This is a genomic window from Propionivibrio dicarboxylicus (assembly GCF_900099695.1).
GTDB classification, from domain to species: domain Bacteria; phylum Pseudomonadota; class Gammaproteobacteria; order Burkholderiales; family Rhodocyclaceae; genus Propionivibrio; species Propionivibrio dicarboxylicus.
Map to the genome: position 1 here is coordinate 1 of NZ_FNCY01000020.1, position 57,671 is coordinate 57,671.

The following is a 57,671-nucleotide window of genomic DNA, read 5'->3' on the forward strand; positions in this document are numbered from 1 at the left end:
TGGTCCGTCGTCAGCGCCATCAACTGTTCGGTCGTCACGCCCGCCTGCAGTTGCGTCGTCGTCAGCGAGGCCACCTGATCCGTCGTCAAGGCAGCAATATCCGCTGTCTCGACCACCGAGACCTGTTCTGTGCTCAAGGCATCAATCTGATCCGTGCTCAGCGCAGCGATCTGATTTGTGGTCAAGGCAACGACCTGCCCGGTGTTCAGACCATCGTGCACCTGCGTCGTACTCAACGCGAAGATCTGATCGGTACTCAAGGCCATGATCTGGTCCGTACCCAGTCCCGCCTGGATCTGCGTGGTCGTGAGCACACCGATCTGTTCCGTCGTCAATGCGACGATGTCGTCGGTTTCGATGACGGCAACCTGTTCGGTCAAAAGCCCCCTGACCTGCGCCGTCGTCAGCGCCATCACCTGGTCGGAAGTCAGTGCGACGACCTGGTCGGTATTCAGTCCTCGCTGGATCTGGTTGAGCGTCAACGCCCGCACCTGGTCGGAGGTCAGCGCAACGATTTGATACGTCGCGAGCCCCGCGTGTATTTGCGTGGTCGTCAGCGCCGCGACCTGTGCCGTGCCGAGCGCTGCGATCTGATCGGTCGTCAGCCCGCTGCCAATCTGGAACGTCGTCAGCGCCGCCACCTGCCCCGTCTTCAACGCTGTCACGTCGGCCGTTTCGATCGCAGCCACCTGGTCGCTGCTCAGCGCCTGAATCTGCCCGGTGCTCAGCGCCTGGATCTGGAGGGAACCGAGTGCAACGATCTGGCCGGTGCTCAGACCGCTGTTGATCTGGAAGGTGGTCAGCGCGGCCACCTGAGCTGTCTTCAGCGCCGCCACGTCGTCGGTCTCGATCGCGCCAACCTGGGCGCTCGTCAGCGCCTTGATCTGCGTTACCGTCAGCGCCTGAATCTGGGCAGTGCTAAGCGCAATCAGCTGATCGGTATTCAGCCCATACTGCACCTGCGCCGTCGTCAATGCCGCCACTTGCGCCGTGCCGAGCGCGGCAATCTGGTCAGTGCTCAGGCCGGCGTTGATCTGGTCCGTCGTGAAGGCCGACATCTGGGCGACCTTGAGCGCGGCCACATCGACGGTTTCGATGACGGCGACTTGCGTCGTCGTCAGCGCCTGGATCTGGGCGCTTGTCAGCGCCTGGATCTGGCGGGAACCGAGAGCAATCACCTGTTCCGTCGTCAGTCCGTTGCGGATCTGCACCGTCGTCAGCGCCGCCACCTGACCGGTACCCAATGCGGCGATCTGGTCGGTGCTCAGTCCGCTCTGTATCTGGTCAGTCGTCAGCGCCGCGACTTGTGCGGTCTTGAGCGCCGCAACGTCGACGGTTTCGAGCGATCCGACCTGAACTGTCGTCAGCGCCCGAATCTGGGCCGTGGTCAGGGCGGCAATCTGCCCGGTGCCGAAAGCCGCCAGCTGGTCGGTGCTCAAACCATCGCGGATCTGTGCCGTCGTCAGCGCGATGACTTGCGTCGTCTTGAGCGCCGCCATATCCACGGTCTCAATCGCGGTCACCTGATCGGTCGTCAGCGCCTGTATCTGCCCGCTCGTCAGCGCCTGTATCTGATGGGTGCCAAGGGCAACGATCTGGTCCGTACTCAGTCCGCGGCTAATCTGCAGCGTCGTCAGCGCCGCGACCTGTCCGGTCTTGAGGGCCGCCAGGTCGACGGTCTCGATCGCGGCCACCTGAGCCGTCGTCAAGGCCCGAATCTGGGCGGAAGTAAGCGCCTGGATCTGCTGCGTGCCGAAAGCAACCAACTGATCCGTGCTCAGCCCATTCTGGACCTGAAGTGTCGTCAGCGCAGCCACCTGGGCCGTGCCCAGCGCAGCGATCTGGTCGGTACTCAGGCCGCTGGTGATCTGCGCCGTCGTCAGCGCAGCGACTTGCGAGGTCTTAAGTGCGACAAGATCGGTCGTTTCAATGGCAACGACCTCGTCAGTGCTCAGCGCCTGGATCTGCGCGGTGGTCAATGCGGCTACTTGGGCCGTACCCAGGGCGACAATCTGATCGGTCGTCAGGCCGTTCCGAACCTGATGGGTCGTCAGCGCGGCGATTTGGGCGGTCTTGAGCGCCGCAATGTCCGTCGTCTCTATCGCGGCGACCTGCGCGGAAGTCAGCGCCCGCAACTGTGCGGAGGTCAGCGCCTGAATCTGGCCGGACCCAAGCGCCACGATCTGGTCGGTACTGAGTCCGGTCTGGACCTGGACGGTCGTCAGCGCGGCAAGCTGCGCTGTTTTCAGCGCCGCGATATCCGTTGTTTCGATCGCCACGATCTGCGCAGAACTCAACGCCTGCAGCTGGACGCTCGTGAACGCCTGGATTTGATTGGTCTCCAGGGCAACCAGCTGGTCGGTCGTCAGACCGCTACGGATCTGCAGCGTACTCAGCGCAGCCAGTTGTGCCGTCTTGAGCGTAGCGATGTCAGCGGTTTCGACGGCAGCAAGCTGACGGGTGGTCAGCGCGACCATCTGGGCGGTCGTGAGGGCACGAACCTGATCGCTGCTCAAGGCAAGGATTTCGTCGGTACTGAGGCCATTCTGGATCTGTTGGGTCGTCAGCGCAGCCACCTGCGCCGAACTCAGCGCGGCCACCTGATCGGTCGTCAAGCCGCTCCTGATCTGGGTTGTCGTCAGTGCGACCAACTGCGCCGTCTTCAGCGCCGCAATATCGTCCGTCTCGATCGCCGCCACTTGGGCGGTGGTCAGCGCCTTGAGTTGGGCCGAGGTGAGCGCCCGGATCTGATCCGACCCCAAGGCAACGATCTGGCTGCTGCGCAATCCGTTCTGAACCTGCAGGGTCGTCAACGCGGCGACCTGCCCCGTCTTGAGCGACGCGACATCGTCGGTCTCGATCGCCGCCACCTGGGCCGTGCCCAGCACGGCGATCTGCACGGTGGTCAAAGCCCTGATCTGATCGGTGCCGAGCGCAACCACCTGGGCTGTCGTCAGCCCGTTCTGAATCTGTTGCGTCGTCAGTGCGGCGACTTGCGCCGACCCCAACGCTGCGACCTGATCCGTGCTGAAGCCCCGGCTGATCTGCGTCGTCGTCAGCGACACCAGCTGCGCCGTTTTCAGCGCCGCGACATCTTCCGTCTCAATCGCCGCCACTTGCGTCGTCGTCAGCGCCTTGAGTTGAGCACTGGTCAAGGCGCGGACCTGGGTAGTGCCGAGCGCGACCACCTGCGCAGTCGTCAGGCCGTTCTGGATCTGCGTCGTCGTCAGCGCCGCCACCTGCGCAGTACCGAAGAGCTCAAGTTGCTCGGTACTCAAACCCAAGTTGAGCTGGGCCGTCGTCAGCGCGGCAATTTGCCCGGTCTTCAACGCCGCGATGTCATCCGTCTCGATGGCGGCAATCTGGGCGGTCGTCAACGCCTGAATCTGCGCCGTCGTCAACGCGGCAATCTGCGCAGAATTCAGCGAAACCACCTGGTCGGTGCCGAGGCCGCTTCGGATCTGGCTAGTCGTCAGCGCAACCACTTGCGCCGTCTTCAGCGCCGCCAGGTCAGCCGTTTCGATCGCAGCGACCTGTGCCGTCGTCAGCGCCCGGATCTGCGCGGAATTAAGCACCCGGACCTGATCGGAACTCAGCGCCTGCACCTGCGCCGTGCCCAGGCTGCTACTGACTTGCGTCGTTGTCAGCGCTGCAACTTGCGCCGTCTTGAGCACGGCAATGTCGCCGGTTTCGATCGCCGCAACCTGCGCCGTATTCAGCGCTTTGATCTGGGCTGTGGTCAACGCCTGGATCTGATCGGAATCAAGCGCGACCACCTGACCGGTGCTCAGGCCATTCTGAATTTGCCAAGTACCGAATGCGGCGACCTGCCCGGTCGCGAGCGCCTCCACCTGATCGGTGCTCAGTCCCCTGGCAATTTGCGTCGTCGTCAACGCAGCCACCTGGGCCGTTTTGAGCGCAGCCAGATCCGCCGTCTCGATGGCAGCGACCTGCGCCGTCGTCAGCGCCTGAATCTGGGCCGTGGTCAGGGCGCGGATCTGATCGGATTCGAGCGCGACGACCTGCGCGGTATTCAGGCCGTTCTGGATTTGCTGCGTCGTCAGTGCGGCGACTTGCGCCGTCTTGAACGCGGCCATATCGGCCGTCTCGATGGCCGCAACCTGTGCCGTCGTCAGTGCCTTGATCTGGGCCGTCGTCAGCGCCTGCACCTGGTCACTGTCGAGTGACACCACTTGAGCGGTCGTCAGACCGACTTGGATCTGCTGCGTCGTCAGGACCGACACCTGACGGGTGTCCAGCGCCGCGACCTGATCGGTGCTCAGGCCGCTCTGGATCTGAGCCGTCGTTAACGCAGCCACCTGGACCGTCTTGAGCGCAGCGAGATCCGCCGTCTCGATGGCAGAGACCTGCGCCGTCGTCAGCGCCTGAATCTGGGCCGTGGTCAGGGCGCGGATTTGATCGGATTCGAGCGCGACGACCTGAGCGGTATTCAGGCCGTTCTGGATTTGCTGCGTCGTCAGGGCGGCGACCTGCGCCGTCTTGAGCGCGGCCATATCGGCCGTCTCGATGGCGGCAACCTGTGCCGTCGTCAGCGCCTTGATCTGCGCTGTCGTCAGCGCCTGCACCTGGTCGCTGTCGAGCGCGACCACCTGAGCGGTCGTCAGCCCCGCCTGAATCTGCTGCGTCGTCAGGACCGACACCTGACGGGTGTCCAGCGCCGCGACCTGATCGGTGCTCACGCCGCTCTGTATCTGAGTCGTCGTCAGGGCAACGACTTGCGACGTCTTGAGCGCGGCGATATCCGCCGTTTCGATCGCCGCGACTTGCGTCGTGGTCAGCGCCTTGATCTGGACACTGTTGAGCGCCCGAATCTGATCCGAGCCGAGGGCCACCACCTGACCGGTCGTCAAGCCATTCTGAATCTGCTGGGTCGTCAGCGCCGCCACCTGTGCGGTGCCGAGCGCGGCAATCTGGTCGGTACTCAGCCCGTTGCGTATCTGAGTTGTCGTCAGCGCGACGACTTGCGATGTCTTGAGCGCAACGATGTCGTCCGTCAGAATCGCGGCGACCTGCGCCGTCGTCAATGCCTGTATCTGCGCCGTCGTCAGCGCCTGGATCTGACTGGAATTCAGCGAAACAACCTGGGCAGAGTTCAGACCGCTTTGAATCTGACGGGTCGTCAATGCGGAGACTTGGGCGGTCTTGAGCGCGCTGACGTCATCGGTTTCAATGACGCTCACCTGGGTTGTGCTCAACGCGCTGATTTGTGCGGTAGTCAGCGCCCGGATCTGGTCGGAACTCAGCGCGACGATGTCGCCGGTAGTCAGCGCCAGGGTCTGGGCGGTACTCAGTGCCTGGATCTGCCTTGTCCCGAGCGCAGCGACCTGATCGGTAACCAACCCGCTCTGGATCTGGTAGGTCGTTAGCGCGGCGATCTGGTTCGTCTTCAACGCGGCGATGTCCGCCGTCTCGATGACGCTGACCTGCGCCGTGTTCAGGGCGGCCACCTGGTAGGTGCTCAGCGCCTGGATCTGGCGGGTGTCGAGCGCCACAACCTGCGCCGTGTTCAAGCCACTCTGGATCTGCCCTGTCGTCAGCGCAGCGATCTGCCGGGTTCCGAGCGCCGCCACCTGGTCGGTGCTCAGCCCGCTCCGGATCTGGTCGGTCGTCAGCGCAGCAACCTGCGCGGTCGTCAGCGCGGCGATGTCGATCGTTTCGATGGCACCAACCTGGGCAGTACTCAAGGCGCCAATCTGGACGGTGGTCAGTGACTGTATTTGGCGCGTGTTGAGCGCTTCGAGTTGCGCGGTGCTCACGCCGCTCCGCACTTGCTGAGTCGTCAACGCGGCAATCTGTGCACTCGTCAGCGCCGCAACATCGTCAGTTTCGATCGCTGCGACCTGGTCCGTCCGCAAGGCCGCCACCTGAGTCGTCGTCAGGGCCTGAATCTGGCGTGAACCGAGCGCGACCACCTGATCGGTCGTCAGCCCGCTCTGTACTTGGAAGGTCGTTAAGGCTGCCACCTGCCCGGTCTTGAGCGCAGCGATGTCGACCGTTTCGATCGCGGCAACCTGGGTCGTTGTCAAAGACTGGACATTCGCCGTGTTGAACGCCTGAAGCTGATCGCTGCCAAGCGCGACCACCTGATCGGTCGTCAGGCCGCTACGCACCTGCAGGGTCGTCAGCGCCGCAACCTGCGCAGTTTTCAATGCAGCAACATCTGCCGTCTCAATGGTCGAGACCTGCGTCGTGGTCAGGGCCCGCACCTGCGCCGTGGTCAGCGCCTGAATCTGGTCCGTCGTCAACGCCTGGATCTGACCGGTGGTCAATGCGAGGATCTGGTTCGTCGTCAGCGCCAGAATCTGGTTCGTGCCGAGCGATTGCAGCTGCCCCGTAGACAGCCCACTACGAATTTGCTGCGAGGTCAGCGCAGCAATCTGGGATGTCTTGAGCGCGGCGAGGTCAGCCGTTTCGATCGCAGCGATCTCGGCGGTCGTCAACGCGGCTACCTGGACCGAATTCAATGCCAGCAGCTGGGCGGAATTGAGCGCAACGACCTGATCGGTGCGCAGCCCCTGCAGGATCTGGGCGGTCGAAAGCGCCGTCATCTGGCCGGTGCCAAGGGCGGCGACCTGATCGGTCGACAGACCGTTCCTGATCTGACTAGTCGTCAGCACAGCGATCTGCGACGTCTTGAGCGCGGCGACATCGGCCGTTTCGATGGCAGCGACCTGTGTGCTCGTCAGGGCCTGAATCTGGGTCGTCGTCAAGGCCTGGATCTGATTGGTCGCAAGCGCTGCCAGCTGATCCGTGCGCAGGCCGCTGCTGATCTGGGCGGTCGTCATGGCTGCCAGCTGGCCGGTCTTGAGCGCTGCAACTTCGGTCGTCCCTAGCGCGGCGACCTGGGCAGTCGTCAGCGCCTGAATCTGGACGGTAGTGATCGCCTGCAGCTGATTGCTGCCCAGCGCGATCACCTGCTGCGTCCCCAACCCGCTCCTGATCTGTGCGGTCGTCATTGCGGCGAGCTGACCGGTGGTGAGTGCCGCTACCTGGTCGGTACTCAGGCCGCTGTTGATTTGGAAGGTGGTCAGCGCCGCAATCTGACCGGTCTTGAGCGCAATGAGGTCCGTCGTCTCGATGGCCGCGACCTGGGCGGTTGTAAACACGCGCAACTGGTCGGTCGTCAGCGCCTGGATCTGCGCCGTGGCAAGTGCAACGACCTGCGCCGTGCTCATCCCGACAGCGATCTGACCGGTCGTCAGCGCGGCGATCTGTGTGCTCTTGAGCACGGAAAAATCCGATGTCTCTATCGCCGCAATCTGGGCGGTGCCAAACGCCTGGATCTGGTCGGTGGACAAGGCCCGGAGCTGCGCCGAATCGAGCGCAACGACCTGATCCGTGGTCAACCCGTTCTTGATCTGACCCGCCGTCAGCGCCGTCACCTGCAAGGTCGTCAGCGCCGCAACCTGTGTCGTGCCGAGGCCATTGCGAATCTGGGCACTCGTCAACGCGGCGATCTGGGCCGTCTTGAGCGCGGCGATGTCGGTGGTCTCGATGGCGGCCAGTTGCTGGGTCGCCAACGCGAGCAATTGAGCGGTCGTCAACGCCTGGATCTGGTTGGTCTTGAGCGCGACGATCTGGTCAGTGCTGAAACCGTTGTTGAGTTGCGCCGTCGTCAATGCGGCGATCTGGCGCGTGCCGAGCGTAGCGATTTGATCGGTGCTCAGGCCATTTCGAACCTGCGCGGTGGTCAGCGCGGCAATTTGGTCGGTCGTCAGCGCGACGAGTTGCGTGTTCGTCAACGCCGCGATCTGGCTGGAGGTCAATCCTTGGGACAACTGGCTTGCCGACAAGGCCTGCAGATCGACAATTTCGATCGCGCGAATCTGATCGCTCGTCAGGACAGCTAGCTGAGCCGTGGTGAGCGCTTGCATGTCGGCCGTCGACAAAGCGCGAATCTGCGCCGTCGTCAAAGCCGCAATTTGCGCTGTCGTGCCGTTAAAAACGGTGGTAGTCATAGATCACCCGGTTGCCCACCGCTCATTATAAAAGCTTAAGGTGCAAATCTCCCGCAACGATATGACTTTAGTCGTAGTTCGTCGCGGCCATAAAACATTTATCGGAAGGTTTCGGCATAACTGAACCGCAATCACCAAGGCGCGCGAAATAAATGGAGCAAAGCCGCTGTTGCGCGCCAAAGACGCGCAACATGCGGGCAATGTCCGGACTGAGGTAGCCGCCTCTTTCAACATTCGATACTCGCAACTCCTGGTGTTACCGCGAAATACTTCACACCGAATCTGTCTGCTCCGATGTTCGTCGGCATGACGAAATGCGCACAGCCTCGCACCCTTCCGCCTTACCTCGGCGACGATGCAAACCTGCCCCATCCCTCTTCACGCCATTCACTTGTTTCAACGTAAGACCGATGCCTGCTCCATAAAAAAACGATCACTATCAGACGCTGATGACCACACACCGGACCACCCCGTCCGATGCCGCCGGTTGAACTACCTTGCCCCGACAAATACCCTCGCGCCTCCGCATCGGCAAAAATTACCGGTGGCCGGAGACTGTAATTGCCGGTGACACGAAACCATAGGAAAAGCCGATTTGCCGATAACCTCGTCTTAACTGTGTTAGACACACCCATCCCACTTGCCATCAACGGCAAGTGCATGGACTTTAGCGATACTCACGCATTAAACGTGCCACCAGTCGGCACCCGGCGCCTGACGGGAAAAGCGCAGCGTGTTACGGATCGCCCCGCTCCCGGCCATTTGGCGTCTTCTTCGCCAGAATCCTGCGCCCTAGAACGATGCCGACGCCAACGAGAAGGATCGCCACGATCAATCCCTCCTCGATCTCCTTGAGATCGCCCAATAAGGCTTCAAAGGCAACGCCGAACAAGCGGCCGATGCTGACCACGACCACCGTCCAGACGCTCACGCTGAGGATATTGACGACGGAAAACCGCCCCAGCGGCACGCGACTCGTTCCGAGAATGAACGGTCCGGCAATTCTGAGGCCGTACAGAAAACGGAAAGCGACGATGCAAAGAACGTCATAGCGTTCCAACAGACCGAGAATGCGAGCCTGGTGTCCTAGCACCCGCGGAAATCGCTCGATCAGGCGATTCCCGTACCGACGACCGCCAAGGAAGGCGAGTTGATCCCCCAGCGCGGCCCCGACGATAGCGACGGCAATGACCGCCGGCCACGCGAGAAAACCACGCTGTGCGGCGAAGCCGGCAGCGATCAGGATGATCTCCCCTTCGAACAGGGTGCCGCAAAACACCGCCAGGTAGCCATATGACGTCACAAACGTCGTAATCATGATTGCAAGCCTTGGCAACAAGAAATAATCGGTCGCGGTATTGCCGGGAGAATTTCGGCGCCCCGACGAACCCGCCTTGTGCGGACAACACTGAACCGCATTCCACTTCGTTGGTACACCGATCCCGCCCGACACGCCGAAGTTCAAAACGCAGGGGCGCCCCTCGGATTCACCGATCAACGACAAAAAAATCGACGGCCCCGACTTGAAAAACGAGGACCTCGCCCCTATTATTAGCACTCGTTCGCTTCGAGTGCTAATAACCAAGTTACCGAAGCGCAGTATTACCACGGCGAAAGCCGGTCAAGTACGTCGTTACTATTGCTTAAAAACAGGAGAAATCAGCATGAAAATCCGTCCTTTGCATGATCGCGTGATCGTCAAGCGTCTCGAGGAAGAGCGCAAAACCGCATCCGGCATCGTGATCCCCGACAACGCCGCCGAGAAGCCCGACCAAGGGCAGGTTCTGTCCGTCGGCCCAGGCAAGCGTGACGAGAACGGCAAGGCTGTCGGCATGGACGTCAAGGTTGGCGACCGCGTGCTCTTCGGCAAGTACGCCGGCCAGACCGTCAAGGTCGATGGCGAGGAACTGCTCGTCATGCGCGAAGAAGACATCATGGGCGTCGTCGAGGCCTGATCGCCTCGCCCACAACGCTTACCGACCCATCCCTAAAGAATTTTCAGGAGTAATTCAATGGCAGCTAAAGACGTCAAATTCGGCGATTCCGCCCGTACCCGCATGGTTGAGGGTGTCAACATCCTGGCCGACGCGGTCAAGGTCACCCTCGGTCCGAAGGGCCGCAATGTTGTGCTCGAGCGTTCCTACGGTTCGCCGACGGTCACCAAGGACGGTGTGTCGGTCGCCAAGGAAATCGAACTGAAGGACAAGTTCGCCAACATGGGCGCCCAAATGGTCAAGGAAGTCGCTTCCAAGACCTCGGATATCGCCGGTGACGGCACCACGACGGCGACCGTGCTCGCCCAGTCGATCGTTCGCGAAGGCATGAAGTTCGTTGCCGCCGGCATGAACCCGATGGACCTCAAGCGCGGCATCGACAAGACCGTCGCCGCCATCGTCGACGAACTCAAGAAGGTCTCGAAGCCCTGCACGACGACCAAGGAAATCGCCCAGGTCGGCTCGATCTCGGCCAACTCCGACTCGTCGATCGGCGACATCATCGCCGAAGCCATGGAAAAAGTCGGCAAGGAAGGCGTCATCACCGTTGAAGACGGCAAGTCGCTGAACAACGAACTCGAAGTCGTCGAAGGCATGCAGTTCGACCGCGGCTACCTGTCGCCCTACTTCATCAACAACCCGGACAAGCAGATCGCCATCCTCGAAAACCCGTATGTTCTGCTCTTCGACAAGAAGATCTCGAACATCCGCGACCTGCTGCCGGTGCTCGAGCAAGTCGCCAAGGCCGGCCGTCCGCTGCTGATCATCGCTGAAGACGTCGAAGGCGAAGCGCTGGCGACCCTCGTCGTCAACAACATCCGTGGCATCCTCAAGACCTGCTCCGTCAAGGCACCGGGCTTCGGCGACCGCCGCAAAGCCATGCTCGAAGACATCGCCATCCTGACCGGCGGCCAAGTCATCGCCGAAGAAGTCGGCCTGACCCTCGAGAAGGCCACGCTGGCCGAACTCGGCCAAGCCAAGCGCATCGAAGTCGGCAAGGAAAACACGACAATCATCGACGGCGCCGGCGCTGCGGTGAACATCGAAGCCCGCGTCAAGCAGATCCGCGCGCAGATCGAGGAAGCCACCTCGGACTACGACAAGGAGAAGTTGCAGGAACGTGTCGCCAAGCTGGCCGGCGGTGTTGCGCTGATCAAGGTTGGTGCCGCCACCGAAGTCGAAATGAAAGAGAAGAAGGCCCGCGTTGAAGACGCGCTGCACGCCACGCGTGCTGCCGTCGAGGAAGGCATCGTTGCCGGCGGTGGCGTCGCGCTGCTGCGTGCTCGCGCTTCGCTGAGCGCAGTCAAGGGCGACAACGCCGACCAGGAAGCCGGCATCAAGATCGTGCTGCGCGCGATCGAGCAGCCGCTGCGCGAAATCGTCGCCAACGCCGGTGACGAGCCGTCGGTGGTGGTCAATGCCGTCGTCAATGGCAAGGGCAACTACGGCTACAACGCCTCGACCGGCCAATACGGCGACATGGTCGAAATGGGCGTGCTCGACCCGACCAAGGTGACCCGCACGGCGCTGCAAAACGCCGCGTCGATCGCCGGCCTGATGCTCACCACCGACTGCATGGTCGCCGAACTCGCCGAAGACAAGCCGGCTGGCGGCATGCCGGGCGGCATGGGCGGCATGGGCGGTATGGGCGGCATGGGCATGGACATGTAATCACGTCCAACAGCTTCGCCTGAAACACGCAAAGCCCCGGAACGGCATCCCCGTTCCGGGGCTTTGTTCATCACGAGATCCGCCTCGCTCGCCCGCGCACTAAATGACGGACGCGATCAGCCGCCGTCCTCGCCATCCGCCATATCGACGAGTCGCTCGCATTCGCCCATCAAGGACAACGCCACCTCCGACGAATGCCGGGGATCGAGCGATTCCATCATTTCGTGAGCGAGATACAGGCCCGCCTCGCGCGAGAGTGACTCGGCGAGTTGCCGCGCCAAACCGTCGCTCAAACCGGACAATAGCCTTCTCGCCACCAGCGGCAAATCCCGCCGGGTGCGCGCCAGCCACTCGGCCGCCAGACTCGCCCCCTGCGCCTCCGTCAGCCACTGCCCGTGCTCGTAAAACGTCGACAAACGCTCGGCGGTCAGCGCGAAAACCAGCGCCACGCGCACACCGCGTTCGTCCGCCGGCAATGACGCTGCACTATTCGGGAACATCGGAACACCGTCCTCCATGACGATCGAGCGGCAAGCCTACCATGCCGACATGACGCTTGATTGCGCCCCCCCCCTAGAACTCACGCAAGCTCAGTTGCTCGGGCGCCGCGCTGCCACGCTCGACCGTCACCGACTGGATACCGATGGTGCGACCATCCTGTGTTGCGACGATCAGGCGCCATTCTCCCGGCACCGGATTGAGCACCCAGGAATACCCGCGAAAACCGCGCTCGCGTCCGCCGGTACTGCGAAAACGGCTCCGGTAGACCACCCGCCACCCGCCGCCCTCGCGCACTTCCCAGCGATGTTCGAGCAGCGCCGTCACCCCCAGGGGTGCGAACACGGCGGAAACCCCGTACAACTTTTCGCCCTCCGGCACATGAACGGTCGTCGCCTGATCGCGCCAGAACTGCCATGCAGACGGCGATTCGACCGCTAGCGTCAACCGGTTGCCGCCCTGCGTCAGCGCATGTCCGACCGCCAGATCCTGCTTCACCAGCGGCACCGGCGCAATCATGTCGAGCGCACCGGCCAGCGCCAACACGAACGCCACGCCCCACGACGGCAGCATGCGTCCCGGACGCCCTGGCGAAATCCACCAAAGCCCATGCGCGAGGAGAATACCGACCGCCGTCGACAGATAGAACCAGCTCCAGTGCAGGCTTCCGGCCGCCAACGGCAACGCGAAATTGAACAGAAGAATGGCATTGAGCGCAAACAGCGCCCAGATCAGCGTGAAGCGCCGGCCATAGAGCCGGGCAGCGAATTCGTTGCCGATGAGCAGGCCACCCAGGACCGTTGCCATCAGCCAGGTGCCGAGATGCCCGGCACTCTTGAAATAGAGAATGAAGAGCGCCGAGAAAATTCCGCCAAAGAAAAACTGGAGCAGGAGATACGGCGCCCGCCAGGCGAAGCCGCGAAAACGTCCGCGCAGACTCCGCTCGGCTTCCGGCGCGACGAGCATCGCCGATTCGCGCCGCGCCAGCCAGAGGATCAGCAGCGCAGCGCCGAGCAGGAAACCGCCGAGCCGCCAAAAATCCGACGGGCGGACGCGCTGGCCGATCGTCAACGCGTCCCAGACGAAACCACCGAGGAAGGCACTCACCGGATAAAAACGCCGCAGGATTTTCACGACAGGACTTTCATTTCGAGCTAACAACAAACCAATCCGCCATGATAAACCGGCAGCCCCGCTTCCCGACGCCGGGATACGATCATTTCTCGGTCATAAGGCAGGTATGGCACAATGCCGCGCGTCGCCCCACGTTGTCCCCCGACCGACGCGGCTACCCGCGCTCCGGACGCAATCGTGCGCCAGCGGCATTTCGAGCAAAATGAGAGACTCAGCATGAAAGTATTGGTTACCGGCGCGGCCGGATTCATTGGATCGACACTGACCCTGCGCCTGTTGGCCCGCGGCGACACCGTCATCGGACTCGACAACCATAACGACTACTACGACCCGAGCCTCAAGGAGGCGCGACTGGCGCGCTTTGCTGACCACCCGAATTATGTTCATGTCCGCGCCGATCTTGCCGACCGCGCCGTAATTGAAGGCATATTCACCGATCATCGCCCGCAGCGTGTGGTCAATCTCGCCGCCCAGGCCGGCGTGCGCTACTCGATCGAAAATCCGCTGGCCTACATCCACAGCAACATCGTCGGCTTCGCCCACATTCTCGAAGGCTGCCGCCATCATGGCGTCGACCACCTGGTCTATGCCAGCACCTCCAGCGTCTATGGCGCCAACACGCTCATGCCGTTCTCGATCCACCAGAACGTCGATCACCCCCTCAGTCTGTATGCTGCCAGCAAGAAGTCGAACGAACTGATGGCCCACACCTACAGCCATCTGTACGGACTGCCGACAACCGGACTACGCTTCTTCACCGTTTATGGCCCCTGGGGGCGCCCGGACATGGCGCTGTTCAAGTTCACCAAGGCTATCCTCGCCGGAGAACCGATCCAGGTCTTCAACTACGGCAAGCACCGGCGCGACTTCACCTATGTCGATGACATCGTCGAGGGCATCGTCCGCGTACTTGACCGTCCGGCGCCGGCGAATCCCGCGTGGCGTGGCGATGCGCCCGACCCCGGCAGCAGCGCTGCGCCCTGGCGCGTTTACAACATCGGCAACAACGCGCCGGTCGAACTGCTGGACTACATCGGCGCCATCGAGAAGGCGCTTGGCATGAAGGCGCAGATGACGCTGTTGCCGCTGCAATCGGGCGACGTGCCCGACACTTATGCCGACGTCAGCGATCTCACCGAACAGTTCGACTACCGACCAAACACCAGCGTCGAGGTCGGGATCGCACGCTTCGTCGATTGGTACCGCGACTACTTCAAGGTCTAAGCGGCTGCGGGTCCGCGATCAACGCGCGGCGGCGCGGCCCAGCATTTCGCGGAACGCCATGAACAGGCGATGCATCGCCGCTTGCTTGTAGGGATAGACGTCAATCGGGTCCATCGCATGCACGACCATGGCATGGTCGATCTCGAACACCAAGAGACGTCCATCGGCAGTCTCGGCGCAGTCAAGGCCGAGATAATCGAGGCCGACGGCGGCATGGATCCCTGCCAGCGCCTCTGCATGGCGAGCCGCGAAAGCATCGTCGAAACTCGCCATGAAAACGGCTTCTTCCGCGCGTTTCGCGGCGCTATCGGCCATGCCGGCATTGAGATAATGGATCATCCAGTGGTCGGAGATACCCATGTGACAGGCATACGGTTTGCCATCGACCAGGGCCACCCGATATTTGCGGTACTGACCATCGCTTGAGCGGTAGTCGATGAAAGGCGCAATAAAGACATCTTCGCCAGGAATCCGGGCGAGGACCGCTGCCAGCGTCACCGGATCGACGATCTTGTGCAAATCGTTACCGGCATGCGAATCCACCGGCCGCACCAACAGCGGAAAACCAATGGCATTGGCTTCACGCGGCGCCTCGGCAAGCATCCTGCGATTCACCCGTAGCGTCGGCGGCATCAGCACGCCCGGTACGGCCGCGAGCAATTCGGCCGCCGTGTCGCGCGCCACGAGGGCGATTCGGGACGGATCGTTAAGTGTCGGCCGTGGCCAGGAGGCAAGCAGCGGCTGCCAGGCATCGATGAACGGGCGATTCGCTGCGGTCTCGCTCAGCGCCACCAGCAACACGTCATGTTCAGGCAGCGCTTCCGGCGCAACCACCTGCTCGGAGACATAGTAGAGATCGAGATCGACGTCGGAATCTTCGAGAAGGCACTCGACCGGAATATTCGCCATCAGGTCGCCGGGCGCGACCAGCACCAGCAAACGCAGACGCGTCGGCCGTCGCGACGGAAAATGGAAATGACGACGCACCGCCAGCGCTTCACGTTGCAACAAACGCGCAAGCGGCTCGTTCCCGTAGAAACGCAAAATGACAGCTGCGTCGAGCAGTGCGCCGGCATCGTCTTCGCGCTCGGTCGCCTGGCGGATCAGTCGCTCGTACAAGGGGCGCAGATCGACGCCCAGAAAATTGAAGCGCATCAGCGGCGCCAACCCGAGGTGCGGAATCACGGGCAAGGTCAGCAGTTCTTCGATGGAAAACAGCATGAATGAACAGGCGGCAGGAAGAATGAAAGCCCCGGACTCTACCCGCGTCGGCACGCAAAGGCACGAGGCAAAAACGTAAGAATGTGTAAAGGCAGCCGCCATCCTACCGGAAGTTATTACCGAGCGCCGACCGCAAGTGGTCGATGCAACAATTTGCAATGTATTTCCAATCCTGCGGAATCCGGTTGTAACACCTTGACAGGACAATGTACCGCATCACAAGACATCGTCGTAACGACCGAAACACCATGAAAAAAATCCAGACATCACTGCTTATTTTCCTTGTATCGCTGACCGCACTGTGGCTGCTCGCCGACACACCGCTGCCATCACCGTTGACCTACGGCGCTTTTCGCAACGTCTTTATGCAATATAGCGGCGTCATCGCGATGGGCGCGATGAGCCTGGCGATGATCCTCGCCCTGCGCTGGCAGCGCCTCGAATCGATGCTCGGTGGCCTCGACAAGATCTATCGCCTGCACAAATGGCTCGGCATCACCGCGCTCGTCACCTCGATCCTGCACTGGTGGCTCGGCCAGGGGACCAAATGGATGACACAATGGGGCTGGCTCGTGCGACCGCCACGCGGCGCACGCCCGAACCCGGCCGACCTCGGCCTGATCGAGGGCTGGCTGCGCAGCCAGCGCGGACTCGCCGAGACGCTCGGCGAATGGGGCTTCTACCTCGCCGCGCTGCTGCTCGTGCTAGCACTGATCAAGCGCTTCCCCTACCACCTCTTCCGCAGGACCCACACCTGGCTCGCGGCTCTCTACCTGGTTTTCGTCTTTCATGCCATCGTTCTGACAAGACTCACCTACTGGCAACAACCGCTCGGTTGGATCATGGCGATACTGATGACCGGTGGCGTTGTGGCGGCGATCATCGCCTTGACGGGGAAAATCGGCGCCAGTCGCAAGATCGGCGCACGGGTGAACGCGCGCCGCGATCTGCCCGCGCTGCGTGTTTTCGAGGTGGAACTGACGCTCGATCCGGGCTGGCCGGGGCATACGGCCGGGCAGTTCGCCTTCGTTACGTTCGATCCCGCCGAAGGCCCGCATCCCTATACGATCGCCTCAGCCTGGAACCCGGCCCAGCCGCGGCTCGCCATCGCCGCCAAGGCGCTCGGCGACCACACCGAACGCCTGCGCGAAGATCTAACGGTCGGTGCCACGGCTGTCGTCGAAGGTCCGTATGGCCGCTTCGACTTCAATGACGGCCAGGCACGTCAAATTTGGGTCGGTGCCGGCATCGGCATTACCCCCTTCCTCGCACGTCTCGGCGAACTGGCCGCGCGTCGCGGCAACCAGGCCATCGATCTGTTCTATTCGACGTCGCTCAAGGATGCCACCGTCGTCGCGCAGCTGACCGAAGCCGCTAACCGCGCCAGCGTCTCGCTGCATATCATCGACAGCGGCAACGAGGGGCGACTTGATGCAACGATCATCCGCACACGCGTCCCGGAGTGGGCGGCGTCGAGTCTCTGGTTCTGCGGCCCGAGTGCCTTCGCTCGCAGCCTGCGGCACGAATTGCTGACCCTCGGATTGCCCGCCAATCGCTTTCATCAGGAACTGTTCGAGATGCGTTGATGCCGCCCTTTCCCGCGCATGGGCAGGTAGCCATGTGACAGCCGCGGCCGCTTCGCTTATAGTGCGCTGCTCCGATGTCACCCGGCGAACCGACCATGCTGAATAAATTCATATCACTAGCGCTGCTTTCCATGACACTGATCTTGCCGGCCCAGGCCCAGACATCGGCCCAGGCGCCGGCAAAAGGAAGCGCCTACCCGACCAAGCCGGTCCGCCTGATCGTCCCCTTCCCCCCGGGCGGCGGCTCGGACATCCTGGCGCGGCTGATCACCAGCAAGCTCAGCGAACAGCACAAGTGGACCTTCATCATCGACAACAAACCCGGCGCCGGCGGCACGATCGGCATTACCGAGGCAGTCCGGATGGCGCCGACTGGCTACGACCTTGTCATGGGACAGAAGGATAATCTGGTAATCGGCCCCTGGTTGTTCAAGAACCTGCCCTGGGATCCGACCCGCGACCTCGTGCCGATCGCCCATGTCGCCTATACGCCGGTATTGATCGCCACTAGCGTCGATTCCAAATTCAAGACGCTGAATGACGTCGTCGCTGCCGCACGCAAGTCGCCCGGCAACATCAACTACGGTTCACCAGGCAATGGCACCTCGATCCACCTGGCGGCCGTACTCTTCGAAAAAGCCGCTGGCATCCAGCTCATGCATATTCCGTACAAGGGCTCGAGTCCGGCCCTGCTCGACGCCATCGCCGGCAACGTCGAACTGCTCGTCTCGTCGGTGCCATCGGCCATGGGGCAGATCAAGGGCGGCAAATTGCGCCCGCTCGCGGTCACCTCGGCCAAACGCAGCTCGCTGCTGCCGGATGTACCGACGGTCGCCGAACTCGGCTTCAAGAACTTCGACGTCACAACCTGGTACGGCCTGTTCGCCCCGGCCGGCACGCCCCCCGCCGTCGTCGATACGCTCAACGCCGCCGTCAACACGCTGCTGGGCAATGCTGAAGTACGCGCAGCCATCCGCGAACAGGGCGCCGAACCCGAAGCGATGACGCCGGCAAAATTCGGCGCCATGATCAAGGCTGACTACCCGCGCTGGAAAAACATCGTCGAATCGTCGGGCGCCACCAACAACTAGGCCGGGACGCTCGTCAAACCGCCGGCGCTACGGATTCAGCCGGCAGGACGCGCCTTGTCGTTGGCGTCGAGCCAGCGCACTACGTCGGCAAGCGCGCTTTCCGCCGTCAACTCGGCGTCGAAGCGCTCGCCGTCCGACGCCTGCGGCATCGCCCGGCGAATTCGTGCGGCATAGTCGCCGATTTCGGTCGGGCTCTTGCAGTACCTGACGGCCAACTCGAATGCCAGGGCGCTCGGCGTCTGCCGCCAGAGCGCATGCAAGGCGTTGGTCATGCGGACGCTACGCAGCTTGGGGCAATGGCGCGCGAGCGTCTCAAAAAAACGCATCAGTTGGGGACTGGCCGAGTCCTCCCGCAACAACACTTGACCGAATTCCTGCACCGCTTTGTACTGGTGTTCCCACCAGTTGCGAAGGTGATCTGGAATGGCATTTGACATTATCTGGCCTCATGCGGATTAGTTCGTGCAGGGCGGATACTAACAAACCTCGGCGCACAACAACCGACTTTCCACAAAAACAATAACTTATGCCATAAGCACAGACGCTGACGATGGCATTCTCTGATCCTGCGACACGATGAACGGCGCCATTGGATCGGACGGTGATAGAGTTCCGGCTTCACCCGCCGACTCACGGAGTCTGATATGAAAATCGGATTTATAGGATTGGGCATCATGGGGCGTCCGATGGCGCTCAACCTCCTCAAGCACGGACATGCCTTACGCGTCTGGTCGCGACGCGAGGCCTCGATGCAAGCGCTGCTCGACGCCGGCGCGACCGGGGCGACAAACCCGGCCGAACTCGCCAGCGATGCCGACATCATCTTCACGATGGTGCCGGACGCACCCGATGTGCACGAGGTCCTGTTCGGCGACAAGGGCATCACAAAAGGCGCGCGCCCCGGCCTGATCGCCGTCGACATGAGCACGATCAACCCGATCGCCGCCCGCACCCTGGCCAGCGACCTCGATGCGCTCGGCATCGACTTTCTCGACGCGCCGGTCTCTGGCGGTGAAGTCGGCGCCATTGCCGGAACGTTGTCGATCATGGCCGGGGGAAAACCCGAGGTTTTCGCGCGCGTTCAGCCTTATTTCGCCTGCATGGGGAAGACGGTCTCGCACGTCGGCAAGGCCGGCGCCGGACAGGCAGCCAAGGCCGCCAATCAGATCATCACCGGCGTCAGCGTCATGATGGTCGCCGAAGCCTTCAATTTCGCCGAAAAGAACGGCGTCGACCTCGTCCGCTTGCGCGAAGCGCTGATGGGTGGTTCGGCCGCCTCCAAGACGCTTGAAGTGCACGGACAACGCATGCTCGACCGGCATTTCGATCCGGGCTTCAAGTCCTGGATGCGCCAGAAGGACATGAATATCGTCATGGAAGCTGCCCACGCGCTCGGCATTTGCCTGCCACTGACGGCAGCGACGGCGCAGATGTACAACGCCGTCATGGCCAGCGACCTGGGCGAAGCCGACCAAACGATCGTCATCAAACTGCTCGAACAACTCTCCGGCATCCGCAAGGACTAAGACGAGAGCATCTCAAGGAATAAGCACAGCATGAAATACGTCCTGATTGGCACCGGCAACATCGCCAACACCTACCTTGCAGCCATCGGCAAGCTGCCGAACAGCCAGGTTGTCGCCTGCGTCTCGCGTTCCGGACGACGTCCGTCAACGGCCCCCGACCTGCCCTGCGCCGCCAGTCTCGCCGAAATCACCATCCCCTTCGATGCCGTGATCATCGGCACGCCGAACGGCCTGCACCACCTGTCGGCAGTCGAAGCCGCGCGCCTCGGCAAGCACGTGCTGACCGAAAAGCCGCTCGATATTCATCGCGCGACGATGGACGCGATGATCGATGCCTGCCGGCACGCCGGCGTCACGCTTGCCGTCGCCTACCAGCGCCGCACCAATCCTGACAACATCACGCTCAAGCGCCTGTTCGAGCAACAGGCGTTCGGACGCATCTTCGCAGCCGACCTGAGCTGCAAGTTCTGGCGCGACCAGGCCTATTTCGACAGCGGCGCCTACCGCGGCAGCTGGGAGGGCGATGGCGGCGGCCCATTCATGCAGCAGGCCTGCCACAACATCGACACCTACCTGTGGTTCTTCGGCATGCCGGCCGAAGTCACCAGCCATTTCGCCACCTTCATTCATCCGATCGAAGTCGAGGATCACGGCGCCGCGCTGCTGAAATACGAAAACGGCATGATCGGGACGATCATCGCGTCAACAGCAGCACGTCCCGGACTGCCGGCTCGGCTGGAAGTCCATTGCGAAAAAGGCACATTCGTCACGCTTGATGACCGCATCAGCTACTGGGCGATTGACGGCATCGACAACCCTGCCAGCGCCGCGCCGGCAGCCAATGGCAACAATGCCAACAGCGCTGCCGTCACCGACACCGCCCGCCACGAAGACATCCTGCGCGACTTCGAAGCCGCCGTGCGCGACAAGCGTCCGCCGCTCGTCGACGCCGAATCGGCGCGACAAACGACGGAGCTCATCCTGCGCATTTACGGCCGGCAGTAAGCGTCCTCAGGCAAGACCCGCCGCCGCGTGCGCGCGGCGGATCGACGCCTGGAGAAGCGCCAGGCCTGCGTCGATTTCAGCGTCGCTGCTGTTGAGCGGCGGCATCAAGCGCAAACAATGCGGACGCGGGGCATTGATCAGCAGGCCGTCCTCGCGCGCCAGTTCGACCACCTCGGCAGCACTTGCGCGCCCGAGTTCCAGAGCCAGCAACAGCCCGGCCTGGCGCACCTCGCCCAAGCCCTCGGCCAGCGAGATCGCCGCCAACCCGGCGGCGAAGCGTTCACCCGCCCGGCGCACCTGCGCCAGAAACCCATCGCCAAGCAGCGTCTTCAGCACGGCGCTGCCCGCCGCGCAGACCAGCGGATTGCCGCAATAGGTGCCGCCCTGATCGCCCGGTGAAAAACAGCTGACCGCCCCCTTCGCCAGCAGCGCCGCCAGCGGCACACCACCGCCGAGCCCCTTTCCCAATGTCATGATGTCGGGCGCAATGCCGGCCTGCGTGTGGGCGAACAGCGTTCCCGTCCGGCCGCATCCGGTCTGCACTTCGTCGACGATCAGCAACAGCCCCTGCGCATCGCACAGGTCGCGCAGCGCGCGCAGGAACTCGGGCGTGGCGGGGATCACGCCGGCCTCGCCCTGCACCGGTTCGAGCATGATCGCCACCGTCTTTGGCCCGAGGCATGCTTTCACCGAGTCGATATCGTTGAGGCGCGCCTTGGGGAAACCATCGACCTGCGGCCGGAAAAGCACATCCCAGCCAGGCTTTCCGCTTGCCGACATGGTCGCCAGCGTGCGCCCGTGGAACGCATCGACGAAGGTGACGATTTCGTGGGCGCCGTCTTTGTGCAGTTGCCCCCACTTGCGCGCCAGCTTGATCGCGCCCTCGTTCGCCTCGGCCCCCGAACTCGCGAAAAAGACCTGATCGAAGCCGCTGTTCTCCGTCAGCAGACCGGCCAGTTCAAGCGCCGGCGCGTTGTAGAAGGCCGGACTCGGATTGATCAGCGTCGCCGCCTGAGCGGCGATGGCCTGCACCACCGGCGCCGGCGAATGGCCAAGACAATTGACTGCCCATCCCTGGACCCAGTCGAGATAGCGTCGCCCAGCATCGTCAATGACGTAGGCACCCTCACCGCGGACAAGAACGAACGGTGGGCGGACGGCGACCGGCATCAGCGCAGCGACAGGCGGGGCAGACATTTCCATGACAGACTCCTTTCAGGCGGTTAGAAAACAAAAAGGCCACGGCGAAATGCCGTGGCCTTGCAGATTCGTTCCGGTTAAACCGGGAGGATCAGGATGCTGCGATCGGGAATCCTCCGGACAGGCACGCGCGCCACGGCAAGACGCTAGAGCGTCGGGTCGCGGTACGGCGTCGGCAGAAGAAGATCGCTGGATTCATGACGTCATCTTTGCCGAGAACGCCGACCCTGTCAAATGCGGCCTTCTGCGTCGTCGCCGGGTTCCGGAGAAAGGCAGCAAACCGCGTATAATTCGCGGTTTACTTCTTATCTTGCCGACCATTTCATCATGCAGGAAAAATACCAACCCCAAGAAATCGAGCTGGCTGCACAGGCGTACTGGAAAAAGACCGGCGCCGCGCGTGCCGTCGAGGATGCCTCGAAGCCCAAATACTATTGCCTGTCGATGTTCCCTTACCCATCGGGCAAGCTGCACATGGGCCACGTCCGCAACTACACGATCGGCGACGTGCTCAGCCGTTTCAAGAAGATGCAGGGGTTCAACGTCATGCAGCCGATGGGCTGGGATGCTTTCGGCATGCCGGCGGAAAACGCCGCGATCCAGAACAACGTGCCGCCAGCGCAGTGGACCTACTCCAACATCGAATACATGAAGGGGCAGCTCAACCGCCTCGGTTTTGCGCTTGACTGGGAACGCGAAGTCGCCACCTGCCGGCCCGAGTACTATCGCTGGGAACAATGGCTGTTCACCCGTTTGTTCGAGAAAGGCCTCGTCTACAAGCGTTACGGCACCGTGAACTGGGACCCGATCGACCAGACCGTACTGGCCAACGAGCAAGTCATCGACGGACGCGGCTGGCGTTCGGGCGCGCTGATCGAAAAGCGCGAAATCCCGATGTACTACATGAAGATCACGGCCTATGCCGAAGAACTGCTCGCCGACCTCGACCAGCTGACCGGCTGGCCGGAGCAGGTCAAGCTGATGCAGAAGAACTGGATCGGCAAGAGCGAAGGCGTGCGTTTCGCCTTCCCCTACACGCTTGACGGCGAAGCCGGCAAGCTCTGGGTGTTCACGACGCGCGCCGACACGATCATGGGCGTCACCTTCGTCGCCGTCGCCGCCGAGCACCCGCTCGCCACGCGCGCTGCCAAGGACAACCCGCAACTGGCCGCGTTCATCGAGGAATGCAAGCAGGGCGGCGTCGCCGAAGCCGACCTCGCGACGATGGAAAAGAAGGGCATGCCGACCGGCATCTTCGTCACCCACCCACTGACCGGCGCGCAAGTCGAGGTCTGGGTCGGCAACTACGTGCTGATGGGTTACGGCGACGGCGCCGTCATGGCCGTCCCCGCCCATGACGAACGCGATTTCGCCTTCGCCAAGAAGTACGACCTGACGATCACGCAGGTCATCGGCGAGAAGGACGCCGCCGGTGCCGAGAAGGTCTTTTCGACCGAGGCCTGGCAGGAGTGGTACGCCACCAAGGACGGCTATTGCGTCGCCTCGGGCAAATACACCGGTCTCAGCTACAAGGCCGCCGTCGACGCCATCGCCGCCGACCTCGCGGCGAAAGACCTGGGCGAGAAAAAGGTGCAATTCCGCCTGCGTGACTGGGGCATCTCGCGCCAGCGCTACTGGGGTTGCCCGATCCCGATCATCCACTGCGACAGCTGTGGCGACGTGCCGGTCCCCGACGACCAGTTGCCCGTCGTGCTGCCCGAGAATGTCACCGTCACCGGTGCCGGCAGCCCGCTCGCCAAGATGCCGGAATTCTACGAATGCACCTGCCCGAAATGCGGCAAACCGGCCCGGCGCGAGACCGACACGATGGACACCTTCGTCGAGTCGTCCTGGTACTTCCTGCGCTACTGCTGCCCGGACAATGACAAAGCCATGGTCGACGAACGCGTCGCCTACTGGTGCAAGGGCGGCATCGACCAGTACATCGGCGGCATCGAGCACGCCATCCTGCACCTGCTCTACTCGCGCTTCTGGACCAAGCTGATGCGCGACACCGGTCTATTCGGCAACGAGAAACTCGACGAACCCTTTGCCAACCTGCTGACGCAGGGCATGGTGGTGGCGCCGACCTTCTATCGCGAAGAGGCCGACGGCAAGAAGCAGTGGATCAACCCGGCCGACGTCGAACTGACCTGCGACGAGCGCGGTCGTCCGACCGCCGCGACGCTGGCCGCCGACGGTCAGCCGGTCGCCATCGGCGGCATCGAAAAAATGTCGAAGTCGAAGAACAACGGCGTCGACCCGCAGGCGCTGATCGACCTGTTCGGCGCCGACACGGCCCGCCTGTTCATCATGTTCGCATCGCCGCCCGACCAATCGCTCGAATGGTCCGACGCCGGCGTCGAAGGCGGCTATCGCTTCCTCAAGCGCCTGTGGCGCCTGGTCTTTGAACACGTTTCGGGCGGCAGCGTCGCGACCTTCTCCGGCGGCGAACTGACGGCCGAACTCAAGGCCTTCCGTCGCCAGTTGCACCAGACGATCGGCAAGGTCACCGACGACTACGGCCGCCGCCAGCAATTCAACACCGCCATCGCCGCGGTGATGGAACTGCTCAACGCCTACGCCAAGCTGACCGATCTGAGCGACACGGCACGGCAAGTCCGCCAGGAAGCGCTCGAAGCCGTCGCGCTGCTGCTGTATCCGATCGTGCCGCACATCTGCGAAGCCCTCTACAGCGAGCTCAAGCCAGGCCAGACGGTCGGTGCCCAGCGCTTTCCGACGGTCGACGACAGTGCGCTCGTTCAGGACGAAATCGAACTCGTGCTGCAGGTCAACGGCAAGCATCGCGGCAATCTCCGCGTACCGGCCCAGGCCAGCAAAGCCGAGATCGAAGCGGCAGCGATCGCCAGCGAAGGCGCGCAGCGTCACCTTGAGGGCAAGCCGGCGAAGAAGGTGATCGTCGTGCCCGGACGCCTCGTCAACATCGTCGTCTGACGCTGCGGAGACCGCCACCATGCGCCTGTCCGTCGTTCTCGGTCTGCTCGCCAGCCTGATCCTCGGCCTCGTCGGCTGCGGTTTTCAGCTGCGCGGGGCGTACACGCTGCCGTACGAAAGCCTCTACGTCGCCATCCCGGATTACTCGGTCATCGGCGCCGGCTTCAAGCGCGCCATCCGCAGCACCGGTTCGACGCGACTGGTGCCAACCGCCGCTGAAGCGCAGGCGACTTTCCAGCCGACTGCCGAAATCCGGATGCCTGTGATCCTGTCGCTGTCGAGCGCCGGTCGCGTTCGCGAAAAGCGCCTGACCTATCGTTACAGCTTCCGTATCATCGACGCCAAAGGCCGCGACCTGGTCCTGCCGACAACGATCGACCTGTTCCGCGACATCAGCTACGCCGACTCTGACGTGCTGGCCAAGACGCAGGAAGAAGACCTGCTCTGGCGCGATATGGAAAACGATCTGGTGCAGCAACTGATGCGACGCATCGCCACCACGCAGCCGACGTTCCCGCAAGACGAGGAATAAGGCAGCCATGCAGCTTCGCGGCGATCAACTGGCAGCCCATCTCGAACGCGAGCTGAGCCCGGTCTATGCCGTGTATGGCGACGAGCCGCTGCTCGTCATCGAAGCCGCCGACGCCATCCGCGCCGCTGCCCGGCGGCGCGGCTTCGACGAGCGCCAGGTACTGACTGCGCTGCCCGGCTTCAACTGGGCCGAACTGTCGCAGGCAGCCGGCAATCTCTCGTTGTTCGGCGGCAGGACGTTGATCGACCTGCGCCTGCCAACCGGCAAGCCCGGACGCGAAGGCGGCGCGGCGCTGCAAGCCTATTGTGCCCGGCCCTCGCCGGACACGCTGCTGCTCGTCACTCTGCCCGAACTCGACTGGACCGAGGAAAAGGCCGCCTGGCTCAAGACCCTCGGTGAAGCCGGCGTGCTGCTCAAGCTGAACGCACCCAACCTGGCCGAACTACCCGCCTGGATCGCCGGGCGCCTGCGCCGCCAGAATCAGACGGCCGAACCCGACGCGCTGCGCTTCATCGCCGAGCGCGTCGAAGGCAATCTGCTCGCGGCACACCAGGAAATTCTCAAACTTGCCCTGCTGCACCCGCCCGGCCCCTTGTCGCTGCACGACGTCCAACAGGCCGTCCTCAACGTTGCTCGCTACGATCTCGACGGGCTGCGCGAAGCCTTGCTTGGCGGCGACGCCGGACGGCTGACGCGCACGCTGGAAGGCTTGGAACAGGAAGGCGAAGCACCGCCGCTGGTGCTTTGGGCAATGACCGAGGAAATCCGCGCGCTGGCAATCGTCAAGACCGGACAGACAAGCAACAAGCCGATCGACATGCTCTTGAAGGAAGCCCGTGTCTGGGGCCCGCGGCAGGCGCCGTTCCGGCGGGCGCTGCAACGGCTGGAAACAACCACGATCCAGTCGGCTTTGGCCGACGCCGCGCATATCGACCGCCTCGTCAAAGGCATCGGCAGCGGCGACATCTGGAATGAATTCGTGCGTCTCGGATTAAAGCTGTGCGCGGCGAAATGAAAACGATCTTCTACGCAGGGGCGTTGCGCGCCGCGCGCTGAGGCCCCGTGCCGTATCAGTGCCCGGTGGAATCGTCGGGTTCGTCGGGCGCCAGATGTTCCCAGAGACAATCGTCGCGCCATTCGAACTCGTCGTTGAGTCCTTGGCAGCATTTGCTCTGGACGAGGCACTCGCCTTCGGTGCAGTCGTCGACGACAACCACACGCAATTCAGGATCGACGGTGCGCTTTCCATCCCAATAACTGCAGGTGGCGCAGACCTTGATCTCGGCAGGAAGAATCAGTTTTTTACCCATGTCGGCATGCGTGTGAGCTTCGGTCTGCATGTGAGTCGCTTTTTCAGCAATGGTTCAATGAAGTTCGCCTGTGCTGGCTATAATCGGAGGTCGTATCAGGCAAACGGGACGAAAAAATGGATATCAAGCAGTATGTTGAAACCGTCGGACAGCAGGCCCGGCAAGCATCGCGCGCCATGGCACGCGCCGACACCCGCGCCAAGAATCAGGCGCTGCAGCAGATCGCTGCCGGAATCCGGCGACATTCTACTGCAATTCTTGAAGCAAATCATGGCGATATGACTGCTGCCGAGGCCGCCGGCCTCGAGGCCGCCATGCTCGACCGTCTGCGCCTGACCGAAAAATCGGTTGCACAAATGGCGGACGGCGTCGAACAGATCGCCGCGCTACCCGATCCGATCGGAGAAATCAGCGAGCTCAAATTCCGGCCGAGCGGTATCCAGGTCGGCAAAATGCGGGTCCCGCTCGGCGTCATCGGCATCATCTACGAGGCGCGGCCGAACGTCACTGCCGACGCCGCCGCGCTGTGCCTCAAATCGGGAAATGCCGCCATCCTGCGCGGCGGTTCGGAAGCCATCGGCAGCAACCGCATCATCGCCAAACTGGTGCAGGAAGGCCTTGTCGCCGCCGGCCTGCCGGCACACGCCGTTCAGGTCATCGACACCACCGACCGCGCCGCCGTCGGCCACCTGATCACCCTCCGCGACTATGTCGATGTAATCGTTCCGCGCGGCGGCAAGGGTCTGATCTCGCGCTTGCTCGCGGAATCGCGCGTGCCGATGATCCAGCACCTCGACGGCAACTGCCACGTCTACCTCGATGACGACGCCGACGCCGCGATGGCGGTCAACATCGTCGAAAATGCCAAGACGCAACGTTATGGCACCTGCAATACGACCGAATCACTGCTCGTCGCGCGTTCCCGCGCCGCCGATCTGCTGCCGCCGATCGCCGCGATGCTGGGCGCCAAAGGCGTGGAAATCCGCGGCTGCGCCGAGACGCTGGCGATCGTCGCCAACGCCGTCCCCGCCAGCGAGGAAGACTATGCCACCGAATTTCTCGCGCCGATCATTTCGGTCAAGGTCGTCACCGGCATCGACGAGGCTATCGAGCACATCAACCGCTACAGCTCGCACCACACCGAAACCATCGTCAGCGGCGACTATGGCAAGGCGCTACGTTTCCTGCGCGAGGTCGATTCGGCCTCGGTCATGGTCAATGCCTCGACGCGCTTCGCCGACGGCTTCGAGTACGGCCTCGGCGCCGAAATCGGCATCTCGACCGACAAGATCCACGCCCGCGGTCCGGTCGGTCTCGAAGGACTGACCAGCCAGAAATGGATCGTCCTCGGCACCGGGCAGGTGAGGGGCTGATGCCATGAGCGTCCAGACACATGCCGCCTACCAGGGCGTCTTCCGTGCGCCGGGCTTCTCGATCGGCATCCGTTGCGACGACATGGAAGTCCTGGCGTTGGCCTACCTCGAACCTCAGGCCGAACAGGCGCCACAGAATGCACTTGCGGCAGAAACAATGCGGCAACTGCTGGCCTACATTGACGACCCCGAGACGCCCTTCGGCCTGCCCTTGCGTCCGTCCGGTACGGCTTTCCAGCGCCGCGTCTGGGCGCAGATCGCGACCATCCCCTGCCATCAGACGCGCAGCTACGGCGAACTCGCCGCGCTGCTGCACAATGCGCCACGCGCCGTCGGACAGGCCTGCGGAGCCAATCCGTTCCCGCTCGTCGTCCCCTGCCACCGCGTCATCGCGGCCGGCGGCGGACTCGGCGGCTTCGCCCGGCAGCGCGGCGGATTTCTGATCGAGGTCAAGCGCTGGCTGCTGACCCATGAAGGCTGCTGACGCCACACAGGCCGCCCCCGACCCAGGCGACCTCGCCGACATCGACGATTTCTGCGATGCGCTCTGGCTCGAAGACGGTCTCGCCAAAGCCTCGCTGGCGAGCTATCGCAGCGATCTCAAACACTTGGCGCGCTGGTTGGCGCAACGAGGCGGCGCCCGTCTCGCGGAAGCGGACGAAAGCGCACTGATCGGTTTTGTCGCCGAACTCTCCGGCACGCTGAAGTCCGCTTCGCAGGCGCGCTACCTCGCCTCGATCCGGCGATTTTTCCGTCATTTGCTCAGACAGGGCAGAATCCGCAGCGACCCGACCCTGAAGATCGCACTGCCTGCTCGGCAGGCGCGCCTGCCCAAGATCATTTCCGAAAAGCAGATCGAAGCACTGCTCGCGGCCCCGCCCGACGATACGGCACTCGGACAGCGCGACCGTGCCATGCTCGAAACGCTGTATGCAACCGGCCTGCGCGTTTCCGAACTGGTGACGCTGAAACTGCACGAAATCAACCTCGACATGGGCGTCGTGCGCGCGTTCGGCAAGGGCAGCAAGGAACGCCTCGTACCGCTCGGCGAAACCGCCATCGACGCACTCCGTGAGTATCTGGCGGTTGCCCGCCGCGAACTCCTGAAGGGCCGGCAGAGCGACGACCTGTTCGTCACCAGCCGCGGCGCCGGCATGACGCGCCAGTCCTTCTGGCACCTGATCAAACGCTACGCCACCAGTGCCGGCATGGATGCCGCGCGGCTATCGCCGCACGTACTGCGCCACGCCTTCGCCACCCATCTGCTCAACCACGGTGCCGACCTGCGCGTCGTGCAGATGCTCCTCGGCCATGCCGACATTTCGACGACGCAGATATATACCCACGTTGCCCGCGAACGTTTGAAGTCCCTGCATGTCAGACATCATCCGCGCGGCTGAGAAACTTCAGGATGTTTCCTCACTAATGCTTGCAAAAAAGTCACATTGCAAAAATGCATTTCGTGGCATGATAAATTGAAAAGCAAGCCCACGCGTGTTGTTGTACCATACAACCAATTTCTTCTTCAGGACCCACCGCGATGATGGAGTTACTTACCTCGCCCCAGTTATTCTGGATTCCGCTGGCACAAATCATCGGTGTCAACATCGTGCTCTCCGGCGACAACGCGGTTGTCATAGCCTTGGCCGCCCGTTCACTACCGCCAGCCCAGCAGAAGAAAGCGATCGTCTGGGGATCGGGCGCAGCGATCATCATGCGGATCGTCCTGACCTTGACGGCTGTCGCCCTGCTGACGATGCCCTACCTCAAGCTCGTCGGCTCAGCCCTGTTGCTCTGGATCGGCATCCAACTCATCAACGCCGATGACGAAGGCGAGAACGTTGAATCGAGCAGCAACCTGGCCGCAGCGATCAAGACCATCCTGATCGCCGACCTCGTCATGAGCCTCGACAATGTCATCGCCGTCGCCGCCGCCGCCAAGGGCAGCTTCGTGCTGCTGATGATCGGCCTGGCGATTTCGATTCCGCTCGTCATTTTCGGCGCAACGATGCTGCTGCGACTGATGGAACGCTTCCCGATCATCATCACGATCGGTGCCGCCTTGCTTGGCTACGTCAGCGGTGAAATGGCAGTCACCGATCCGGCCGTACACCACTGGATCAACGAGAACTTCGCCTCACTGCATCACATCCTGCCCGGCAGCTTCGCCGTGCTCGTCGTCGTCGTCGGCAAAGTGCTCTACAAGCGCAAGATGGCCGCCGCGGCGCTATCCGAGGAAAAGTGCTGATGAAAAACGTCCTGCTTCCAGTCGATGGTTCCGAATGCGCCTTGCGCGCGGTGTCGCTTGCCATTGCCAAGATCAGCCACTATCGCACGCCTGACGATACGGCGATCCACCTCATCAACGTGCAGGTGCCCTTCTCCCAGGACATCAGCCGCTTCGTCACCCAGGCGCAAATCGAGGAATTCCACCGCAGCGAGGCCGAAGCCGCGCTCAAGGACGCCCGCGCCTTACTCGACGCGGCCGGACTGACCTACACGGTGCATGCACGGATCGGCGCGATCGCCGAAGAAATCAGCCAACTCGCCGACGAGTTGGGATGCGACCAGATCGTCATGGGCACCCATGGTCGCGGCGCGCTCGGCGACCTCCTGATGGGATCGATCACACTCAAGGTGCTGCACCTCGCCCAGATCCCAATACTGCTCGTCAAATGAGGCCGTTGCCGGGGCATTCCCCCCGGCACCCCGCTATAGCACGTAGCGCGACAGATCCTCGTTTTTCACCAATCCCGCCAGACGCTCGTCAACATAGGCCGCATCGACGCGAAGACCAGTCGCCTCGCCGCCGTTGCCAGCACTGAAAGACACTTCCTCGAGCAAGCGCTCGACCACCGTATAGAGACGACGCGCACCGATGTTCTCGGTCCGCTCATTGACCGACCAGGCGACTTCGGCCAGGCGCCGAATGCCATCCGGCGCAAACTCGAGCGACACGCCTTCGGTCGCCAGCAAAGCCTGGTACTGCATCGTCAGGCAGGCATCGGTTTGCGTCAGGATGCACTCGAAATCTGCGACCGACAAGGATTCGAGTTCAACCCGAATGGGAAAACGTCCCTGCAATTCGGGGATCAGGTCCGATGGCTTCGACAGGTGAAAAGCGCCGCTGGCAATGAACAGGATGTGGTCGGTGCGGATCATCCCGTACTTCGTCGACACCGTCGTCCCCTCGACCAGCGGCAGCAAGTCGCGCTGCACGCCTTGACGTGACACATCGGCGCCGTGCGTATCGCTGCGAGAGGTGATCTTGTCAATTTCATCCAAAAAGACGATGCCATTCTGTTCGACGTTGGTGACCGCGGCGAGCTTGATTTCATCGTCATTGACGAGCTTGGCGGCCTCTTCATCGACAAGCAGTTTGCGCGCTTCGGCCACGCGCAGTTTGCGCGTCTTCTTGCGGCCGTTGCCGAGATTCTGGAACATCCCCTGAATCTGCGAGGTCAGCTCTTCCATGCCTGGCGGCGCAAAAATCTCCGCCTGCAGGCCGGCCGCGCTCACCTCGAGTTCTATTTCCTTGTCATCGAGTTCGCCTTCGCGCAATTTCTTGCGGAATTTCTGCCGGGTCGAGTTTTCCTCGGCCGACTGGGCCTCGTTAAAAAAGCCGCCGCGCGCGGGCGGCAGCAGCACGTCGAGAATCCGATCTTCGGCCGCGTCCTCGGCGCGCGCACGCATCGCCTTCATTCCCTGCTCGCGAGCATTCTTGACGGCGATCTCGACAAGGTCGCGAATGATCGTCTCGACATCGCGCCCGACATAACCGACCTCGGTAAATTTCGTTGCCTCGACCTTGATGAAGGGCGCATTGGCGAGCCGCGCCAGACGACGTGCGATCTCGGTCTTGCCGACGCCGGTCGGCCCGATCATCAGAATGTTCTTCGGCGTGATTTCCTGACGCAAGGGCTCGGCCACCTGGGCGCGCCGCCAGCGATTGCGCAAGGCGATGGCAACAGCCTTCTTGGCCCTGCCTTGTCCGACGATATGCTTGTCGAGTTCGTGGACTATTTCCAAAGGAGTCATTTGCATGGTTTGCGACATGGTCATTTGTTGGAAACACAAAAACGAGCAGGGAATCTTACACGTTATCGTCGGCGATGCGCATTGTGTGGCACACTTAGCAGGTATTCCCGAGCCGCCGCAATCAAGGTGACGTCGGGAACACGCTTTGGTACCGAAGGAACGCAAGAATGAAGATGCGAAATGTTTGTCTGGCACCGAGCCGGGCCACGCCCGGCATGACACTGACCAGTCCGGTCAACGGCCGCGACGGTCTCCCTCTGCTCGCCGCCGGCACGACAATCGATGGCGACACGATCGAACGCCTGATCCGGCGCGGCGTTGAAACCATCTGGGTGGAGATTCCCGACGAACGCGACGCGCGGACGATCGCCATCGAACTGGAAGCCGCCGACCACCGCATCGCCACCATTTTCAGGGGCCGCGGCAGCCCGGCGCGCGAAGCCTTGCGCGAGGCCGTCATCCACTATCGACGGGAATCCTTGCAATGAGCATCGCGACGCTTGAAGAACTCCCCGAGCACGCCCGCAAGCTGCCGTCGCTGCCGGAAGTCGTGAACTACCTGACGCGTTCGCTGCACGACGAACGCGCCGATGCCGACACCATCGCGCACCACATCAATTCGGACCCCGCCATCGTCGCTCGCCTGCTCGCTGCTGCCAACTCGGCTGCTTCGGGCGTATCGACGCGCATCGTCACGACCAAGCAAGCCTTTCTTTTCCTCGGCGTCGACCGGATTGCCAGCATCATCCTCGCTTCCGCCCTCGCCTATCGCTATGACATCCGGCATGGCGGCTTCGACGCCCGGCTGCTCTGGCGGCACTCGCTCGGTGTCGCGGTCTGTGCACGCGTGCTCGCCGAACACACCGACATCGACCCGGAACTCGCCTTCACCGCAGGACTGCTGCACGACATCGGGCAGTTGCTGATGTACATCACCAGCCCGGCCGATTATCTGCGCGTCATCGAAAAGCGCGTTGACGAAGACATCCCGCTCATCGACGCCGAGCACGCGATCTACGGGTATGACCACACCGAAGCCGGCACGACGCTGGCCAAGGCGTGGAATCTGCCGAACGAGATCATCGACGCCATCGCCGCCCACCACACGCCGGACGAGATCGGCAGCGAGATCGGCAACCTCGTCCATGTCAGCGAGGTGCTGAGCCACGGACTCGATCTCGGCGAACAGCCGAACAATCAGGTCCCAGACCTGTCGGAACTCGCCTGCGCGCAACTGGGTTTGTCATGGACGGTTATCGGCAAGCGCTTTGCCGAAATCGAGGCCCGTTACGAAGGCATTCGCGTCGCACTCGGCATCTAGTTGGCACGTGGCGCGGAACACGCCACACAATCCAAGCGCGGAATGCGCCGCGGCCGTGACGCAGCGGCTTACGCGTCGAGCGTTTCTATCGTGAACTGGTGATTCGTATAGATGCACAGGTCGCCGGCAATCTCCAGCGACTTGCGTACCACCTCGTCCGGGGCCAGTTCGGTGTTCTCGATCAGCGCACGCGCCGCCGACTGCGCAAACGCCCCGCCCGAACCGATCGCGACGATGCCTTGCTCGGGCTCCAACACGTCGCCATTACCGGTGATCACCAGCGAATGTTCTCGATCCGCGACCGCCAGCATCGCTTCGAGACGGCGCAGGGCGCGGTCGCTGCGCCAATCCTTGGCCAGTTCCACGGCCGAACGCAGCAGGTTGCCCTGATGCTTGTCGAGTTTCGCCTCGAACCGCTCGAACAGCGTGAAGGCATCGGCCGTACCGCCGGCAAAGCCGGCCAGGATCGACTCCTGATAAATCCGCCGGACCTTGCGCGCACTGGCCTTGATGACGATGTTGCCAAGCGTCACCTGTCCGTCGCCGCCCATCGCCACGCGATTGCCGCGGCGCACGGAAAGAATGGTCGTACCGTGATATTGCTCCATGAATCGTCCTTGCTATTGGCAAAAAGGCGGGCGCGCCGAGCGCTCCCGATCACACTCGTGGCGGCCATTTCTAGCATATCCGCGTAGCGGCGGCAAATTGCCGTCCCCTCTAGGTCTTGCGCTTGGCGCGCGGATGCGCGGCGTCGTAAATTTTTGCCAGATGCTGGAAATCGAGATGCGTATACACCTGCGTCGACGCGATGCTCGCGTGCCCGAGCATTTCCTGCACAGCGCGCAGATCGCCGGACGACTGCAGGACATGCGAGGCAAAGGAATGGCGCAGCATATGCGGGTGCACCCCCAGCGGCAAACCGCTCAGCAGTGCCTTGCGCTTGAGTCGCTGCTGGATGACGCGGGGACTGATGCGTTCGCCGCGCGCACCGACGAACAAAGCCGTTTCGCCCGGTTTCGCCACCGCATCCCGACATTGCATCCAGGCGGCGATCGCCTCGCAAGCCTTGCTGCCGACAGGCACATGACGCTCCTTGTTGCGCTTGCCAAGCACGCGCACCTCACCCTCGCGCAGATCGACGAGACAGCCAAGATCGAGTTGGACAAGTTCCGACAGGCGCAGGCCGGATGAATAAAAAAGCTCGAACATCGCCTGGTCGCGGCAATCGAAGACTTCGTCGCCAGGCGTCTCCAGCAGTTTGGCCGTTTCCTCGGGCGACAAGGCCTTGGGTAGCGCCTTCGGGCTATTCGGCGCCCGGATGCCTTCGACCGGATTGGCCGATACCCGCCCCTGCTGGCCGAGCCAACGGTAAAACCCCCGCCACGCCGACAAGGTGCGGGCCAGCGAACGGCCGCCCAATCCGCCCGCATGAAGTTTCGCGACAAAGCGCCGCACCTCATGCGGCATGACGCCAAGAACACCGTCACGCACGCCGGACTCCTGCACCAAGCCGGCAAGCGTATCGAGATCATGCCGGTAGGCGCTGACGGTATGCGCCGACTGACGGCGCTGCTGCGCAAGCGAATCGAGATAGGCGCCGATCAGCGCCGCCGCATCCGCCATGCCATTATCCTTCAGGCCAGACGCAGCACCCGTGCCAGCGCGCCCGAGGCCATTTCGCCGAGGCGTTCGAGATAGAGCGTGCCCATGCCGGCGTAAAAGCGTTGCGCGTCCTCGCTGCCCAAGGCGATCATGCCCATCGTGCCGCCGCCATTGCGCAAGGCGATCAAAGCTTGCGAACGCACGTGCTTCGAGCCTTCGCCGAACCACGACGAGGTTTCGAAACCGGAGGTCGAGCCGCAATACGGTTGCATCAAGGTCTCGGCGAAAGTCTGCAACTCGTCGCTGACCTCGGCGAACTCGGGCAGTTCGGCGACGTTCGCCGGCCGATTCCAGAGGCGCAGGGCGAACTGCGGTATGGCGAAGTCATCGCGCAAATGAAAATTGAGCGAATGGATCACCGCCTGGAAGGACGCGGCCGAAATGATCGCCACGGCCAGACGGTGCATCTTCTCGCTGATGACGTCGTTCTCTTCGCCGAATTGCAGCAATTCGCCCATCTTGCCCTCGAGCTGGCGATTCTTGTCGCGCAGGCTGAGCATCTGGCGCTCGGTGATCGAGATCGTCCGCCCGCCGTGCGGATGCGGAATGACGACATGCGAAAGCAGCTCGGCATGCTCCTCGAAGAACTGCGGATTTTCCAGCAGATAGCGGGCGACGTCCTCGGATTTCATAGTTCGATTTCTCCCGTGAATACGGTAACGGCCGGACCGGTCATCATCACCGGTTGCCCGGGACCACCCCAGGCGATCGACAGGTCGCCGCCGCGCGTCGCGACGCGCACCGGCGAGTCGAGCAAACCGCGCGAAATACCGGCAGCAACCGCGGCGCAAGCGCCCGTGCCGCACGCCAGCGTCTCACCGGCACCACGCTCATAGACGCGCAACCGGATCGAGTGACGATCGACGACCTGCATGAAACCGGCATTGACGCGCTTGGGGAAGCGCGCATGACGCTCGATCAGCGGCCCCTGCACCTCGACCGGCGCCGCATCGACGTCGGCGACGACCTGGACGGCATGCGGATTGCCCATCGACACGGCGGTGATCGCCACCACATCGCTGCCAACCGGAATCGTCTGGATCACGTCCATCGAGGTACTGTCGAACGGGATCTTCTCGGGTTCAAAGACCGGCGCGCCCATATTGACGGTGATGTTGCCGTCATCCTCGAGACGCGGCCCGATAACGCCGCGCATGGTCTCGACGCGGATCTCCTTCTTTTCGGTCAGTCCCTGGTCATGCACAAAACGGACGAAGCAGCGGGCGCCATTGCCGCACTGCTCGACTTCGCCGCCATCGGCGTTGAAGATGCGATAACGGAAATCGACACCGGGCGTCGACGACTTTTCGACCAGCAACATCTGATCGAAGCCGACGCCGAAATTACGGTGCCCGATAAAGCGGATCTGATCCTCGGTCAGCGCCACCGCCTGCCGCACCCCGTCGATGACGACAAAATCGTTGCCCAGCCCGTGCATTTTCGAGAATTTGAGTTTCATTACGCGATAACCTTCCGTTTGGCTTCCAAGTAAACTACAAGTTTGATGCGGACATTATAAAGTCGTCCGCGACAAATCCGTTGCCGATATACTTGCCCGCCGTCCGATTTTTACCTGCACGAGACCTACGCGCCCATCATGGCCAAACGACTTCTCAGCCACGCCGCCGTCGCCCTTTTCTGGCTGCTGCACTTCCTGCCGCTGCCGCTGCTGGCCGCGCTCGGACGCGGACTCGGCCGCCTGCTGCTGGCGCTCGGGAAACGACGCCGCCATATCGCCGCGACCAATCTCGCGCTGTGCTTCCCGGAACTCGACGCGGCGGCGCGCGAACAACGCCTGCGCGCCCACTTCGAGGCCATCGGCCGCAGCCTGCTCGAACGCAGCCTGCTCTGGTGGAGCCGCCCGGAGCGCCTGCGCCAACTGGTCCGGGTCGAGGGCGAGGAAAAGATCCGCGCGCTAATAGACGCCGGCAAACCCGTCATCATGCTGGCGCCGCATTTCGTCGGCCTCGACGCCGGCGGCGTCGCGCTGGCCATGCGCTTTGACGCGCTCAGCATCTACTCGACACAAAAGAACCCGGTCTTCAACACGCTCCTGTATCGCGGCCGCAAGCGCTTCGGCGACCAGAAGCTGCTCTCCCGCCAGGAAGGCGCGCTGGCGACGATCAAGGCAATGCGCGCGGGCCGGCCCTTCTACTACCTGCCCGACATGGACTTCGGCCGGCGCGACTCGATCTTCGCGCCCTTCTTCGGCGTCCCCGCTGCCACCATCACCGGCCTCTCCCGACTGGCACGGGCAGCCGGCGCCACCGTGCTATTCACGGTCACACGCATGCTGCCCGACGGCGGCTATGTGCTCGAAATCGGCGATCCCTGGCCGGACTTCCCGACGGCCGACGCCGACGCCGACACGCGACGGATGAACGAAGCTATCGAAGCCGTCGTCCGCACAATGCCGGAGCAATATTACTGGGTGCACCGCCGCTTCAAGACGCGGCCCGAGGGCGAGCCGTCGTTCTACTAGGGGGTGTTCACAATCAACCGCTGGATTGCGTTGCTCCCTGCGCTGGAGCGGCTGCAAGGCGTGCGTTGCAGCGAAGGGTCGTTCCCTTCGCAAGACGCACAACGCCGCAGACGACCTGCGCAGGGGCAACCCGAAGGGCAAGGTATTGGCAGGGCGCATCGCGTTGTTGCCGGATGCTTGCATGGATGGCCATGCGGCGCATCCGCCGCCTAGCGCTGCGCCCTGCCAATACCTTGCGCAACCAACGCTTGATTGTGAGCACCCCCTAACCGCGACGCAGCTGGCGTTCGCGGATCTTGGCGTACTTGACGAAGCTGTTGAAGCAGCCGATGGCGATATGCACGAGTCCGGGCAAGCCATCGAGAAAGCCGCCGCGCACGACATAGAACTTGATGAAGCGCAGGAGCGGTGAGGCGATCAGCCGCCCCGCCGACACCGGACGCCCGTCGGGATCGGCCATGCCCGCCGCCAGCGAGGTGTAGCGGTTCTGTTTGGTCAGGTAAGACTCGAGCGTCTCGGCCGAATCGTGCAACAGATCGCCGGCGAGGGTGCCGACCGCTGTCTCGCAGAGGACTTTCTCATGGACGGCATCGGCCGACCACCGCGCCACTCGGCGATCGAAGAGCCGCAGACTCCAGTCGGGATAACCTTCGCCATGACGCAGATAACGGCCGAGAAAGCGATTCGCCCGGGCAAAACGGAAAGCCTGAAATTGCGGTACCGCCAGCGCCTGCCTCAGACTGGCGGCAAGTTCCGGCGACAGGCGCTCGTCGGCGTCAAGACAGAGCACCCAGTCATTGCGCGCGGCATCGACGGCGCGCTGCTTCTGCACGCCGAAGCCCGGCCAGTCGGTCTCGATCACGCGCGCGCCATGCGCGGCACAGACCGCCTGCGTCCCGTCGGTGCTGCCGGAATCGAGCACGACGATCTCGTCGGCCAGCGCAGCGACGCTCTCAAGGCACGGGACGATGGTCGCGGCTTCGTTCTTGCTGATGATGACAACGCTGAAGGGAATCATGGTATTCCGGCACGGTTTGGCTCCGTGCGGAGACTAACACTCCCGGAATTCCGGCGCAAAAGAAACCCGGCCGACCGTTTATAATGCCGGTTTTCGCCCAATCCGCCGAATAATGGCCACAGCCCTCCCACCCAGTAGCCGCGCGCTCTATTTCCGCTTGCTGACCTACGTCCGTCCGTACTGGCGGGTGCTCGCCGGCGGACTGGTCGCCACCTCGCTGGCGGCGGCCACAGAACCGATGTTCCCGGCACTGCTCAAGCCGCTGCTCGACAACGGTTTCGCCAGCGATACCGGCTACAAGCCGCTGACCGTCGCGGCGATGATCATTGGCATCTTCGTCCTGCGCGGCGGCGTCAGTTTCCTCGCCTCGTATGCCATGTCCTGGGTGCAGAACCGCATCATCACCGACATCCGCCAGGAGATATTCGCCCGCTTCATGCGCCTGCCGGCCGGCTATTTCAACCAGAACCCTTCGGCCCAACTGATCACCAAGGTCACCTACGACGTCAACAATATCGCAGGCGCCACAACGACCGTCGGCACCGTACTGATCCGTGACTCGCTCGTCGTCGTCGGCCTGCTCGGCTGGCTGTTGTACATCAACTGGCAGCTGACCTTGATCACGCTGCTGGTCGGGCCGCTGATTGCCATCTTCACCCGACTCCTCGCCAAACGCCTGCGCACGATGAGCCGCGCGACCCAACTCGGCATGTCGGTGATGACCGAAACGCTGCAGGAAGCGATTTCCTGTCAGAAAATCATCAAGGTATTTCGCGGCGAAACGCAGGAAGAAGAACGCTTCGCCCGAGTGAACCATGCCCTGCGCGGCTACGGAATGCGGCAGGGCATCGCCGCCGCGGCGACGACGCCGGCGGTGCACCTGATCGCCTCGTTCGCCGTCGCCATCGTCGTCTATATTGCGATGGTCCAGTCGCAACAAGGACAAACCACCGTCGGCAGCTTCGTCTCCTTCATCACCGCCATGCTCATGCTGCTGGCCCCAATCAAGCAGCTGGCCAACGTCAATGCGCCGCTGCAGACCGGACTCGCCGCTGCCGAAAGTATCTTCCGCGTTCTCGACGAGACCCCCGAAGCGGACCTCGGCCAGACCGTGCTGGCGCGTGCCAAGGGCCGCATCGAGCTCGACCGGCTGCACTTCCGTTACCCCAAGGCCGAACGCGACGCGCTCGACGGCATCTCGCTCGACATCGCACCCGGGCAGACGGTGGCGCTCGTCGGCACCTCGGGCGGCGGCAAGACGACGCTCGCCAACCTGATTCCGCGCTTCTACACACCGACTGCCGGCCGCCTGCTGATCGACGGACACGACGCCCAGGACATCACGCTCGCCAGCCTGCGCGAACAGATCGCCATCGTCTCGCAGGAAATCGTGCTCTTCAACGACACGGTCGCCGCCAACATCGCCTACGGCATCTCGCGCAACGCGCCACGCGACGCCATCGAAGCGGCGGCGGCCAGCGCCAACGCGCTCGATTTCATCCGCGCCCTGCCTGAAGGCTTCGACACGCTGATCGGCGAAAACGGCTCGCGCCTCTCCGGCGGACAGCGCCAACGTATCGCCATCGCCCGCGCCATTCTCAAGGACGCGCCGATCCTGATTCTCGACGAGGCCACCTCGGCGCTCGACAACGAATCGGAACGTCAGGTGCAGGCGGCGCTCGAGACGCTGATGCAAGGCCGGACAACGATCGTCATCGCCCACCGGCTATCGACGATCGAACGCGCCGACCGCATCGTCGTGCTCCAGCACGGCCGCATCGTCGAATCGGGAGCTCACCGTGACCTGCTGGCGCAGGACGGCGTCTATGCCCAACTCTATAAACTTCAATTCTCCGAACCGGGCGGAAACCACGCATGAAAATCGTCCATACCGAAGCCTCCTGCGGTTGGGGCGGCCAGGAAATCCGCATTCTCGAAGAAGCACGCGGCATGATCGCCCGTGGCCATGAAGCCTGCGTGCTCTGCCCGCCCGAGGCGCGTATTTTTGCCGAAGCGCCGCGTTTCGGCGTGCCGGCCCACGCCCTGCCGATCGGGCGCAAACGCCTGCCCGGCCTGCTCGCGCTACGCCGCTGGCTGAAGGACAACCCGGCCGACGTCATCAACACCCACAGTTCGACCGACAGCTGGCTGGCCGGCCTCGCCTGCGCCACCCTGCCGGCCCCGGCGCCAATCGTACGCACCCGCCACATTTCCGCACCGATCGCCGTCAACGCCGGCGCCCGCTGGCTCTACGGACGCTCGGTGCAGCATGTCGTCACCACCGGCGAGGCTTTGCGCCAAACGCTGATCCGCGAACTCGGCCTGGCGCCGGATCGCGTCACCTCGGTGCCGACCGGCATTGACACGCAACGCTTCGCTCCCGGTGACAAACTCGCCGCCCGGCAGGCGCTCGGCCTCGATACGCAAAGCCGCTACATCGGCATCGTCGCCACGCTGCGCAGCTGGAAAGGGCACCTGTATCTGCTCGACGCCTTTGCCCAGCTCGACGCACCGGGATGGAAGCTCCTGATCGTCGGCGAGGGGCCGATGCAAGACAACATCATCGCCAAGATTGACGCATTGCAACTGCAGGATCGCGCCCTCCTTGTCGGACAGCGTAGCGATCCGGAAAACTGGATGCGTGCGCTCGACATCTTCTGCCTTCCTTCCTACGCCAACGAGGGCGTTCCCCAATCGGTCATGCAGGCCATGCTGACGCAATTGCCGATCGTCACCACCCCGGTCGGCGCGATCCTTGAAGCCGTCAGTGACGAAAAATCGGCGCTGATCGTCCAGCCACAGAACAGCGACGCGCTGGCACACGCGCTGCGCCGATTGATCGACGACACGACACTCGCCGAACGCCTGGGCGTAGCGGCGCGCACGCGCGCCACCGAACATTTTTCCCGCGAACACATGCTCAACCGCATGGAAGCCATTTTTCGGTCGACACAACCATGAACATGCCTCTTTGGACGGATTTCTCCGACGACCCCAATAACCGCGACGCCAAAGCTGCGGTACGAAACTGGCTTCCCAGCGCACGCCGCATCCATGATGACATTGACCTACTTGGATTCATCAGGGAACTTGTCCGCGGGCAACGCGTGCTCGACATCGGCGTCGTGTCCCACAGCGCCCGCTATTTCGACCAGCCGGATTGGCGCCACGGCCAGATCGCGGCCGAAGCGAAATACTGCCTCGGACTTGATATTCTTGAAGACTTGGTCGGTGAACTCAACGCCCGAGGGTTCAATGTCCGCTGCGTCGACGCCACGTCGGACGCCGACCTCGGCGATCGTTTCGACGTCATTTTTATCGGCGACGTCGTCGAACACGTCAACAACCCTGTCGACCTGCTGGCTTTTGCCGGACGCCACCTCACCCCGGAAGGCAAGCTCTACGCGACCACGCCCAACCCGTTCAGCCGCAAGTTTTTCCGCGAATTCCGGCGATCCAAGGGGAATCTGGTCGTCAACCTCGACCATGTCGCCTGGATCACCCCTACCCTGGCGATGGAACTTGCCCGGCGATCCGGACTGAGGCTGAACGCTTACCACCTCGTCAAGCGTCTCTCGCCGTTTTCCCGCCTGATCAAGTCGCTGACATGGCAAATCGAGCCCCCGGAGTACAGTTTCCCCGACTACATCTATGAGTTCTCGCGCCCGCGCTGAAATGCCACAGAAGATCCTGTACATCAACGTGTCGAGAATCGGCGACACGCTGCTCGTCAGCCCGGCGGTCCGGGCTGTGGCGACGGCGTTTCCCGACGCGGAAATCACGCTGCTCGGCCACCCCAAGCGCGCTGAAGTCCTGCAGCATCTCTCCTTCGTTCACCATGTCGGCACCATCAGCAAACAGCGCGCCCCGTGGCTCGGCTGGGTCGCTCGGAACACCTATGATCTGGCCTTCGTCTGCGGCTACGACGAACCCCTGATCAAGTACGCGCTCCGGGTCGCCAGAAAGGTGGTCGCCTTTCGCCAGGGCGATGACGACATCAATGCACGACTGTTCAAGGCAGTCGAGCACCCGCCGTTCCAGACCGAACATGCCGTAGACATCCAACTGCGCCTGCCTGCCGCCGTCGGCATCGCACCGGCCGGGCGAGCCCTCGCCTACCAGGTCACCGAAGCAGAATCCCTCTGGGCCCGAGCGGAATTGGCGCGCACCACCCCGGCGCCGTCGTCGCCGCTGATCGGACTTCAGGTCGCCAGTTTCCCGACCAAAGCCTATCGCGACTGGCCAGTCGACCATTTCATGGCACTGACCGACAAAATTCGCAGCGCTTGGCCTGACGCCCATTTCCTGATCTTCGGCGGGACCGAAGAAACGGTCAGGACGAACCAGCTCCAGCAGTACCTGGGCAAGGCATCGACGCTCTATGCCGGACGCCTGACACTGCGACAAACCGCCTCGCTGATGAACGAGCTCGATCTTTACATCGGCGTCGACACCGGACCCACCCACATCATGGGCGCGCTGCATCGCCCCATGGTGGCGCTTTATCACGGTTATTCCCCCAGCCGCTACCTCGCCCCATTGGAGCATCCTTGCGCGTACATTGTCGATCACCCCTTGGCTGACCAGGACTGCTCGACCGAGGCCCCGATGAGCGACATCACCGTCGACCGGGTCTGGCAAGCCGTCGCACGGGCTTTGTCCGAGCATCCGCCCAAAGTGCGATGAAATTCGGGTTGATCACCACCAATCTGCGCGGCGGCGGCGCCGAAAAGGCGATGCTCAAGTTATCGGCGTTGCTGGCAGGTCGAGGGCACGAAACCCATCTCATTATTCTTGAACATCGGGTCGAACACGCGCTTCCTGCGGCCGTAACATTCACCGCGCTGACCGAACCCGGTCATCCCGTCCGCAAGGGATGGCTCGGCAAGCACCTGCTCGCCTGGCGTTTGCGCCGGCACGTCAAAAAGCTCGCCGGTGACACGCCCTTCGATCTCATCGTCAGTACGTTGCCGTTCGCCGACGAGGTATGCAAACAGGCGCGCCTGCCAAAGTTATGGCATCGCATTGCCAACACACTCTCCGCTGAAATCGGCCGCTTGTCGGCCACTCCGGCGAAAGCGGCACGCCGCCTGAAGAAATACCGCGAGCTTTATGACGCCGGCCAATTGCTTGCCGTCTCGCGCGGCGTCGCCGAAGATCTGCATGAACTCAACATCGCCGCCCGACGGATCGAATGCCTCTACAATCCTTTCGATGCAAGCGCCATCAGGACGGCAGCCAAAGCCCCCGCCCCGCTACCGGACAGCCCGTATATCGTCCATGTCGGACGTTTTTCCGCGCAAAAAAGACACGACCTGCTGCTTGAGGCGTTCCGCCAGTTGCCAAGCAGCCACCGCCTCGTCCTGCTTTGCCATGACGACCCGGCACTGCAAGCCCTGATCGGACAACACGATCTTTCGGATCGTGTCATCGTCGCCGGATTCCAACCCAACCCGTATCCCTGGATCGCTGCCGCAGATCTGCTTGTCCTCTGTTCGGATCATGAGGGCATGCCCAACGTATTGGTCGAGGCACTGCTGCTCGGCGTCCCGGTGGTCAGCACCGATTGCCCGTCGGGCCCCCGTGAAGTCCTGCAAAACGGCAAGTGCGGCCGGCTGGTGCCCTGCAACGATGCCGCCGCGCTGAACGAGGCGATGCGCGAGACACTTTCCGGCAAGAGCACTCTCGAGCCGTTCGACCCTTCGCTCTTCCTGCCGAGTGCAGCCATCAGCCACCTCGAACGACTGGCACAGGAGACCCTCTGACATGTGCGGCATTCTCGGACTGATCGACACGCCCTGGCAAGACTATGCCGGCGAAGCACTCGCCTCCATCGCCAAGCGCGGCCCGGACGAGCAATCGTTCAGTCGTGCCGACAAAGCCATCTTTGGCCACACGCGCCTGTCGGTGATCGACCTCGCCACAGGCGCGCAACCGATGCGTACGCCCGACGGGCGCTACACGCTGGTATTCAACGGAGAGATCTACAATTTCCGCGAATTGCGCAGCGAACTGGAAGCCCGGGGCTATGTCTTCTCGACGCAATCCGACACCGAGGTCTTGCTGCACGGTTTCGCCGAATGGGGCCGTGCGGTCTTGCCGCGCCTCGACGGCATGTTCGCCTTTTCCATCTGGGATAGCCGGACGAATACGCTTTTTGCCGCCCGCGACCGACTCGGCATCAAACCTTTCTTCTATTCAACGGCGCAAGGATTCGTCTTTGCCTCGACGCTGGCACCATTTTTCCGCCTGCCGGGATTCCCACGCCGGATCGATTTCACCGCAGTGCGCGACTATCTGGCCTTCCAGACCTGTCTCGCACCGCAAACCCTGCTGGCCGACGTCCGTCAGTTGCCGCCCGCCTGCTGGCTGAGTTTCTGCGCCAACGATAAGCGTTTCGAGCAGGGTCAATGGTGGTCCATCCCGGCCGCCGGAAACGAAGCCCCCCCATTCGACGAACTGGTCGACACGATCGATGCCGCGCTACGCGAAAGCGTCCGCCGCCAACTGGTCGCCGATGTGCCGCTTGGCGCCTTTCTCTCCGGCGGCATCGACTCCAGCCTGACGGTGCGTTACATGGCCGAAACCGGCGCGGCCCCGCTGAAAACCTTCTCGATGCGATTCTCCGAGGAAGGCTACGACGAAACCAGCGCGGCACTTGCCGTCGCGCGCGCTTTCGACACCGACCACATGGTTCTCGACGCCCCGGCAATCGATGCCGACGCGTTCGTGCGCGCCATCGGGGATCTTGACCAGCCGTTGGCAGACCCCGCCTACGTCATGACATGGGAATTGTCCCGACAAACCCGACAACATGTCACGGTTGCACTGTCGGGCGACGGTGGCGACGAACTGTTTGCCGGATACCCGCGCTTTGCCGATGAAGCGTCGCTGTTCCCGCAACGCTCGGGACAAAAACTGTTGCGCCGTCTGATCGAGGCAGGGCTCGCTCCGGCATCGCTCACCCGACGGGCTCTCTGGGGGCAGGAGCTTCTTCTTTATCGGCGAGCAGAACTCGGTCCATGGACGGGGTCGCGCAAAAGCCTGTCCAACTACCTGCGGCCGGACGCGCTGGATGCCGCCCACCCACAAGGCACGCTGGAACGATGGGTGCAACTCGCCAACAGTTTCGGCGCGCCGATGGACACGGCGAGCCTGATGCGGGCCGATCTGTGGACCTATCTGTCGGAAAACTGCCTGAGCAAGACAGACCGGGCAAGCATGGCCCACAGCCTGGAAATCCGGGTACCCTTGCTCGGACAGCCAGTACTCGACGCAGTCTTGAGCCTTCCCGCCAGCACGCATTATGACAAGGACGGCGGCAAGGCCATTCTCCGTCAAATTGCCCGCAATTCTCTGCCCGAAGCCGTCTGGAACCGGGAAAAGCACGGATTTTCGGTCCCCTTGCAGGCTTACTTCAATGGCGCCTGGAAATCGCCATGCGACGCCGTCATCGCCGACTGCGCTAGAATTGCGCCGTTCCTCAATCCCAAAGCCATCGCCACGCTATGGCAAGAGGCGAAAGCGGGCAAAGCGTCAAGACGACTGGCCTATACCATCGTCACCTTGCTGCTCTGGCTCGACAAGACAAAACTGCAAGCCTGACAAGGAAACGAAGCATGTTAAGAAGCTGGCGACAATTCGTTTTTTCCTGTCGAGCCCGATTGTCGGGGGGCTGCAGGATTTCCCTGGGCGCGTACCTCAAAGGGATCGAGAACATCCGTGTCGGCAGAAAATGCAAGGTTCATGCTGATGCATCGATTGACGCGAGTCGCAGCGCCGGTGTGATCTTCGGCGATCAGGTCACGCTGAACCGCTTCGCCTACATTCAGGGCGGCAGCGGCGGCGTCCGACTGGGGAACCATGTCGAAATCAACAACTTTTCCATCGTCAATGGTACCGGCGGTGTAGACATCGGCGATAACACGCTGGTCGGCCCCGGTGTGCGCATCATCTCCTATCAGCATCAAACCACCGCCGCAGCACTGATCCGGACCCAGCCCGTGCAAGCCAAAGCGATTCGGATCGGCCAGGACTGCTGGATCGGAGCCAATGCAATCGTCCTCGCCGGCGTCACCATCGGCGATGGCGCCGTCATTGGCGCCGGCGCGGTCGTGACGCATGACATTCCGGCCAACGCCATTGCAGTCGGGGTTCCCGCCAGGCACATCAAGGATCGTCGGTAATGTGGCGCTGGATTGTGCACCTCGGCTATATCGCCTACTGGAAGCTCAGTCTCGCCTCAAAGGTCTCGCCGCTCACCACCCTCAAATTCCCGCGAAATATCAAACTCGGGAGAGCTTGCACCATTCGTGGCGGCTGCATGATCGATGCGCCCCGGCCAGGATCGGTGGAACTCGGGGACAAGGTCGACCTGAACAGACACGTCTATCTCGGCGGCTTCGGCCCCCATCTTCGTATCGGCGCCAGGAGCACCCTCAACCAGCACGCATTCATCGATGGCCGGGGCGGCGTCCTGATCGGCGAAGACGTCATGATCGGCCCCTTCTCGCGCCTGATTTCCTACAACCACGTCTTTGCCGACCTGGACACCCCGATGAACCGCCAAGGGTTCTCACTCGACGAAATCCGGATTGGCAACAACGTCTGGATCGGCGCCGGCGCCACGGTTCTGCCCGGCATCTCGATCGGTGACGGATCGATCGTCGCCGCCGGCGCGGTCGTCACTCGCTCTTGCCCCCCCAATTCGATTCTCGCGGGCGTGCCGGCACGGATTGTCCGTTCCAGGCAGTAGAACAATAATGAGCCCGGTCACCAAGAACATCCTGATTCATGAGGACGCCAAGCCCCTCATTCCCTTGCGCGCCGGCCTGTCTGCACTTGGCATACAATTACTGCCGGCCGCAGAGATGGCGCAGCTTTCCGACACCCGCCAGGTGCTGGGATATTTTGCCTGTTTCTATCGCAGCCTCTCACGACCAGCCGCCGCCTGGCTAAGACACCGGCAACTGGCCCGCGCCGGCATTCCTATCGTCACCTGGAACCGGGATGCGCCACACTACCTGAACTATCCGGCGTGGCGACTGACACTGGCCAGCAAGCTCCGGCTGACCGACATCTACGCGACCCACACCCTGATTGACGCGGACAAGTACGGCTTCGCCCCGACCACGCTCTATCTTGCCAACGCCGTCGAACCGGCGACCTATTCACCACCGGAGCCCGTTTCCGGCTTGTTCCCCCGGCTTCGCGACGAATCGACCTACGCGGTCGATGTCAGCTTTTTCGGCGGAATGAACGGGCAAGCTTACAAGGAAGACGCGGATCGGGCCGAGTTCTTCTCGGCATTGTCAAAGCGGCTCACCGAGGAAAAAATCTCGCATGTCTTCCGCGAAACCGGCGACATGACACCAAGCCAACAAATTGCCTTCATTCTTTCCTCGAAAATCAATCTGAATTACGGCGCACGCTGCGAATACAAGGCTCGCATCGCATCCGGCCTCCCGGAACGCTGCTTCGGCATTCCCGGCGTTGGCGGATTTCTTCTCTGCGACAAGAGAACTCACTCGCGTGACGATTTCGACATCGGGAAAAACTGGGCTGAATATGACGGAATCGACGACTGCGTCACCAAAATCAAGTACTGGCTGGCGCACTTCCAGTCGGCACGCGACATCGCCGAGCAATGCCAACAACATGTAATGCGTCAACATACCTACCAGCACCGCGCCGCCCGCTTGGTGAATGCGCTGATTGCCTGGCATGATTCAAGACCGGCGCTCAACGTCAATACCTGACCGCAAAGTAGACGGCATGATGACACTGATGGAAAAAATGGGGCTCCCCGGACTGTTCTTCCTGGTCTGCTTCGTCTATCCGATCCCGCATACGATCGCATTGCGCAACCTGATACTGGTGATTCTGGTCGGCGCGAGCCTGTTCTGCATCGCCAAGCGGCCGCGTCGACTCGACGCAATCGACTGGAGCATTTTTCGCCCGTCGGCCGGCCTGCTCATCGCACTCACGCTCTGGCTCTTGCTGCAAAGCGCGCTGATTTCGCCGCGGTCGGCCGAAGCACTTGAAATGTTCCGCGGCGACTGGCTCGTCGCCCTCGCAGTCGCGTTGGTCGCGATGGTGTCGACACTGACCGTCCGCGAGGTCGATCCCGACCGCCTCATTCTCGCACTAGTACTGGCACTGCTGGCACACATCATCCTGTTGTTCGGGTATCAGATCGCCGTGTGGCTTAGCACGGGCTATTTCCCCTGGCATAAGACGCCATTTGCGGAAAAGGATTACCACAGCATGCTGGCGACAATCCTGGCGGTGCTGTCTCTCGGCGATCTGGTCGCCCGCGCCATCAATTCTCGTCGGTGTTTCCCCTGCGCCTGGTATTGGGTCGTTGCTGTGCTGATGCTTTGCTGCACCGCCAACCTGACACTTTGGGCGCGTTCGGGAAACATCATCATCGCCGTCGAATTCGTCGTCTGCTGCGTCATTTTTGTCGCCCTGGCGCCAGCATCTGGTACCAAGAGGACCGCGCTCGTCATCACGCTGGTCGCTTTGCTCGGCATCGGCGGTTGGCTGAGCGTACACAGTGACTCACGCTGGAGCGGCCTTCAGGAAGCCGCCGAGATCGCATTCGATACAGAAAACCATCTCGCCTGGCGCGACAGCAAAACCTACCCGCGCCCATTGACGAAGGCGGGAGATCCCGTCGAGGAATCGGCCTATCTCAGGCTCGCCTGGGCCAAAGTCGGTGTCGAGCAAATCGCCCTTTACCCGCTGGGACTCGGCTACGGTCACAAAGCCCTCGGCTGGGCTGTCGAGCGCAGTTACGGGGTGTCAACCGGACTCGAAAGCAGCCACTCCGGCCTGATCGATTTTACCCTTGCGAACGGCATTCCCGGATTGGTGCTGTGGCTGGCGCTGACAGCAGCGCTCACCCTCGCAGGCTGGAGGGGATTCCGGCAATACGGATCCCCGGCAGGACTCATGCTGACGCTCAGTGTTATCGCCTATCTCGTCCGCTGCCTGCTCGACGGACATCTCTCGGGTTTCCGTCTCGAAATGTATGCTTTCTTCGTTGGAGTGTTGATCGTGCGACAACTGCAGGAGAGCTCACGATGCGACTGACCCAGATCAACCTGCAACCGCACTTCGGCGGTGGCGAGGTCTATACCGCCTTTCTGTCGCGGGCCTTCGACCGGCTCGGCATCGCGACGACGCTCTATGCACATCCCGACGCCGCCTTCTGGCACACGCTCGATCTGCCCACCTCGCTGCGCATCGAAACGGTTCCCGATGCCAAGGCGCTCGTCGCCGCGCTACCGCGGGCACCGCTCTGGTTGCTCAGCCACGGCCCTCAATTCGGGGAACTGCTTGCTGCCCGCGACGCACGCTGGCTGATCACCGCCATGGCCCATATGCCCCTGCAAGGGCGTAATCCGCGCAGCTTCGACGACCATGACATGGTGTTTCCGGTCTCCGAGTGGGTTCGCAGTGGCCTGATCGCGGTCGGCGCGCCAAGCTGGCATTCAGCGCTGTACGGTCTGGCCGCCCTAGACCCGCAACGCAACAACGCGACCGCAACGATCGTCAGGACATCGCGATACGACTGGGATCGGCGGAAATTCCGCGACCGTTTGCTCGGCACCCTCAACCCGCTGGTGCAACCCTTCATTCCCCCCCGCCCATTCACCCGACGTCCCGGCCTGACGCTCGGCATCGTCTCGCGGCTGACGCCGATCAAGCAATTCCCACAACTCTTCGACCGGCTGGCACCGGTGCTCGCCCGCTTTCCCTCGGTCAACCTCGAGATCTTCGGCAGCGGTGGCTACGCCTCGGTGCGCGATCTCGATGCCGCCCTGAAGCCGATTGCCGACCGCACGCGCTTCTGGGGACAACAACGCGACGTCCGCGCCGTCTACGCCCAACTCGACTACCTGCTGACCGGCCTGCCGGAAAAGGAAGCCCTCGGACTCAATGTCATCGAAGCCCAGGCCTGCGATCTGCCGGTGCTGGCGGTCAAGGCGCCGCCTTTTACGGAAACGGTGTGCGACGGTGTCACGGGTTATTTCTACCGCGATCCGCGCGAAGATGGCGGCGAAGATTTCGCGCACCTGATCGAGCGCTTGCTGACACAGGACATCAGACTCCATCCGGCAACTGCGCGCGACCATCTGGAGCGCTTTTCCTTCGACGCGTTTGTAGACCGCCTGCGTCCGATCGTCGCCTGGGCTGAAAATAGGCTGGCATCATGAAAATTCTGGTCATCCGCCGCGACAACATCGGCGACCTCGTCTGCACGACACCGCTGATCTCGGCATTACGGCGTCATTGGCCGGGCGCCCGCATCGAGACGCTCGTCAATAGTTACAATGCCCCGGTCCTTGCCGGCAACCCCGATCTCGACGCCGTCCACGCCTATCGCAAGGCCAAGCACCGCAACGCCGGCGAGTCGCAAATCGCCATCTGGATGGAAACGCTCGGCCTGATCCTGCGCTTGCGCCGGACCCGCTTCGATCTGATCGTCGTTGCCACCCCTGGCCCGCAACCGGGCGCCGTCAAGTTCGCCCGCTGGATCGGTGCCAAGACGATATTGGCGCATTCGGCGGCAGACAACGATACAGGCCACGAAAGCGAACGCGTCATGCGTCTGCTCCATCCGCTGGGCATCGACACGACACCGGGACCGCTGACGCTGCACGCTGACCCTGCGCTCGCACACGCTGTCACGCTGCCGCCCGCGCCCATCGCCAATGCACCCATCATCGGCCTGCACATCTCGGCACGAAAACCGTCGCAGCGCTGGCCGATCGAACGCTTCGCCGATCTCGCACATGCCCTGCACCAACGCGACGGGAGCCGGTTTCTGCTGTTCTGGTCGCCCGGCAACGACGATCATCCACAGCATCCCGGTGACGACCGGAAGGCCGCCAAGCTGATCGAGGCTTGCGTCGACCTGCCGTTCACCGCCTGCCCCACCCACCATCTCGAGGATCTGATTGCCGGACTGTCGCGTTGCGACCGCGTCATTTGTTCCGACGGCGGCGCCATGCACGTCGCCGCCGGACTCGGCAAGCCGATCGTCTGTTTCTTCGGCAATTCCGGACCCGAGCGCTGGCACCCCTGGGGCGTCCCCTACGAAGTATTGCAACCTGCCAGTCTCGATGTTGCCGACATCAGCGTCGATGATGCCTTGGCCGCCTGCCTGCGACTGGAGCTGCGCCTGGCCTCCGACCAGGCGCGGCGATAGCGGTTAAAATCCCGCCATGCTCAAGGACACCATTCCTCTCGACCGTCTCCGCCGCGTGCTGGTCGTCAAGCTGCGCCATCACGGCGACGTGCTGCTCAGTTCGCCGGTATTCTCGGTGCTGAAAGCACATGCGCCGCTGGCTGACATCGATGCGCTCGTCTACGCCGACACGGCCGACATGTTGTCGCAGCATCCGGCCATCGATCAATTACATGTCATCGACCCCCGCTGGAAGAAGTTGGGTCCTTGGGGTCACATCAGCGCCGAACTGCAACTGCTGCGCGCCCTGCGCGCCCGCCGCTACGACCTCGTCATTCATCTCACCAACCACCCGCGCGGTGCCTGGATTGCCCGCTGCTGCAGTGCGCGCTGGTCGGTCGCGCCGCGCACCGGCGGGCGCGGACGGTGGTGGCAAAACGCCTTCAGCCATTTCTACCCGACACCGCGCCACGCCCTGCGTCATACCGTTGAACTGAACCTCGACGCCCTGCGCCGACTCGGCATTCAGCCGACACCGGATTCCCGTCGGCTCTCGCTGGTTCCCGGCCCTGCCGCCGAAACCCGCGTCGACGCATTACTGCAGGAAATCGGCATCTCCCGGCAAGCCTTCATCCATCTGCACCCGGCCTCGCGTTGGTTCTTCAAGTGCTGGACCGTCGACAACATGGCCGCACTGGTCGATCGGCTACACGCCGCCGGCCATGCCGTCGTATTGTCCGCCGCGCCCGACGCCGAAGAGCGGCGCATGATCGAAGCGATCCAGGCAAAGGTCGCCACCCCGGCATTCAGCTTCGCCGGCCAGCTCTCGCTCAAGGAACTGGCGGCGCTGGCCGCCCGCGCACGACTGTTCATCGGTGTCGACTCGGCGCCCATGCACATCGCCGCGGCCATGGGGACGCCGGTCGTCGCGTTGTTCGGTCCCTCGGGCGACAAGGAATGGGGGCCGTGGGGCGTGCCGCACCGGGTTGTCGCCAGCACGTCCCATCCATGCCGCCCTTGTGGCCTGGACGGCTGCGCCGGCAGCAAGGTCAGCGACTGTCTGGTGACATTGCCGCTGACGCAGGTCTGGCAGGCCGTCGAGGAATTGCTGTCTGCATGAATACCACCGAACGCCCGCTTCGCCTTGCGCTCGTGCGTCAGCGCTACAACCCGTTCGGCGGCGCCGAGCGTTTCATCGAACGCGCGCTCGGCGCGCTCGTGCGCGAGGGTGCGGAGATCACGCTGATCACGCGCGACTGGAGCGGCGCGCCACGCGAAGGTTTCCGTCAACAACGCTGCGACCCTGGGTATTCCAAACTCTTCGGTGGCCGCGCCGCGCGCGACCGCAGCTTCGCCAAATGCGCGCAGCGTGAGATGCGCAACGGCGACTATGACATCACCCAGTCGCACGAACGCATCCCCGGCTGCATGATTTTCCGCGCCGGCGACGGCGTCCACGCCGCCTGGCTCGATCACCGCGGCCGCGACCAGTCGCCGCTGGCCCGTTATGCCACACGACTCGCCCCCTTTCACCGTTTCATCCTCGCGCAGGAAGCGGCGATGCTCGCCGCCCCGGAATTGCGTGCCGTCATCTGCAACTCGGTGATGGTCCGCGAGGAGATGCGCCAGTATTACGACGTCCCCGAAAGCAAGCTGGTCGTCATCGAAAACGGCATCGACCTCGACCAGTACCATCCGCGCGTCGCCGACCTCTGGCGGGTAAAGCAGCGCGAGGCGCTCGGACTCGATCCGGACGGCCCGGTCTTCCTCTACGTCGGCAGCGGCTTCGCCCGCAAAGGTGTGCCGCAGCTCATCGAAGCGCTGGCGCGCTGCCGCCATCGGCACAGCCGCCTCGTCATCGTCGGCGAAGACCGTCACGCCGCCGCCTACCGCACGCAGGCCGCCCGCCTCGGCCTTGATGCACGCATCATTTTCGCCGGGCCACAGAAAGACGTCCTGCCGTATTACGGCATGGCCGATGCTTTTGTCCTGCCGACACGCTACGACCCGATGCCGAACGCCGCCCTTGAAGCGCTCGCCTGCGGATTGCCGACGATCACCTCGACGACTTGCGGCATCGCCGCCCGCATCCGCGACGGCGAGAATGGCTTCGTCGGCGATGCGCTCGACATCGACCGGCTCGCCGCCCATCTCGACATCCTCAGCGCCCCGGGCCAAGCCGACGGCATGCGTGCGGCGGCGCGCGCCGCTGTGGCTGACCTCGGTCTCGGCCACATGGCCGACGAACTGCTGAACCTTTACCGCCGCCTGCGCTAGAATCGCGTATTGATTTTTTCCCCCTTGAAGACCTCTCCATGAAAATCACCCTCATCGGCACCGGCTATGTCGGCCTGGTCACGGGCACCTGTCTCGCGGAAGTCGGCAACGACGTCCTCTGCCTCGACGTCGATCCGCGCAAGATCGACCTGCTCAAGTCGGGCGGCATCCCGATCTTCGAACCCGGTCTCGACGACCTCGTCCGGCGCAACGTCGCGGCCGGCCGCCTGCAGTTCACCACCGACATCGAGGCCGCCGTGCATTTCGGCGACATCCAGTTCATCGCCGTCGGCACGCCCCCCGACGAAGACGGTTCTGCCGACCTGCAATACGTCACCGCGGCAGCCCGTAACATCGGACGCCACATGACCGGCTACAAACTCGTCGTCGACAAATCGACCGTCCCGGTCGGCACCGCCGACCGCGTCCGCGCCGCCATTCGCGAAGAACTCGGCAGCCGCGGCGTCGATATCGACTTCTCGGTCGCCTCGAACCCCGAATTCCTCAAGGAAGGCGCGGCCATCGAGGACTTCATGAAGCCCGATCGCATCGTCATCGGCACCGACAACGAACAAGCCACGCAACTGCTGCGTCGTCTCTACGCACCGTTCCAGCGCAACCACGAACGCCTCGTGACCATGGACATCCGCTCGGCCGAACTGACCAAGTACGCCGCCAACGCGATGCTGGCCACACGCATTTCCTTCATGAACGAACTCGCCGTCCTGGCCGAGAAGCTCGGCGCCGACATCGAACTCGTGCGCCAGGGCATCGGTTCCGACCCCCGCATCGGCTACCACTTCCTTTACGCCGGTTGCGGCTATGGTGGCTCGTGCTTCCCGAAGGACGTCCAGGCGCTGCGCCGGACGGCAGAAGAAAGCGGCGCGCCGTTGCGCGTCCTCAACGCGGTCGAAGAGGCCAACGAAGCTCAGAAGAGCGTGTTGATCACCAAGCTCAAGGCGCGCTTCGGCGAAGCCCTGGCTGGACGCCGCTTCGCGCTCTGGGGGCTGGCCTTCAAGCCCAACACCGACGACATGCGCGAGGCGCCGAGCCGCGTCATGATGGAAGCACTCTGGGCGATGGGCGCCAGCGTCACCGCCTATGACCCGGCGGCGATGGAGGAAACGCATCGCATCTACGGCGACCGCCCCGATCTCACGCTCGTCGACACGCCGATGAAAGCCCTCGCCGATGCCGACGCGCTGCTCATCGTCACCGAGTGGAAAGCGTTCCGCAGTCCCGATTTCGCCGCCATGAAATCGCTGCTCAAGGCGCCGGTCATTTTCGACGGTCGCAACCTGTACGACCCGGCGACGATCCAGCGCGAAGGCTTCGAGTACTACCCGATCGGACGCCGCGTCTGAAGCCTCCCGCGCACAGCGGCACCCCGCTCGGGGTGCCGTTCGCCGCGACGATAACCGCCGCCAGCGCAGGGCGCTCTTAGGCGGTTTTCTCGCCCGCTCCCGGTGGCGGCTCGGCCCCCGCCGGCCGCTTGTAGCGGTTATAGCCCCAGAGATATTGCGCCGGACATTGACGAATCAGCGCCTCGATCTCGTGACTGATCTGTTGCGCACGATTTTCGGTCGATCCGGCCAACGCTTGCCGCGGCGCTTGCAAGTGAAAATGGAATCCTGCCCCCGCCGGCAAACGTTCGACCCAGAGCATGATGACGGCGGCACCGCTTTCGCTCAACCGTGCCGCCAGCGTCATGGTGTAAGCCGGCTTGCCAAAAAAATCGACCCAAAGCCCTTCTCCGACTTTCGGCGCCTGGTCAGGCAGCATACCGACGGCCTCGCCCCTTTTTAACGCCTTGAGCAAGGTCCTCACGCCGGAAAGATCGGCAGTCGCGATCTGCAAGCCATCCCGCTTCCGCCCGGTCTCGATCAGCATCTGCATCCAGCGCCGCTTCGGCGGCCGGTACATGACCGTAATCGGCGCATACCTGGAAAGATAATGACTGATGATCTCGTAGCATCCCAAATGCGGCGTCAGATAAAGAATGCCTTTTCCCTCGCGCATCGCCTGCTCGGCGAGTTCCCAGCCGGTAATTTTCACCACACGCTGGATGACTTCATCCTGCGGACGCAGCCAGATCTTCGGCAACTCCATGGCCTGGCGACCGGCATGGGCGATGGCGGACGAACGAATTTTTCGCGCCGCCGTTTCCCCCAACGCCAAGGTCAGATTCTCGTCCAGATGGCGGCGATAAGTCGGCGACAGCGCCCAGATCAACCCGCCGAGACCGGCCCCCAGCGCATGCAGCCAGGACAAGGGGGCATAACTCAACACACGAAATAGAAAGATCACGAAAACCTCTGCAACGATCCGGTTTGACCCGACATTCACGAGAAACTACAATTATCCCATTCGCCGAGTTAATCAGGACAACTTGCGGGGCGAACGAAATCGGAAAACCGGTTTCAAAATACTGCTAAAGCGTCGTCTGCTCGAACCCCGGAGCCGGCAACGCCAGCCGACCGGGGTTTTCATTTGGAGCAGAAGCACATGTCGCACGAGTATCTTTTTACTTCCGAATCGGTATCCGAAGGCCATCCCGACAAAGTCGCCGACCAGATTTCCGACTCGGTGCTCGACGCCATCCTGGCCGAAGACCCGAAAGGTCGCGTCGCCTGCGAGACGCTGGTATCGACCGGCCTCGTCGTCATCTCCGGCGAGATCACCACCAAGGCACACATCAACTATCGTGAAATCGCCCAGGAGACCGTCCGCCGCATCGGCTACAACGACTCCGAGATCGGCTTCGACTATAAGAGCTGCGCCGTGCTCGCCGCCATCAACCGCCAGTCGCCCGACATCGCGCAGGGCGTCAATGAAGGTCAGGGCATCGACCTCGATCAGGGTGCCGGCGACCAGGGCCTGATGTTCGGCTACGCCTGCAACGAAACGCCGACCCTGATGCCGCTGCCGATCTATTACGCGCATCGTTTGATGGAGCGCCAGGCTGAAGTACGCCGCGACGGCCGCCTGCCCTGGCTGCGCCCGGATGCCAAGAGCCAGCTGACGGTCAAGTACGTCGACAACAAGCCGGTCGCGATCGACACCGTCGTGCTCTCCACCCAGCATGGCCCGGACGTCTCGCACGCACAGATTTCGGAAGCCGTGATCGAAGAAATCATCAAGCCGGTCCTCCCGAAGGAACTGATCTCCGCTGAAACGCGTTACCTCGTCAACCCGACCGGTCGTTTCGTCGTCGGCGGACCACACGGCGACTGCGGCCTGACCGGGCGCAAGATCATCGTTGACAGCTACGGCGGCATGGCACGTCACGGCGGCGGCGCTTTCTCGGGCAAGGATCCGTCAAAGGTCGACCGCTCGGCCGCCTATGCGGCGCGTTACGTTGCCAAGAACGTCGTTG

General features: G+C 62.8%; 49 protein-coding genes (1 of these 49 running past the window's edge). 34 read left to right on the plus strand and 15 right to left on the minus strand.

Going from position 1 to position 57,671, the window contains the following annotated elements; all coding sequences use genetic code 11:
* Both BLR25_RS17595 and BLR25_RS17600 read right to left on the minus strand, forming a co-directional pair.
* The coding region (locus BLR25_RS17595) for a beta strand repeat-containing protein (RefSeq protein WP_091939533.1) at window positions 1-7,979 on the minus strand (7,979 nt) is incomplete at its 3' end.
* Window positions 7,980-8,715: 736 nt separating this feature from the next.
* Entirely contained in the window at window positions 8,716-9,297 is a 582-nt protein-coding gene (locus BLR25_RS17600; RefSeq protein ID WP_091939535.1) for a DedA family protein, read from the minus strand.
* Window positions 9,298-9,643: 346 nt separating this feature from the next.
* On the opposite strand from BLR25_RS17600, the gene groES reads away from it, so the two are divergent.
* The gene (gene groES, locus BLR25_RS17605) at window positions 9,644-9,934 is read left to right on the plus strand and encodes a co-chaperone GroES (protein ID WP_091939537.1); all 291 of its coding nucleotides are present in this window, start codon (window positions 9,644-9,646) and stop codon (window positions 9,932-9,934) included.
* A gap of 57 nt (window positions 9,935-9,991) precedes the next feature.
* Entirely contained in the window at window positions 9,992-11,644 is a 1,653-nt protein-coding gene (groL, locus tag BLR25_RS17610) for a chaperonin GroEL (RefSeq protein WP_091939539.1), read from the plus strand.
* Window positions 11,645-11,760: 116 nt separating this feature from the next.
* Here groL and BLR25_RS17615 read toward each other — a convergent pair whose 3' ends face one another.
* Window positions 11,761-12,144 (minus strand): hypothetical protein, encoded by a 384-nt coding sequence (locus BLR25_RS17615; RefSeq protein WP_091939644.1) that lies wholly within the window; start codon window positions 12,142-12,144, stop codon window positions 11,761-11,763.
* 73 nt (window positions 12,145-12,217) lie between these two features.
* A complete protein-coding gene (locus BLR25_RS17620; RefSeq protein ID WP_091939541.1) occupies window positions 12,218-13,276 on the minus strand; it encodes a DUF2914 domain-containing protein in 1,059 nt (352 codons plus the stop codon).
* Between the two features lie 216 nt (window positions 13,277-13,492).
* On the opposite strand from BLR25_RS17620, the gene BLR25_RS17625 reads away from it, so the two are divergent.
* Window positions 13,493-14,500: an NAD-dependent epimerase gene (locus BLR25_RS17625; RefSeq protein ID WP_091939542.1), complete on the plus strand. Its 1,008-nt coding sequence runs from the start codon at window positions 13,493-13,495 to the stop codon at window positions 14,498-14,500.
* 18 nt (window positions 14,501-14,518) lie between these two features.
* Here the strand turns inward: BLR25_RS17625 and BLR25_RS17630 are convergent, their stop codons facing one another.
* A complete protein-coding gene (locus tag BLR25_RS17630) occupies window positions 14,519-15,721 on the minus strand; it encodes an ATP-grasp domain-containing protein (protein WP_218122802.1) in 1,203 nt (400 codons plus the stop codon).
* A 248-nt stretch (window positions 15,722-15,969) separates the two neighbouring features.
* On the opposite strand from BLR25_RS17630, the gene BLR25_RS17635 reads away from it, so the two are divergent.
* On the plus strand, window positions 15,970-17,307 hold the full coding sequence (locus BLR25_RS17635; RefSeq protein WP_091939544.1) for a ferredoxin reductase family protein: 1,338 nt from the start codon (window positions 15,970-15,972) through the stop codon (window positions 17,305-17,307).
* A 131-nt stretch (window positions 17,308-17,438) separates the two neighbouring features.
* Window positions 17,439-18,398: a Bug family tripartite tricarboxylate transporter substrate binding protein gene (locus tag BLR25_RS17640; protein ID WP_218122803.1), complete on the plus strand. Its 960-nt coding sequence runs from the start codon at window positions 17,439-17,441 to the stop codon at window positions 18,396-18,398.
* A gap of 35 nt (window positions 18,399-18,433) precedes the next feature.
* Here the strand turns inward: BLR25_RS17640 and BLR25_RS17645 are convergent, their stop codons facing one another.
* A complete protein-coding gene (locus tag BLR25_RS17645; RefSeq protein ID WP_091939546.1) occupies window positions 18,434-18,835 on the minus strand; it encodes a hypothetical protein in 402 nt (133 codons plus the stop codon).
* A 207-nt stretch (window positions 18,836-19,042) separates the two neighbouring features.
* Here BLR25_RS17645 and BLR25_RS17650 point away from each other — a divergent pair, with 207 nt between their 5' ends.
* Window positions 19,043-19,924 carry an NAD(P)-dependent oxidoreductase gene (locus BLR25_RS17650; RefSeq protein WP_091939548.1) on the plus strand — a complete coding sequence of 294 codons (882 nt, stop codon included), beginning with the start codon at window positions 19,043-19,045 and terminating at the stop codon, window positions 19,922-19,924.
* Window positions 19,925-19,954: 30 nt separating this feature from the next.
* Complete coding sequence (locus BLR25_RS17655; RefSeq protein ID WP_091939550.1) at window positions 19,955-20,929, plus strand: Gfo/Idh/MocA family protein; 975 nt, start codon at window positions 19,955-19,957, stop codon at window positions 20,927-20,929.
* A gap of 6 nt (window positions 20,930-20,935) precedes the next feature.
* On the opposite strand, the gene BLR25_RS17660 is transcribed toward BLR25_RS17655, so the two are convergent.
* On the minus strand, window positions 20,936-22,132 hold the full coding sequence (locus tag BLR25_RS17660) for an acetylornithine transaminase (RefSeq protein ID WP_091939552.1): 1,197 nt from the start codon (window positions 22,130-22,132) through the stop codon (window positions 20,936-20,938).
* 324 nt (window positions 22,133-22,456) lie between these two features.
* On the opposite strand from BLR25_RS17660, the gene leuS reads away from it, so the two are divergent.
* The 3 genes from leuS to holA are packed head-to-tail and all read left to right on the plus strand — an operon-like array spanning window position 22,457 to window position 26,631.
* Entirely contained in the window at window positions 22,457-25,084 is a 2,628-nt protein-coding gene (gene leuS / locus BLR25_RS17665; protein WP_091939554.1) for a leucine--tRNA ligase, read from the plus strand.
* A gap of 19 nt (window positions 25,085-25,103) precedes the next feature.
* Window positions 25,104-25,616, plus strand: a complete 513-nt coding sequence (locus BLR25_RS17670; RefSeq protein WP_091939555.1) for an LPS-assembly lipoprotein LptE — start codon at window positions 25,104-25,106, stop codon at window positions 25,614-25,616.
* 7 nt (window positions 25,617-25,623) lie between these two features.
* The gene (gene holA, locus BLR25_RS17675) at window positions 25,624-26,631 is read left to right on the plus strand and encodes a DNA polymerase III subunit delta (protein WP_091939557.1); all 1,008 of its coding nucleotides are present in this window, start codon (window positions 25,624-25,626) and stop codon (window positions 26,629-26,631) included.
* 55 nt (window positions 26,632-26,686) lie between these two features.
* Here the strand turns inward: holA and BLR25_RS17680 are convergent, their stop codons facing one another.
* Window positions 26,687-26,956, minus strand: coding sequence for a hypothetical protein (locus BLR25_RS17680; protein WP_245715599.1), 270 nt, complete (start codon window positions 26,954-26,956; stop codon window positions 26,687-26,689).
* 86 nt (window positions 26,957-27,042) lie between these two features.
* Between BLR25_RS17680 and BLR25_RS17685 the strand changes: the two genes are divergently transcribed.
* The 5 genes from BLR25_RS17685 (at window position 27,043) to BLR25_RS17705 (ending at window position 30,978) form a co-directional block, all read left to right on the plus strand.
* Window positions 27,043-28,299 carry a glutamate-5-semialdehyde dehydrogenase gene (locus tag BLR25_RS17685; RefSeq protein WP_091939559.1) on the plus strand — a complete coding sequence of 419 codons (1,257 nt, stop codon included), beginning with the start codon at window positions 27,043-27,045 and terminating at the stop codon, window positions 28,297-28,299.
* A gap of 4 nt (window positions 28,300-28,303) precedes the next feature.
* On the plus strand, window positions 28,304-28,783 hold the full coding sequence (locus BLR25_RS17690; RefSeq protein WP_091939561.1) for a methylated-DNA--[protein]-cysteine S-methyltransferase: 480 nt from the start codon (window positions 28,304-28,306) through the stop codon (window positions 28,781-28,783).
* Entirely contained in the window at window positions 28,770-29,699 is a 930-nt protein-coding gene (gene xerD / locus BLR25_RS17695) for a site-specific tyrosine recombinase XerD (RefSeq protein WP_091939563.1), read from the plus strand. Before BLR25_RS17690 ends, xerD begins: the two co-directional genes overlap by 14 nt.
* A 140-nt stretch (window positions 29,700-29,839) precedes the next feature.
* On the plus strand, window positions 29,840-30,547 hold the full coding sequence (locus tag BLR25_RS17700; RefSeq protein ID WP_245715600.1) for a TerC family protein: 708 nt from the start codon (window positions 29,840-29,842) through the stop codon (window positions 30,545-30,547).
* The gene (locus BLR25_RS17705) at window positions 30,547-30,978 is read left to right on the plus strand and encodes a universal stress protein (protein ID WP_091939564.1); all 432 of its coding nucleotides are present in this window, start codon (window positions 30,547-30,549) and stop codon (window positions 30,976-30,978) included. The genes BLR25_RS17700 and BLR25_RS17705 overlap by 1 nt, the downstream gene beginning before the upstream one ends.
* A gap of 33 nt (window positions 30,979-31,011) precedes the next feature.
* On the opposite strand, the gene hslU is transcribed toward BLR25_RS17705, so the two are convergent.
* A complete protein-coding gene (gene hslU, locus BLR25_RS17710) occupies window positions 31,012-32,343 on the minus strand; it encodes an ATP-dependent protease ATPase subunit HslU (RefSeq protein ID WP_425438696.1) in 1,332 nt (443 codons plus the stop codon).
* 161 nt (window positions 32,344-32,504) lie between these two features.
* Between hslU and BLR25_RS17715 the strand changes: the two genes are divergently transcribed.
* The gene (locus tag BLR25_RS17715) at window positions 32,505-32,825 is read left to right on the plus strand and encodes a hypothetical protein (protein WP_091939566.1); all 321 of its coding nucleotides are present in this window, start codon (window positions 32,505-32,507) and stop codon (window positions 32,823-32,825) included.
* Window positions 32,822-33,658: an HDOD domain-containing protein gene (locus tag BLR25_RS17720; protein ID WP_091939568.1), complete on the plus strand. Its 837-nt coding sequence runs from the start codon at window positions 32,822-32,824 to the stop codon at window positions 33,656-33,658. The genes BLR25_RS17715 and BLR25_RS17720 overlap by 4 nt, the downstream gene beginning before the upstream one ends.
* Before the next feature lie 68 nt (window positions 33,659-33,726).
* On the opposite strand, the gene hslV is transcribed toward BLR25_RS17720, so the two are convergent.
* The 4 genes from hslV to dapF all read right to left on the minus strand — a co-directional run bounded on the left by hslV (window position 33,727) and on the right by dapF (window position 36,779).
* On the minus strand, window positions 33,727-34,266 hold the full coding sequence (hslV, locus tag BLR25_RS17725) for an ATP-dependent protease subunit HslV (protein WP_091939569.1): 540 nt from the start codon (window positions 34,264-34,266) through the stop codon (window positions 33,727-33,729).
* A gap of 109 nt (window positions 34,267-34,375) precedes the next feature.
* On the minus strand, window positions 34,376-35,281 hold the full coding sequence (xerC, locus tag BLR25_RS17730; RefSeq protein WP_091939571.1) for a tyrosine recombinase XerC: 906 nt from the start codon (window positions 35,279-35,281) through the stop codon (window positions 34,376-34,378).
* Between the two features lie 11 nt (window positions 35,282-35,292).
* Entirely contained in the window at window positions 35,293-35,952 is a 660-nt protein-coding gene (locus BLR25_RS17735; protein ID WP_091939573.1) for a DUF484 family protein, read from the minus strand.
* Window positions 35,949-36,779 carry a diaminopimelate epimerase gene (gene dapF / locus BLR25_RS17740; protein ID WP_091939575.1) on the minus strand — a complete coding sequence of 277 codons (831 nt, stop codon included), beginning with the start codon at window positions 36,777-36,779 and terminating at the stop codon, window positions 35,949-35,951. The genes BLR25_RS17735 and dapF overlap by 4 nt, the downstream gene beginning before the upstream one ends.
* Window positions 36,780-36,917: 138 nt before the next feature.
* Here dapF and BLR25_RS17745 point away from each other — a divergent pair, with 138 nt between their 5' ends.
* Entirely contained in the window at window positions 36,918-37,802 is an 885-nt protein-coding gene (locus tag BLR25_RS17745) for a lysophospholipid acyltransferase family protein (protein WP_091939577.1), read from the plus strand.
* Window positions 37,803-38,067: 265 nt separating this feature from the next.
* Here BLR25_RS17745 and BLR25_RS17750 read toward each other — a convergent pair whose 3' ends face one another.
* The gene (locus BLR25_RS17750) at window positions 38,068-38,820 is read right to left on the minus strand and encodes a glycosyltransferase family 2 protein (RefSeq protein WP_091939579.1); all 753 of its coding nucleotides are present in this window, start codon (window positions 38,818-38,820) and stop codon (window positions 38,068-38,070) included.
* Between the two features lie 112 nt (window positions 38,821-38,932).
* On the opposite strand from BLR25_RS17750, the gene msbA reads away from it, so the two are divergent.
* Genes msbA through BLR25_RS17825 form a run of 15 tightly spaced genes read left to right on the plus strand, consistent with a single transcriptional unit; the run spans window position 38,933 to window position 55,659 of the window.
* A complete protein-coding gene (msbA, locus tag BLR25_RS17755; RefSeq protein ID WP_091939580.1) occupies window positions 38,933-40,699 on the plus strand; it encodes a lipid A export permease/ATP-binding protein MsbA in 1,767 nt (588 codons plus the stop codon).
* A complete protein-coding gene (locus BLR25_RS17760; RefSeq protein WP_091939583.1) occupies window positions 40,696-41,781 on the plus strand; it encodes a glycosyltransferase family 4 protein in 1,086 nt (361 codons plus the stop codon). The genes msbA and BLR25_RS17760 overlap by 4 nt, the downstream gene beginning before the upstream one ends.
* Window positions 41,778-42,494, plus strand: a complete 717-nt coding sequence (locus tag BLR25_RS17765) for a class I SAM-dependent methyltransferase (RefSeq protein WP_091939585.1) — start codon at window positions 41,778-41,780, stop codon at window positions 42,492-42,494. Before BLR25_RS17760 ends, BLR25_RS17765 begins: the two co-directional genes overlap by 4 nt.
* A gap of 1 nt (window position 42,495) precedes the next feature.
* On the plus strand, window positions 42,496-43,506 hold the full coding sequence (locus BLR25_RS17770; protein WP_218122804.1) for a glycosyltransferase family 9 protein: 1,011 nt from the start codon (window positions 42,496-42,498) through the stop codon (window positions 43,504-43,506).
* Window positions 43,503-44,585, plus strand: a complete 1,083-nt coding sequence (locus BLR25_RS17775) for a glycosyltransferase (protein ID WP_091939589.1) — start codon at window positions 43,503-43,505, stop codon at window positions 44,583-44,585. The genes BLR25_RS17770 and BLR25_RS17775 overlap by 4 nt, the downstream gene beginning before the upstream one ends.
* Window position 44,586: 1 nt before the next feature.
* Window positions 44,587-46,425 carry an asparagine synthase (glutamine-hydrolyzing) gene (asnB, locus tag BLR25_RS17780; protein WP_091939590.1) on the plus strand — a complete coding sequence of 613 codons (1,839 nt, stop codon included), beginning with the start codon at window positions 44,587-44,589 and terminating at the stop codon, window positions 46,423-46,425.
* A 14-nt stretch (window positions 46,426-46,439) separates the two neighbouring features.
* Window positions 46,440-47,006, plus strand: coding sequence for an acyltransferase (locus tag BLR25_RS17785; RefSeq protein WP_245715601.1), 567 nt, complete (start codon window positions 46,440-46,442; stop codon window positions 47,004-47,006).
* Entirely contained in the window at window positions 47,006-47,575 is a 570-nt protein-coding gene (locus BLR25_RS17790; RefSeq protein ID WP_091939594.1) for an acyltransferase, read from the plus strand. Before BLR25_RS17785 ends, BLR25_RS17790 begins: the two co-directional genes overlap by 1 nt.
* Window positions 47,576-47,582: 7 nt before the next feature.
* Window positions 47,583-48,578, plus strand: a complete 996-nt coding sequence (locus BLR25_RS17795; RefSeq protein WP_091939597.1) for a glycosyltransferase family protein — start codon at window positions 47,583-47,585, stop codon at window positions 48,576-48,578.
* A 16-nt stretch (window positions 48,579-48,594) separates the two neighbouring features.
* Window positions 48,595-49,917 carry an O-antigen ligase family protein gene (locus tag BLR25_RS17800; RefSeq protein WP_091939599.1) on the plus strand — a complete coding sequence of 441 codons (1,323 nt, stop codon included), beginning with the start codon at window positions 48,595-48,597 and terminating at the stop codon, window positions 49,915-49,917.
* Window positions 49,908-51,044, plus strand: a complete 1,137-nt coding sequence (locus tag BLR25_RS17805; protein WP_091939601.1) for a glycosyltransferase — start codon at window positions 49,908-49,910, stop codon at window positions 51,042-51,044. Before BLR25_RS17800 ends, BLR25_RS17805 begins: the two co-directional genes overlap by 10 nt.
* Window positions 51,041-52,039 carry a glycosyltransferase family 9 protein gene (locus BLR25_RS17810; protein ID WP_091939603.1) on the plus strand — a complete coding sequence of 333 codons (999 nt, stop codon included), beginning with the start codon at window positions 51,041-51,043 and terminating at the stop codon, window positions 52,037-52,039. The genes BLR25_RS17805 and BLR25_RS17810 overlap by 4 nt, the downstream gene beginning before the upstream one ends.
* A 16-nt stretch (window positions 52,040-52,055) precedes the next feature.
* Entirely contained in the window at window positions 52,056-53,138 is a 1,083-nt protein-coding gene (gene rfaQ / locus BLR25_RS17815; RefSeq protein ID WP_091939606.1) for a putative lipopolysaccharide heptosyltransferase III, read from the plus strand.
* Window positions 53,135-54,295 carry a glycosyltransferase family 4 protein gene (locus tag BLR25_RS17820; RefSeq protein ID WP_091939608.1) on the plus strand — a complete coding sequence of 387 codons (1,161 nt, stop codon included), beginning with the start codon at window positions 53,135-53,137 and terminating at the stop codon, window positions 54,293-54,295. Before rfaQ ends, BLR25_RS17820 begins: the two co-directional genes overlap by 4 nt.
* Before the next feature lie 38 nt (window positions 54,296-54,333).
* Complete coding sequence (locus BLR25_RS17825; protein WP_091939611.1) at window positions 54,334-55,659, plus strand: UDP-glucose dehydrogenase family protein; 1,326 nt, start codon at window positions 54,334-54,336, stop codon at window positions 55,657-55,659.
* Between the two features lie 76 nt (window positions 55,660-55,735).
* On the opposite strand, the gene BLR25_RS17830 is transcribed toward BLR25_RS17825, so the two are convergent.
* Window positions 55,736-56,602 carry a lysophospholipid acyltransferase family protein gene (locus BLR25_RS17830; protein ID WP_091939654.1) on the minus strand — a complete coding sequence of 289 codons (867 nt, stop codon included), beginning with the start codon at window positions 56,600-56,602 and terminating at the stop codon, window positions 55,736-55,738.
* A gap of 198 nt (window positions 56,603-56,800) precedes the next feature.
* Here BLR25_RS17830 and metK point away from each other — a divergent pair, with 198 nt between their 5' ends.
* Window positions 56,801-57,671, plus strand: the 5' portion of a protein-coding gene (gene metK, locus BLR25_RS17835) for a methionine adenosyltransferase (RefSeq protein ID WP_091939613.1). Its footprint extends 296 nt past the window's final position; only the first 871 of its 1,167 coding nucleotides appear in the window; the start codon lies at window positions 56,801-56,803; the stop codon falls past the right edge of the window.

Bases quoted from the DNA above. Each gene is read 5' to 3' on its own strand.
- BLR25_RS17690 (WP_091939561.1), top strand. From the start codon at position 28,304: ATGAGCGTCCAGACACATGCCGCCTACCAGGGCGTCTTCCGTGCGCCG.
- BLR25_RS17655 (WP_091939550.1), top strand. From the start codon at position 19,955: ATGAAATACGTCCTGATTGGCACCGGCAACATCGCCAACACCTACCTT.
- groL (WP_091939539.1), top strand. From the start codon at position 9,992: ATGGCAGCTAAAGACGTCAAATTCGGCGATTCCGCCCGTACCCGCATG.
- BLR25_RS17820 (WP_091939608.1), top strand. From the start codon at position 53,135: ATGAATACCACCGAACGCCCGCTTCGCCTTGCGCTCGTGCGTCAGCGC.
- BLR25_RS17795 (WP_091939597.1), top strand. From the start codon at position 47,583: ATGAGCCCGGTCACCAAGAACATCCTGATTCATGAGGACGCCAAGCCC.
- BLR25_RS17600 (WP_091939535.1), bottom strand. From the start codon at position 9,297: ATGATTACGACGTTTGTGACGTCATATGGCTACCTGGCGGTGTTTTGC.
- BLR25_RS17800 (WP_091939599.1), top strand. From the start codon at position 48,595: ATGATGACACTGATGGAAAAAATGGGGCTCCCCGGACTGTTCTTCCTG.
- BLR25_RS17775 (WP_091939589.1), top strand. From the start codon at position 43,503: ATGAAATTCGGGTTGATCACCACCAATCTGCGCGGCGGCGGCGCCGAA.
- BLR25_RS17785 (WP_245715601.1), top strand. From the start codon at position 46,440: ATGTTAAGAAGCTGGCGACAATTCGTTTTTTCCTGTCGAGCCCGATTG.
- BLR25_RS17615 (WP_091939644.1), bottom strand. From the start codon at position 12,144: ATGTTCCCGAATAGTGCAGCGTCATTGCCGGCGGACGAACGCGGTGTG.
- BLR25_RS17635 (WP_091939544.1), top strand. From the start codon at position 15,970: ATGAAAAAAATCCAGACATCACTGCTTATTTTCCTTGTATCGCTGACC.
- rfaQ (WP_091939606.1), top strand. From the start codon at position 52,056: ATGCTCAAGGACACCATTCCTCTCGACCGTCTCCGCCGCGTGCTGGTC.
- groES (WP_091939537.1), top strand. From the start codon at position 9,644: ATGAAAATCCGTCCTTTGCATGATCGCGTGATCGTCAAGCGTCTCGAG.
- BLR25_RS17805 (WP_091939601.1), top strand. From the start codon at position 49,908: ATGCGACTGACCCAGATCAACCTGCAACCGCACTTCGGCGGTGGCGAG.
- BLR25_RS17685 (WP_091939559.1), top strand. From the start codon at position 27,043: ATGGATATCAAGCAGTATGTTGAAACCGTCGGACAGCAGGCCCGGCAA.
- BLR25_RS17645 (WP_091939546.1), bottom strand. From the start codon at position 18,835: ATGTCAAATGCCATTCCAGATCACCTTCGCAACTGGTGGGAACACCAG.
- BLR25_RS17770 (WP_218122804.1), top strand. From the start codon at position 42,496: ATGCCACAGAAGATCCTGTACATCAACGTGTCGAGAATCGGCGACACG.
- BLR25_RS17705 (WP_091939564.1), top strand. From the start codon at position 30,547: ATGAAAAACGTCCTGCTTCCAGTCGATGGTTCCGAATGCGCCTTGCGC.
- BLR25_RS17760 (WP_091939583.1), top strand. From the start codon at position 40,696: ATGAAAATCGTCCATACCGAAGCCTCCTGCGGTTGGGGCGGCCAGGAA.
- hslV (WP_091939569.1), bottom strand. From the start codon at position 34,266: ATGGAGCAATATCACGGTACGACCATTCTTTCCGTGCGCCGCGGCAAT.
- BLR25_RS17765 (WP_091939585.1), top strand. From the start codon at position 41,778: ATGAACATGCCTCTTTGGACGGATTTCTCCGACGACCCCAATAACCGC.
- BLR25_RS17680 (WP_245715599.1), bottom strand. From the start codon at position 26,956: ATGCAGACCGAAGCTCACACGCATGCCGACATGGGTAAAAAACTGATT.
- BLR25_RS17670 (WP_091939555.1), top strand. From the start codon at position 25,104: ATGCGCCTGTCCGTCGTTCTCGGTCTGCTCGCCAGCCTGATCCTCGGC.
- xerC (WP_091939571.1), bottom strand. From the start codon at position 35,281: ATGGCGGATGCGGCGGCGCTGATCGGCGCCTATCTCGATTCGCTTGCG.
- dapF (WP_091939575.1), bottom strand. From the start codon at position 36,779: ATGAAACTCAAATTCTCGAAAATGCACGGGCTGGGCAACGATTTTGTC.
- BLR25_RS17825 (WP_091939611.1), top strand. From the start codon at position 54,334: ATGAAAATCACCCTCATCGGCACCGGCTATGTCGGCCTGGTCACGGGC.
- BLR25_RS17640 (WP_218122803.1), top strand. From the start codon at position 17,439: ATGACACTGATCTTGCCGGCCCAGGCCCAGACATCGGCCCAGGCGCCG.
- hslU (WP_425438696.1), bottom strand. From the start codon at position 32,343: ATGCAAATGACTCCTTTGGAAATAGTCCACGAACTCGACAAGCATATC.
- asnB (WP_091939590.1), top strand. From the start codon at position 44,587: ATGTGCGGCATTCTCGGACTGATCGACACGCCCTGGCAAGACTATGCC.
- BLR25_RS17700 (WP_245715600.1), top strand. From the start codon at position 29,840: ATGATGGAGTTACTTACCTCGCCCCAGTTATTCTGGATTCCGCTGGCA.
- BLR25_RS17745 (WP_091939577.1), top strand. From the start codon at position 36,918: ATGGCCAAACGACTTCTCAGCCACGCCGCCGTCGCCCTTTTCTGGCTG.
- BLR25_RS17625 (WP_091939542.1), top strand. From the start codon at position 13,493: ATGAAAGTATTGGTTACCGGCGCGGCCGGATTCATTGGATCGACACTG.
- holA (WP_091939557.1), top strand. From the start codon at position 25,624: ATGCAGCTTCGCGGCGATCAACTGGCAGCCCATCTCGAACGCGAGCTG.
- BLR25_RS17715 (WP_091939566.1), top strand. From the start codon at position 32,505: ATGAAGATGCGAAATGTTTGTCTGGCACCGAGCCGGGCCACGCCCGGC.
- BLR25_RS17750 (WP_091939579.1), bottom strand. From the start codon at position 38,820: ATGATTCCCTTCAGCGTTGTCATCATCAGCAAGAACGAAGCCGCGACC.
- msbA (WP_091939580.1), top strand. From the start codon at position 38,933: ATGGCCACAGCCCTCCCACCCAGTAGCCGCGCGCTCTATTTCCGCTTG.
- BLR25_RS17720 (WP_091939568.1), top strand. From the start codon at position 32,822: ATGAGCATCGCGACGCTTGAAGAACTCCCCGAGCACGCCCGCAAGCTG.
- BLR25_RS17650 (WP_091939548.1), top strand. From the start codon at position 19,043: ATGAAAATCGGATTTATAGGATTGGGCATCATGGGGCGTCCGATGGCG.
- BLR25_RS17660 (WP_091939552.1), bottom strand. From the start codon at position 22,132: ATGGAAATGTCTGCCCCGCCTGTCGCTGCGCTGATGCCGGTCGCCGTC.
- BLR25_RS17630 (WP_218122802.1), bottom strand. From the start codon at position 15,721: ATGCTGTTTTCCATCGAAGAACTGCTGACCTTGCCCGTGATTCCGCAC.
- BLR25_RS17790 (WP_091939594.1), top strand. From the start codon at position 47,006: ATGTGGCGCTGGATTGTGCACCTCGGCTATATCGCCTACTGGAAGCTC.
- BLR25_RS17735 (WP_091939573.1), bottom strand. From the start codon at position 35,952: ATGAAATCCGAGGACGTCGCCCGCTATCTGCTGGAAAATCCGCAGTTC.
- xerD (WP_091939563.1), top strand. From the start codon at position 28,770: ATGAAGGCTGCTGACGCCACACAGGCCGCCCCCGACCCAGGCGACCTC.
- BLR25_RS17810 (WP_091939603.1), top strand. From the start codon at position 51,041: ATGAAAATTCTGGTCATCCGCCGCGACAACATCGGCGACCTCGTCTGC.
- leuS (WP_091939554.1), top strand. From the start codon at position 22,457: ATGCAGGAAAAATACCAACCCCAAGAAATCGAGCTGGCTGCACAGGCG.